General features: G+C 48.9%; 50 protein-coding genes, 1 tRNA gene and 1 pseudogene (2 of these 52 only partly in view). 31 read left to right on the forward strand and 21 right to left on the reverse strand.

Features of this window, described 5'->3' with window-relative positions:
* The 9 genes from HMPREF2711_RS01515 to HMPREF2711_RS01555 all read left to right on the forward strand — a co-directional run.
* Positions 1 to 430, forward strand: partial view of a heme biosynthesis protein HemY gene (locus HMPREF2711_RS01515; RefSeq protein WP_070615294.1) — the end only. It extends 794 nt beyond the left edge of the window; only the last 430 of its 1,224 coding nucleotides appear in the window; the start codon falls outside the window, past its left edge; it ends in the stop codon at positions 428 to 430.
* Positions 431 to 566: 136 nt separating this feature from the next.
* Positions 567 to 1,628 carry a uroporphyrinogen decarboxylase gene (gene hemE, locus HMPREF2711_RS01520; RefSeq protein ID WP_003746322.1) on the forward strand — a complete coding sequence of 354 codons (1,062 nt, stop codon included), beginning with the start codon at positions 567 to 569 and terminating at the stop codon, positions 1,626 to 1,628.
* Between the two features lie 143 nt (positions 1,629 to 1,771).
* A complete protein-coding gene (gene cls / locus HMPREF2711_RS01525) occupies positions 1,772 to 3,265 on the forward strand; it encodes a cardiolipin synthase (protein ID WP_070615296.1) in 1,494 nt (497 codons plus the stop codon).
* A 253-nt stretch (positions 3,266 to 3,518) separates the two neighbouring features.
* Positions 3,519 to 4,262: a hypothetical protein gene (locus tag HMPREF2711_RS01530; RefSeq protein ID WP_003746318.1), complete on the forward strand. Its 744-nt coding sequence runs from the start codon at positions 3,519 to 3,521 to the stop codon at positions 4,260 to 4,262.
* A gap of 338 nt (positions 4,263 to 4,600) precedes the next feature.
* The gene (locus HMPREF2711_RS01535) at positions 4,601 to 6,697 is read left to right on the forward strand and encodes a TonB-dependent receptor plug domain-containing protein (protein WP_003746316.1); all 2,097 of its coding nucleotides are present in this window, start codon (positions 4,601 to 4,603) and stop codon (positions 6,695 to 6,697) included.
* A 464-nt stretch (positions 6,698 to 7,161) separates the two neighbouring features.
* Positions 7,162 to 7,356, forward strand: a complete 195-nt coding sequence (locus tag HMPREF2711_RS01540) for a YgaP family membrane protein (RefSeq protein ID WP_070615299.1) — start codon at positions 7,162 to 7,164, stop codon at positions 7,354 to 7,356.
* Positions 7,357 to 7,368: 12 nt separating this feature from the next.
* Entirely contained in the window at positions 7,369 to 7,890 is a 522-nt protein-coding gene (locus tag HMPREF2711_RS01545) for a rhodanese-like domain-containing protein (protein ID WP_070615302.1), read from the forward strand.
* 79 nt (positions 7,891 to 7,969) lie between these two features.
* Complete coding sequence (locus HMPREF2711_RS01550) at positions 7,970 to 8,272, forward strand: ArsR/SmtB family transcription factor (protein ID WP_070615305.1); 303 nt, start codon at positions 7,970 to 7,972, stop codon at positions 8,270 to 8,272.
* Between the two features lie 200 nt (positions 8,273 to 8,472).
* Positions 8,473 to 9,099 (forward strand): hypothetical protein, encoded by a 627-nt coding sequence (locus HMPREF2711_RS01555; protein WP_070615308.1) that lies wholly within the window; start codon positions 8,473 to 8,475, stop codon positions 9,097 to 9,099.
* Positions 9,100 to 9,347: 248 nt separating this feature from the next.
* On the opposite strand, the gene HMPREF2711_RS01560 is transcribed toward HMPREF2711_RS01555, so the two are convergent.
* The 4 genes from HMPREF2711_RS01560 to HMPREF2711_RS01575 all read right to left on the reverse strand — a co-directional run bounded on the left by HMPREF2711_RS01560 (position 9,348) and on the right by HMPREF2711_RS01575 (position 15,218).
* Positions 9,348 to 10,001 (reverse strand): hypothetical protein, encoded by a 654-nt coding sequence (locus HMPREF2711_RS01560; RefSeq protein ID WP_070615311.1) that lies wholly within the window; start codon positions 9,999 to 10,001, stop codon positions 9,348 to 9,350.
* The gene (locus HMPREF2711_RS01565) at positions 9,994 to 10,746 is read right to left on the reverse strand and encodes a hypothetical protein (protein ID WP_070615314.1); all 753 of its coding nucleotides are present in this window, start codon (positions 10,744 to 10,746) and stop codon (positions 9,994 to 9,996) included. The genes HMPREF2711_RS01560 and HMPREF2711_RS01565 overlap by 8 nt, the downstream gene beginning before the upstream one ends.
* Before the next feature lie 242 nt (positions 10,747 to 10,988).
* Positions 10,989 to 14,393, reverse strand: coding sequence for a transcription-repair coupling factor (gene mfd, locus HMPREF2711_RS01570; RefSeq protein ID WP_070615450.1), 3,405 nt, complete (start codon positions 14,391 to 14,393; stop codon positions 10,989 to 10,991).
* Positions 14,394 to 14,525: 132 nt separating this feature from the next.
* Entirely contained in the window at positions 14,526 to 15,218 is a 693-nt protein-coding gene (locus HMPREF2711_RS01575; RefSeq protein WP_003746301.1) for a VIT1/CCC1 transporter family protein, read from the reverse strand.
* Between the two features lie 298 nt (positions 15,219 to 15,516).
* Here HMPREF2711_RS01575 and HMPREF2711_RS11080 point away from each other — a divergent pair, with 298 nt between their 5' ends.
* The 4 genes from HMPREF2711_RS11080 to HMPREF2711_RS01590 all read left to right on the forward strand — a co-directional run bounded on the left by HMPREF2711_RS11080 (position 15,517) and on the right by HMPREF2711_RS01590 (position 18,440).
* Positions 15,517 to 15,663, forward strand: coding sequence for a hypothetical protein (locus HMPREF2711_RS11080; RefSeq protein ID WP_049322342.1), 147 nt, complete (start codon positions 15,517 to 15,519; stop codon positions 15,661 to 15,663).
* A 190-nt stretch (positions 15,664 to 15,853) separates the two neighbouring features.
* Positions 15,854 to 16,054 carry a hypothetical protein gene (locus tag HMPREF2711_RS01580; protein WP_003746297.1) on the forward strand — a complete coding sequence of 67 codons (201 nt, stop codon included), beginning with the start codon at positions 15,854 to 15,856 and terminating at the stop codon, positions 16,052 to 16,054.
* 89 nt (positions 16,055 to 16,143) lie between these two features.
* Entirely contained in the window at positions 16,144 to 17,541 is a 1,398-nt protein-coding gene (gene aspA, locus HMPREF2711_RS01585) for an aspartate ammonia-lyase (RefSeq protein WP_003746294.1), read from the forward strand.
* A 236-nt stretch (positions 17,542 to 17,777) separates the two neighbouring features.
* Positions 17,778 to 18,440 (forward strand): NAD(P)H-dependent oxidoreductase, encoded by a 663-nt coding sequence (locus tag HMPREF2711_RS01590; RefSeq protein WP_003746292.1) that lies wholly within the window; start codon positions 17,778 to 17,780, stop codon positions 18,438 to 18,440.
* A gap of 180 nt (positions 18,441 to 18,620) precedes the next feature.
* On the opposite strand, the gene HMPREF2711_RS01595 is transcribed toward HMPREF2711_RS01590, so the two are convergent.
* Both HMPREF2711_RS01595 and HMPREF2711_RS01600 read right to left on the reverse strand, forming a co-directional pair.
* Positions 18,621 to 20,822, reverse strand: a complete 2,202-nt coding sequence (locus tag HMPREF2711_RS01595; RefSeq protein WP_003746289.1) for a FepA family TonB-dependent siderophore receptor — start codon at positions 20,820 to 20,822, stop codon at positions 18,621 to 18,623.
* 231 nt (positions 20,823 to 21,053) lie between these two features.
* Positions 21,054 to 21,272, reverse strand: coding sequence for an HP1242/YdcH family protein (locus tag HMPREF2711_RS01600; protein ID WP_003746288.1), 219 nt, complete (start codon positions 21,270 to 21,272; stop codon positions 21,054 to 21,056).
* A gap of 221 nt (positions 21,273 to 21,493) precedes the next feature.
* Between HMPREF2711_RS01600 and HMPREF2711_RS01605 the strand changes: the two genes are divergently transcribed.
* Both HMPREF2711_RS01605 and glyA read left to right on the forward strand, forming a co-directional pair.
* Positions 21,494 to 21,868 (forward strand): hypothetical protein, encoded by a 375-nt coding sequence (locus HMPREF2711_RS01605; protein ID WP_003746286.1) that lies wholly within the window; start codon positions 21,494 to 21,496, stop codon positions 21,866 to 21,868.
* Between the two features lie 133 nt (positions 21,869 to 22,001).
* Positions 22,002 to 23,252, forward strand: coding sequence for a serine hydroxymethyltransferase (gene glyA, locus HMPREF2711_RS01610; protein ID WP_070615317.1), 1,251 nt, complete (start codon positions 22,002 to 22,004; stop codon positions 23,250 to 23,252).
* A gap of 72 nt (positions 23,253 to 23,324) precedes the next feature.
* On the opposite strand, the gene HMPREF2711_RS01615 is transcribed toward glyA, so the two are convergent.
* Together HMPREF2711_RS01615 and yddG are read right to left on the reverse strand one after the other, a co-directional pair.
* A complete protein-coding gene (locus tag HMPREF2711_RS01615; RefSeq protein ID WP_003746282.1) occupies positions 23,325 to 24,635 on the reverse strand; it encodes a sulfate adenylyltransferase subunit 1 in 1,311 nt (436 codons plus the stop codon).
* A 129-nt stretch (positions 24,636 to 24,764) separates the two neighbouring features.
* Positions 24,765 to 25,679, reverse strand: a complete 915-nt coding sequence (gene yddG / locus HMPREF2711_RS01620; RefSeq protein WP_003746280.1) for an aromatic amino acid DMT transporter YddG — start codon at positions 25,677 to 25,679, stop codon at positions 24,765 to 24,767.
* A gap of 179 nt (positions 25,680 to 25,858) precedes the next feature.
* Between yddG and HMPREF2711_RS01625 the strand changes: the two genes are divergently transcribed.
* From HMPREF2711_RS01625 to HMPREF2711_RS01650, 6 genes are all read left to right on the forward strand, one after another.
* Positions 25,859 to 26,284 carry a MarR family winged helix-turn-helix transcriptional regulator gene (locus tag HMPREF2711_RS01625; RefSeq protein WP_003746278.1) on the forward strand — a complete coding sequence of 142 codons (426 nt, stop codon included), beginning with the start codon at positions 25,859 to 25,861 and terminating at the stop codon, positions 26,282 to 26,284.
* Between the two features lie 12 nt (positions 26,285 to 26,296).
* Positions 26,297 to 27,166: an ABC transporter six-transmembrane domain-containing protein gene (locus HMPREF2711_RS01630; RefSeq protein ID WP_003746276.1), complete on the forward strand. Its 870-nt coding sequence runs from the start codon at positions 26,297 to 26,299 to the stop codon at positions 27,164 to 27,166.
* A 27-nt stretch (positions 27,167 to 27,193) separates the two neighbouring features.
* Positions 27,194 to 27,514, forward strand: a complete 321-nt coding sequence (locus HMPREF2711_RS01635) for a DMT family transporter (protein WP_003746275.1) — start codon at positions 27,194 to 27,196, stop codon at positions 27,512 to 27,514.
* 171 nt (positions 27,515 to 27,685) lie between these two features.
* Positions 27,686 to 29,476 (forward strand): assimilatory sulfite reductase (NADPH) flavoprotein subunit, encoded by a 1,791-nt coding sequence (locus tag HMPREF2711_RS01640; protein ID WP_003746273.1) that lies wholly within the window; start codon positions 27,686 to 27,688, stop codon positions 29,474 to 29,476.
* 449 nt (positions 29,477 to 29,925) lie between these two features.
* Positions 29,926 to 30,432 carry a hypothetical protein gene (locus tag HMPREF2711_RS01645; RefSeq protein WP_003746272.1) on the forward strand — a complete coding sequence of 169 codons (507 nt, stop codon included), beginning with the start codon at positions 29,926 to 29,928 and terminating at the stop codon, positions 30,430 to 30,432.
* Positions 30,433 to 30,522: 90 nt separating this feature from the next.
* A complete protein-coding gene (locus tag HMPREF2711_RS01650) occupies positions 30,523 to 31,095 on the forward strand; it encodes a hypothetical protein (protein WP_003746269.1) in 573 nt (190 codons plus the stop codon).
* A 137-nt stretch (positions 31,096 to 31,232) separates the two neighbouring features.
* Here HMPREF2711_RS01650 and cysI read toward each other — a convergent pair whose 3' ends face one another.
* Positions 31,233 to 32,990 carry an assimilatory sulfite reductase (NADPH) hemoprotein subunit gene (gene cysI, locus HMPREF2711_RS01655; protein ID WP_003746268.1) on the reverse strand — a complete coding sequence of 586 codons (1,758 nt, stop codon included), beginning with the start codon at positions 32,988 to 32,990 and terminating at the stop codon, positions 31,233 to 31,235.
* Positions 32,991 to 33,286: 296 nt separating this feature from the next.
* Here cysI and HMPREF2711_RS01660 point away from each other — a divergent pair, with 296 nt between their 5' ends.
* Entirely contained in the window at positions 33,287 to 33,913 is a 627-nt protein-coding gene (locus tag HMPREF2711_RS01660; protein ID WP_070615320.1) for a hypothetical protein, read from the forward strand.
* Positions 33,914 to 34,112: 199 nt separating this feature from the next.
* On the opposite strand, the gene HMPREF2711_RS01665 is transcribed toward HMPREF2711_RS01660, so the two are convergent.
* The 3 genes from HMPREF2711_RS01665 to HMPREF2711_RS01675 all read right to left on the reverse strand — a co-directional run bounded on the left by HMPREF2711_RS01665 (position 34,113) and on the right by HMPREF2711_RS01675 (position 35,986).
* Positions 34,113 to 34,646 carry an inorganic diphosphatase gene (locus tag HMPREF2711_RS01665; protein WP_003678634.1) on the reverse strand — a complete coding sequence of 178 codons (534 nt, stop codon included), beginning with the start codon at positions 34,644 to 34,646 and terminating at the stop codon, positions 34,113 to 34,115.
* An 84-nt stretch (positions 34,647 to 34,730) separates the two neighbouring features.
* Positions 34,731 to 35,195, reverse strand: coding sequence for a dihydroneopterin triphosphate diphosphatase (gene nudB, locus HMPREF2711_RS01670; protein ID WP_070615323.1), 465 nt, complete (start codon positions 35,193 to 35,195; stop codon positions 34,731 to 34,733).
* A 137-nt stretch (positions 35,196 to 35,332) separates the two neighbouring features.
* On the reverse strand, positions 35,333 to 35,986 hold the full coding sequence (locus tag HMPREF2711_RS01675) for a phosphoesterase (protein WP_070615326.1): 654 nt from the start codon (positions 35,984 to 35,986) through the stop codon (positions 35,333 to 35,335).
* An 86-nt stretch (positions 35,987 to 36,072) separates the two neighbouring features.
* Between HMPREF2711_RS01675 and HMPREF2711_RS01680 the strand changes: the two genes are divergently transcribed.
* A complete protein-coding gene (locus HMPREF2711_RS01680; protein ID WP_003746259.1) occupies positions 36,073 to 36,516 on the forward strand; it encodes an RpiB/LacA/LacB family sugar-phosphate isomerase in 444 nt (147 codons plus the stop codon).
* 87 nt (positions 36,517 to 36,603) lie between these two features.
* Here HMPREF2711_RS01680 and HMPREF2711_RS01685 read toward each other — a convergent pair whose 3' ends face one another.
* The 3 genes from HMPREF2711_RS01685 to HMPREF2711_RS01695 form a co-directional block, all read right to left on the reverse strand.
* The gene (locus tag HMPREF2711_RS01685) at positions 36,604 to 37,164 is read right to left on the reverse strand and encodes a hypothetical protein (protein ID WP_003746257.1); all 561 of its coding nucleotides are present in this window, start codon (positions 37,162 to 37,164) and stop codon (positions 36,604 to 36,606) included.
* Between the two features lie 92 nt (positions 37,165 to 37,256).
* Positions 37,257 to 38,735, reverse strand: a complete 1,479-nt coding sequence (locus HMPREF2711_RS01690) for an RNA ligase (RefSeq protein ID WP_003746255.1) — start codon at positions 38,733 to 38,735, stop codon at positions 37,257 to 37,259.
* Between the two features lie 88 nt (positions 38,736 to 38,823).
* Complete coding sequence (locus HMPREF2711_RS01695; RefSeq protein WP_070615329.1) at positions 38,824 to 40,398, reverse strand: TROVE domain-containing protein; 1,575 nt, start codon at positions 40,396 to 40,398, stop codon at positions 38,824 to 38,826.
* Positions 40,399 to 41,516: 1,118 nt separating this feature from the next.
* Here HMPREF2711_RS01695 and rtcR point away from each other — a divergent pair.
* Entirely contained in the window at positions 41,517 to 43,145 is a 1,629-nt protein-coding gene (gene rtcR / locus HMPREF2711_RS01700; RefSeq protein WP_070615332.1) for an RNA repair transcriptional activator RtcR, read from the forward strand.
* 115 nt (positions 43,146 to 43,260) lie between these two features.
* On the opposite strand, the gene fghA is transcribed toward rtcR, so the two are convergent.
* From fghA to pip, 4 genes and pseudogenes are all read right to left on the reverse strand, one after another.
* The gene (fghA, locus tag HMPREF2711_RS01705) at positions 43,261 to 44,088 is read right to left on the reverse strand and encodes an S-formylglutathione hydrolase (protein WP_003746248.1); all 828 of its coding nucleotides are present in this window, start codon (positions 44,086 to 44,088) and stop codon (positions 43,261 to 43,263) included.
* An 8-nt stretch (positions 44,089 to 44,096) separates the two neighbouring features.
* Positions 44,097 to 45,206 (reverse strand): S-(hydroxymethyl)glutathione dehydrogenase/class III alcohol dehydrogenase, encoded by a 1,110-nt coding sequence (locus HMPREF2711_RS01710; RefSeq protein ID WP_196794543.1) that lies wholly within the window; start codon positions 45,204 to 45,206, stop codon positions 44,097 to 44,099.
* A gap of 139 nt (positions 45,207 to 45,345) precedes the next feature.
* Positions 45,346 to 45,587: pseudogene (locus HMPREF2711_RS11230) on the reverse strand (hypothetical protein); the annotation flags it as partial.
* Positions 45,588 to 45,709: 122 nt separating this feature from the next.
* Entirely contained in the window at positions 45,710 to 46,639 is a 930-nt protein-coding gene (pip, locus tag HMPREF2711_RS01715; protein ID WP_070615335.1) for a prolyl aminopeptidase, read from the reverse strand.
* A gap of 125 nt (positions 46,640 to 46,764) precedes the next feature.
* Between pip and yciA the strand changes: the two genes are divergently transcribed.
* Both yciA and HMPREF2711_RS01725 read left to right on the forward strand, forming a co-directional pair.
* Complete coding sequence (gene yciA / locus HMPREF2711_RS01720) at positions 46,765 to 47,205, forward strand: acyl-CoA thioester hydrolase YciA (RefSeq protein WP_003746221.1); 441 nt, start codon at positions 46,765 to 46,767, stop codon at positions 47,203 to 47,205.
* 240 nt (positions 47,206 to 47,445) lie between these two features.
* Entirely contained in the window at positions 47,446 to 48,237 is a 792-nt protein-coding gene (locus HMPREF2711_RS01725) for a formate/nitrite transporter family protein (RefSeq protein WP_003746219.1), read from the forward strand.
* Between the two features lie 222 nt (positions 48,238 to 48,459).
* On the opposite strand, the gene HMPREF2711_RS01730 is transcribed toward HMPREF2711_RS01725, so the two are convergent.
* Positions 48,460 to 48,536 (reverse strand) — tRNA-Pro (locus HMPREF2711_RS01730).
* 153 nt (positions 48,537 to 48,689) lie between these two features.
* On the reverse strand, positions 48,690 to 50,213 hold the full coding sequence (locus tag HMPREF2711_RS01735; protein ID WP_003746217.1) for a fumarate hydratase: 1,524 nt from the start codon (positions 50,211 to 50,213) through the stop codon (positions 48,690 to 48,692).
* 851 nt (positions 50,214 to 51,064) lie between these two features.
* Here HMPREF2711_RS01735 and HMPREF2711_RS01745 point away from each other — a divergent pair.
* The 5 genes from HMPREF2711_RS01745 to trkA form a co-directional block, all read left to right on the forward strand.
* The gene (locus HMPREF2711_RS01745; RefSeq protein WP_003746216.1) at positions 51,065 to 51,703 is read left to right on the forward strand and encodes a 2Fe-2S iron-sulfur cluster-binding protein; all 639 of its coding nucleotides are present in this window, start codon (positions 51,065 to 51,067) and stop codon (positions 51,701 to 51,703) included.
* Complete coding sequence (locus tag HMPREF2711_RS01750; protein ID WP_070615338.1) at positions 51,703 to 53,331, forward strand: FAD-binding protein; 1,629 nt, start codon at positions 51,703 to 51,705, stop codon at positions 53,329 to 53,331. The genes HMPREF2711_RS01745 and HMPREF2711_RS01750 overlap by 1 nt, the downstream gene beginning before the upstream one ends.
* Positions 53,328 to 54,581, forward strand: coding sequence for a complex I 51 kDa subunit family protein (locus HMPREF2711_RS01755; protein WP_003746212.1), 1,254 nt, complete (start codon positions 53,328 to 53,330; stop codon positions 54,579 to 54,581). Before HMPREF2711_RS01750 ends, HMPREF2711_RS01755 begins: the two co-directional genes overlap by 4 nt.
* Before the next feature lie 212 nt (positions 54,582 to 54,793).
* Complete coding sequence (locus HMPREF2711_RS01760; protein ID WP_003746210.1) at positions 54,794 to 56,245, forward strand: DASS family sodium-coupled anion symporter; 1,452 nt, start codon at positions 54,794 to 54,796, stop codon at positions 56,243 to 56,245.
* Positions 56,246 to 56,339: 94 nt separating this feature from the next.
* Positions 56,340 to 57,671 carry the 5' portion of a Trk system potassium transporter TrkA gene (trkA, locus tag HMPREF2711_RS01765; RefSeq protein WP_003746208.1) on the forward strand. The gene runs 81 nt beyond the window's last position, so only the first 1,332 of its 1,413 coding nucleotides appear in the window; it begins with the start codon at positions 56,340 to 56,342; its stop codon lies beyond the right edge, outside the window.

The raw sequence follows: 57,671 nt of genomic DNA on the forward strand, positions 1-57,671 counted from the left end.
CGTCGCGATTGCCGAAAAATACGAGCGTTTGGGCTTGTATGCCGAAGCGGTCAAATGGGTAAAAACCCATTATCCGCAAAACCGCCAGCCCGAGCTTTTGGAAGCATTTGTCGAATCCGTTCGTTTCCTAAGCGAGCGCGACCAGCAAAAAGCCATCGATTTGGCAGATTCTTGGTTGCAGGAACAACCGAACAATGCGCTACTGTTGATGTATCTTGGCCAACTGGCTTACGGCCGCAAACTTTGGGGCAAAGCCCAAGGCTACCTCGAAGCCAGCATCGCCCTGCAACCCAGCGTATCTGCGCATTTGGTTTTGGCCCGTGTGTTTGATGAAACCGATCAGCCGCAAAAAGCGCAAGAACAACGCAATCTGGTTTTGGAAAGCGTGGCCGAAGAAGAACATCCGGCAGCCCTTCCTCAACCCAATTGATGTGCTGATTTCGCATTAAGCGACAACATGAAATCTACAACTAAACCAACCATTTAATCATTTCAGACGGCCTGAATAAACAACTAAGGCCGTCTGAACTTTGTTCCAACACACCAAATCAGAAAGCCTATTTATCATGACTGCTCTGAAAAACGATACTTTCCTCCGCGCCCTGCTCAAACAGCCTGTCAAATACACACCCATCTGGATGATGCGCCAAGCCGGACGCTATCTACCTGAATATAAAGCCACGCGCGCACGCGCAGGCAGCTTTCTCGATTTGTGCAAAAACACCGAGCTGGCGACCGAAGTCACCATCCAGCCTTTAGACCGCTTCGATCTGGACGCGGCAATTCTGTTTTCCGACATTCTGACCGTACCCGACGCCATGGGTTTGGGCCTGTATTTTGCCGAAGGCGAAGGCCCGAAATTTGAACGCGCTTTGCAACACGAAGCCGACATCGCCAAACTGCAAGTTCCCGATATGGAAAAACTGCAATACGTCTTTGACGCGGTAACTTCCATCCGCAAAGCACTGGACGGCCGCGTTCCACTCATCGGCTTCTCCGGCAGCCCGTTCACACTCGCCTGCTACATGGTCGAAGGCGGCAGCAGCAAAGAATTCCGCACCATCAAAACCATGATGTATTCGCGCCCTGATTTGCTGCATAAAATCCTCGACACCAATGCCCAAGCCGTTACCGCTTATCTCAATGCCCAAATCGATGCCGGCGCACAAGCCGTACAAATTTTCGACACTTGGGGCGGCGTGTTGAGCGATGCCGCATTTAAAGAATTCAGCCTGAAATATATCCGTCAAATCGTAGCCGGACTCAAACGCGAAAGCGAAGGCCGCCGCGTGCCTGTTATCGTATTTGCCAAAGGCGGCGGCTTATGGCTGGAAAGCATGGCAGAAATCGGCGCAGACGCATTAGGCTTGGACTGGACCTGCAACATCGGCGAAGCCCGCCGTCGCGTCGGCGAACAAGTCGCCCTGCAAGGCAACTTCGACCCGTTTGCCCTCTTCGGCACGCCCGAATCTATCCGCACCGAAGTCGCACGCATTCTTGCCGACTACGGCAACGGCAGCGGCCATGTATTCAACCTCGGCCACGGCATCAACCAACACGCCGACCCCGAACACGCCAAAATTCTGGTCGATACCGTACACGAATTGTCCCGTCAGTATCACAGTTAATGAAAGCAACGCAAAGGCCGTCTGAAAACAAAAACACAATTATCGTGTAAATTTGTTTTCAGACGGTTTTTCTATATACTTAATATTTGAAGCTTGTCGGCCTCAACCTTCAAATTGAAAAACCCAACCACTCCCCACCGAATATGAATTTCTTAAAAGACATTACCTGGACCGAGATTTTTATCTTCGCCCACACCTGCGCCGCACTCGCCTGCATGCTGCGCGTGTTGTACAAACAAAAAAATATCGGCTCAACCTTTGCATGGCTGATTATCCTCTTCCTTTTCCCCGTATTCGGAACCATCGCCTACATCCTCATCGGCGAGCCGCGTCTCGGTACGGCCCGCGCCAAACGTACCGGCGAAATGAACCGTTTCTACCGCAACTTTGCCGCCGCCCACCTTACCGATATGTATCTCGATATTGCCGACCAAGTGAAATCGCGTTACCACGGCATCAGTAAAGTTGCCGAAAAAGGAACGGGGCTGGGTGCAACCCGAGGCAACGCCATGAGCCTGCTCTCAACCACCGACACCATCATCGACAGCATGCTTGCCGACATACGCGCCGCAGCCCATTCCTGCCTGTTGGCCTTTTACATTATCGAACCCAAAGGCCGCATCGAAGAAATTCTAAATGAAATCCTTGCCGCCAAAGCCAGAGGCGTAGACTGCGCGATACTGGCCGATGCTGTCGGCAGCAGGAGCTTTCTTGAAAGCGATTGGGTAGAGAAACTGCGCCAAGCCGGCGTTGAAGTACATACCTCCTTACCTGTCGGCATCTGGCGTACATTATTCACACGCACCGATCTGCGCAACCACCGTAAACTCCTCGTTATCGACAGCAAAATCGGTTACACCGGCAGCTTCAACCTCGTTGATCCGCGCTACTTCAAACAAAACTCAGGCGTCGGCGAATGGATAGATGCCATGATGCGTTGCACAGGGCCTATGGTACTGGAGCTGTCAGCCGTCTTCTTCGCCGACCTTGCCGTCGAAACCGATAAAAACCTCCAAAACGTACAAACATACCTCAACCAAGCAAAAAACCTGCTGCCCCAAATCCTTCCCGAAAAAATGCAGCAAGGCAATATTGTTGCCCAAATCATTCCCTCCGCTCCCGAGCAAAGCAGCTTCGTCATTTACGAAACCATCATCAGCGCCATCTATGCCGCTACCAAACAAATCACGATTACCACCCCCTACTTCGTCCCCGACGAGCCGCTTCTCATGGCATTAACCGTCGCCGCCAAACGCGGCGTCAAAGTAACCCTGATACTGCCTGCCAAAGTCGACTCACTGATGGTACGCTACGCCTCACGCGCCTACTACCCTATGCTGCTGGAAGCCGGCGTCAAAATCGCCATGTTTGAAGGCGGTCTTCTACATGCCAAAACCATGACCATAGACGAAGACTACTCCCTCTTCGGTACGGTTAATATGGACATGCGCAGCTTCTTCCTCAACCTCGAAATCAGCCTCGCCATCTACGATCGCGACACCACCAAACAAATCTGCAACCTCCAACGTGACTACCTCAAAAACAGCAGCTACATTGCCATCAAATCATGGCAACAACGCTCCAAACTCCGCGGCCTCGTAGAAAATGCCGTCCGCCTGATGAGTCCTTTGCTGTAAAAAGTAGTGAGGCCGTCTGAAAAACACTTTTCAGACGGCCTTTTTATACAGAAACAGATTAACCAGCGATACCAACTCACAAAATCAAAGTCCGGTTTGTTTTCAAATCTATTTTAATTACTATAAATAATTTATCTTGTTTTTACAGCTCTGCTTTCTACCCAATTAGATTAATAGTATAGAATACGGATAATTTTTCATATTATTTAATATATTCAGATTGTTAACCTATTAAATTATCTCAGGAGCAATTATGTTCAAAATAAAATTCAAATTGTGGCTGACAATGCTGTTGGCTGCAATTTTAGCTGCTTGTTCCCAGCAATCTCCTTCATCTGAAGCTCCTGCACCAGCAGATTCAGAAATAGCCAATCAAAGCGTAGAAACAGCAGAAAAACTAGGAACCAGCTGGGGAGATGAAGTACAGTCTTCCGTTCATTCCGTAGATTTGCGCCGTGTCACGAAAAACCCTTTGGCAGAAGGCGTATTGAACTACTCAGCTAAAGATTATCAGGGTAAAAAAATCAACTCGATTTCTTTAGCAGCAGGCAAAGTGGAATTATCCGTGCAATCTGACAATGGCGACCTGTTTCCAATCTTCCGCGACGGTAGCAACTACTTTTTGCAAGGTAAAGACGGTCAGTCATACCGTTTGGTTTATAAGAACAATAGCAATAAAACTTTGGAAATTATAGCCAGCGTAGATGGTTTGGATGTCATCTCAGGCCAGGCTGCCAGCAGATACTCAGATGGCTATGTTCTGTACCCACATGATTCACTGGTAATCGAAGGTTTCCGTAAAAGTGATGATGCTGTAGCATCTTTTGTATTCAGCAACCCAGAAGACTCTTACGCTGCAAACTCGGATAAAGGCTCCATCAAAAATACAGGTGTAATTGGTACGGCTATTTTTGAACTATACGACCCAACGCAAAAAAATAGCGAACCTGACGCATTCCCAGCCGATAACGGATATGCCCAACCACCTTCCAAATAAACAAGCCTCACAAACTGCATAGTTAAGCTTGTTAAACTTAAAGGCCGTCTGAAATAATTTTCAGACGGCCTTTTAAAACACCTATACACAATATTGATCATCGATAAATATTCAACTCATCCCTTTTCTCCAGTTGCAAAACAGTAAGCCTCAACATATTTTCTCTCAAAATAGTTTTACAAAATTTAACCATAAACAAACCAATTGATATTTATAAAAATATCCAAACTACAAATCAAAATGAGACCAATATGTTCTTTTACATTTATTTGTAGTTTGATAATCATTATTAAAATAATTAGAATAAACGGTCAATTTTTTATTCCTTGGGAAAAATCATGAATAAAACCTCTTTTCCTGTATTCCGCCTTAGTCTCATTACACTCGCACTATCAACAGGCTTCGCTCATGCCGAAAATTTGCAACCAGCAGAAACTGCCGAGCTGAATGAAATTAAGGTTACCGGTACTGCCGTACCGACCCGCGTTACCCGCAATCAGCTTGACCGCGAAACTTCGACCGATTTGAAACAAGTCATGAAAGACCAAATCGGTATGGATGTCGGCGGCGGCAACGGCGTGGCGCAGTTTTACAGCATCCGCGGCGTCGGCGAAGACAAGATTAATTTGGAAGTGGACGGCACCAGCCAATCCACCAAAATTTTCCACCACCAAAGCCGCTTCCAGCTTGACCCCGCTTTGGTGAAAAGCATCAACGTCGAAAAAGGCACGGGCGCGGCGAGCGCGGGCTTGGGCGCGGTCGGCGGTACCATCCGCGTAACGACGGTTGACGCGAAAGACCTACTGACCGACGGCAAACCTTTCGGTTTCAAACTCGGCGCGGGCTTGAGCAGCAATAAAGGCTCAACCGGCAACGCGGCGGTTTACGGCTATCAAAACGGCTTCGATGCCTTGTTTGCAGGCAACTTCCTCAACAACCGCGACTACAAAGACGGCAACGGCGATGTCAACCGCGGCAGTCATCTGAAACAGCACAGCTACCTCGCCAAACTCGGCTACGACTTCAACGACGACCACGGCATCCGCCTGACCTACCGTCAGGAATACCAAAAAGGCAACCGCACCGACAAAGCCGAGTTCCAAAACGTTGACAGCTATGTCGGCGTGGACGGCACTTATCAAAAAGAGCAGACCTACAATCTGGAATACCGTGGCCGCAACGTCGGCTTCCTCGACAAAATTGACGCCAACGTCTTCCAAATCAACACCGACGACACCAAGCCACCTAAAGGCGCGCCTTCCCCGAAAGCACATGCCTCCGGCACGGCTCAAGGCGGCGTTCCCATCGGTCAGCTTGAGTTGAGCAAAATCAAAGCAACCGGCGCCAACCTGAACCTCGCCAGCTCCTTCGGCGACGGACACATGGTGAAATACGGCGTCAACTACCGCCACGAAACCTCCGAGCCGTCCGACAAAGGCGCATGGCTGAAGATTCTCGGTTTGTATGAACGCGACAAAGAGAAGAAAGCCGAATACGGCGTGTACGCGGAAGGCATCTGGAACCTGAACCCCGTTACCCTGACCACCGGCCTGCGTTACGACCATTTCAAATACAACGCCGCCAGCAAACAAAGCGCGTCGCACGGACAGCTGAACCCCAGCATCAGCGCGATTTGGGACATCAACGACAACTTCTCCCTCTTGGCAAACCTCAATCAGGCAAGCCGTGCGCCCCGCCTGAACGAAGCCCTGTTGGCTAACGAACGCGCAGGCGCTGCCGCCGATTTGGACAGCAACCTCAAAGCCGAAACCGCCCGCCGTGCCGAATTGGGCTTCAAATGGCGCAACGACAACTTCAACGTCAGCGGCAGCGTGTTCCACCAACGCATCAAAGACCTCATCGTCTATCGTTGGGCAAAAATCAACAACAACACCGCCTCCATCACCGAACGCGGCAAGATTTACAACGGCGGCACGCTCAAAACCTACGGCTACGAACTTGACGCGTCCTACCGCTGGGGCGGCCTGACCGCACGCGCCGGCGTATCCTACGTCAAACCCCGCCTGAACGGCGAAATGTACTACGGCGAAAGCCCGATTCAAGCAGAAGACCACGAAAGCTCGTTCACCTTCTGGAACACCGGCCGCCAATGGCTGACCGGCCTGTCTTATCAGTTTGAAAACCCCAAACTCGAAATCGGCTGGCGCGGCCGCTACGCCCAAAGCGTGAAATACACCGACGTCGCCCGCGGACAAGGCACGATACACAGCAAGAAAGCCGGCTACGGCGTACACGACATCTACGCCAACTGGCAGCCGCTGAAAAAAGACAACCTGAACGTCAACTTCGCCGTCAACAACATCGGCAATAAGCAATACCGTTCGCATAGCCAACGCTTCCCTGACGGCAACGGACGCGTGCCCTTCTACGAACGCGGCCGCGAATTTGCCTTGGGCGTGAACTATCGTTTCTGATGATACGAACGACGTTATAAAGAAACCAAAGGCCGTCTGAAATTCAATTTTCAGACGGCCTTTTATAATTCGTAGACAATTTGATTTTAAAGTATTTCCTCTCCCTTGCTAGTTACACAACGGATTATCCAGTCTTCAAATCGTCTCCATTGGACTTCTTTTCCAAATCTGTCATGATTTGATTCCTTCTGAAAACTGACTACCAATTCTTCCAATATAAATAAAGTATTATATAGATAATCTCCAGTGCCGTCTGAAAATATCAGGCTGTATTTTTACATTTAACCATGACGTTGGAGATTGATTCTATTTGTGCGTTTAAAAAATACAATGCAAATATTCATTACACTTTTGCTGTAAACCATTTGACAAAGTCATTTTTAGGAATATAATATTTCTCATATATGATTTTTGTTATATATATTTATTGATAGATACTTCATTCTGAAACAAGGAGCAATAAAATGAAACGAAACTTGGGTACTTTGGATCGCGTAATCCGTATTATTATCGGTGTAGCGCTGATTGCTGCGGCCGCTACCGGACAAATTGGCTGGTGGGGTTGGCTGGGCATCATCCCTCTGGGTACAGCACTGATTGGCAACTGCGCGCTGTACAGCTTATTGGGCATCAACACCTGCCGCATCAACAAAAAATAACGAAGGCAAAACATGAGTACGGTCGGACAATTCCCGCGAATTACGCCTTCCGAAGCCATGGCAAAAATCCGTGACGGCGCTTTGGCAGTGGACATCCGAAGCCAAGCCGAATATCGGGGCGGACATATTGGCGGTGCATTATCCCTTCCGCCTGAACGGCAGCGAGACAAACTGCCTGATGATACAGCCTCGTGCCTGATTTTTTATTGCCTGAGCGGTAAACGTACAACACAGGCAGAAACAATATTGTCAACGCTTGGCCAAGATCGAGAATGCTATATTATAGAAGGCGGCTTACAGGCATGGAAGGCTGCAGGGCTTCCTATTGTTGCCGACCGTGCCGCACCGGATATTATGCGACAGGTACAAACCATAGCGGGCAGTTTGATTCTGTTAGGCGTGCTGGCAGGTTGGCTGGTATCGCCTTGGTTTTATCTGATAGACGTAATGGTCGGCGCAGGCCTGTTAACGGCCGGACTAACCGGATTCTGCGGCATGGCACGCCTGCTGGCCAAAATGCCATGGAACCATTAAGTAAAGGCCGTCTGAAAGTTGCTGCTAAGGCCATTATGACTGATAATTCGACCTCCTCATTTGCCGAAAAGCGTGAAAAATGACCATTGCCGATAATCAACCGCCCTACGAAGAAGCCACCGCTTTTCTCAAACTTCTGGCTAATCCCAACCGTCTCGCCGTATTGTGCAAACTACATGAAAGGCCGCACAATGTAACCGAGTTGGCTGAATCATCCGGACTGCCGCAAGCAGCAATGTCCAGCCAACTAGCCCTACTGCGTGAAGCCGGATTGGTGTCTTTTGAAGTAAACCACCGAGAGCGGCAATATTATATTGCCGACCCCCGAGTTAACGAGATGATACAGCTGCTGTATTTTTTTTTCTGCGCAGAAAAATCTTGAAATATGGTTGTACTGCCTTAGAAAGGCTATTCGGAAAATTAACCTAAAAGGTCGTCTGAAAATTTTTCAGACGACCTTTTTATACTGCTTCTGTATTTACACTTAAAGCACGCGTACGTGCGTACCGCGCACACCCTACCTGCAGCTTTCATGCTGACTAATGCTTGCTGGTGATAAAGTTATTAAGGAATTTGGCAAATATGGGAAAGATTGAGAAATTTAAATCTGAATTATTGGATAACATCTTTGAGTACATTCAGTGTATATCCATTTTTGTCTATAAGAAAAATATATATTATTTAATTGATTATAAAGAAAATTTTGAGTTGGATGCGAAAATATCTTTTGATATTTATTTAAAAGAGGGAGTTATAACTAAAGAGCAATATGATTGTGATTATAAAAACTACCGTAATGGTATCTGGCAGTTAACTAAGGATAATTTTGAAAACTATCTTCAATCAGATTCAGTCATTGTATTAAAAAAAGATGAATTGAAGGAACTGATGTTTCAGGGATTTACTTTAGATGAGGCAGCAAGATTATATTCCGTTGTCGAAAATAAGTTGTCGTACAATGAACCTATCTCGAATTCCAGCCAACAAAGTGATTTCCTAAAAATCAATCAGATTTCTTCGAGGCTGCCGTTGTTCTATATTAATTTTGATACGGAAGTTTACCTTCATATGGATTGGGACAGATGCCATGAAGATTATGTCTATGATGGCTGGTTTTCTAAGGCAATGGACTTTGGGTATTTGATACCGGACGAATTTTGTTATTGGAAAATCGAAGGACGGGATTATTGGAAATTTCGGCAATTATAAAAATAAACAAACGATACAAGTCGTAGTCTGCCCAAAACTTGAAGGTGGTTCTGAGGTGCGCACGAGGTTAACCAATTGATATTTCGAATCATTTGATAAAATCTCGTCTGAAAGCCGGAAACTTTTTTCAGATGATCTTTTTTATCACACTCAAAGCTGGCGTGCGTACCGCACACACCCTATCTGCAGCTTTCATGAGAGCTGAGGCTTATTGTTGGTAATGATTTTAATGAGTTAGATTCACATTATTATTTTATGATGCTTTCCAAGTTTTCGTATCGAATTAGAGCATTATCCAAGGCGGAGTTTGGTACTATTTGTAATGGTTCTTCATGTAAAAGACGGTATACGGGGTTAATTAAGAGTTCTTGGAAGTTATGGGAATTTATTTTCAATAAGTCGATACTATAATGCCAAAATTTATTTCCATTGTCATAGTTTGACCAAATAATCGCATTATCTTCTAACGAAAATGATCCAGGCATTTCATCAAAATATAAAATTTCATCTATTGGATATTTAATAAACCATTCGCTATCATGTCTCATATCTGATGAACTAATATGAATCAAAGGTCTACCTATTTGATTAGGAATTGCAACACTTTCATCACTAAATGAAAATTGAAAGTTAATAAACCTATAAGCTCGATCATCAGTTAATTTTCTTTTTGTCTTATCAAATATGGCAATGCTTATATTGAACCAAGGCACTAAATACTCGCTATTTGAAATATGATAACTTTCTTGATGATTCGAAGCTTTAAATTTTGTACTACTATTAAGAAATTTATCTAATGTATTGATTAGTAGATCCTTTAGTACATCAATTTCTATAAAAAATTTATCCAATTCGTTTAATGCAGTTGTAATGTTTCTGCCTTGTTCTAAATAATTATCCATTGTTAATCTTCCATTGGTTTTTCAATTGAGTAACATTGATATTAGTAAAATTTACTAATTCAAATGTTTTATTATCCCATACTAAATAACTTGGGATAGGAAGTAAAGGAAAGAAATTAAATCTTTTAATATTCAGCTTTTCTAAAAATAATTTTAAATCATTCATATAAATATGATAAATTTTTGATTCAGTATTATTGCATTCTGCTAACACTATCTCTAAAAACTGCAACCAAGTAATTGCATACCAAGGATAATTTTTCTTTTTTTCATAAAAATTAGGGTGAATACTATTGGCTATATAAATTAAACATGTTTTCCCTTCTTGGAAATTCTCCCACTCTCTCTCTAATTGATCTTCCATAAAATGAGAGTTGATTCCCCATTTTAGTTCAACAATATAGTTTTCTTTTTTCCCATCAACACAAAAAGACACTAACAAATCTGGCTCAGTAATCTTTGTTAATTTATCCTTCCATTTATGTTGTTTTCGGCTCCAAAAAACAATTTCATGAGTAATTTCATGAGTAATATGAATATTGTTTGGAATGTCTTGCCTAGATAAAAGACGAAAAAAACGGTATATGGCTTTAGAATCAAGATATTTCATGCCTCCAAAAATAGTAGATGTAATTTCATCTTCTCGTGGTATGCGTTGATGGTTACCTTCAGATTGAGTAGAAAATTTCTTTTTAGCATCTTTTAACCAGCGACTACTTTTACCATGTATAACAGCATGAAGCATTGCGTATCCTTTTTAATTTAATATTTTATATGCTAATTATTTGAAATTTATTGACAATTTGGTAATATAGATTGCTAAAAAATAGTTGTGTGAAATTGTTAAACTATATGTGTACTTCATGGTGCATACTATACCTATACAGGCTCAACTTGTTGTAGACATCACCAATGATATTCTGTTTTCTGTATAAATGGTATTGCAGGTCGTCTGAAAAATTTCAGACGGCCTTTTTTCACTAACCTCTACTTTGCTACCACTCTTTCTTTCAAAGTCTTCAATACGTTCTTCACTGTATTAATCCGCACTTCGATATTTTCCATCTCCGCGGTAAATCGCAGCTTATCCGCGCCGGCAAGGCGATATTTTTTGTCGTTCTGAATCAGCAGGATGATTTCGGTTGGATCAACATTGTTGTTTTTGCCAAAGGTTACCGTTACCGCTTCGCTGGTCGCGTCAATGGCATCTATGCCCAATTCTTTTGCCGCAAGCCGTAAGTGGTGGCTTTCGATGAGGGTCTTGACGGGTTGTTCGGGCAGGCCGAAGCGGTCGACCAGTTCTTCATATATGGCATTGATTTGCTGAACGGTTTCGCAGACGGCGAGGCGTTTGTAGAGGACGAGGCGCTCGTGGATGTCGGGGCAATAGTCTTCAGGCAATAATGCCGGGCTGTGCAGTTTAATTTCTGTGGTAATGCCCAATGGCGCGTCGAGGTCGGGTTGGCGGCCTTTTTTGAGGTCGCGCACGGCTTGTTTGAGCATTTCGGTGTAGAGCGTGAAGCCGACCTGTATCATTTCGCCGGATTGTCCTTCGCCGAGGATTTCGCCGGCGCCGCGGATTTCCAAATCCTGCATGGCGAGGGTGAAGCCTGCGCCGAGTTCGTCCGCTGCGGCAATGGCGTCGAGGCGTTTTTCTGCGTCTTTGGTGATGTATTCGGGCGTGAGCAGGTAGGCGTAGGCTTGGTGGTGGCTGCGGCCGACGCGTCCGCGAAGCTGGTGCAGTTGCGCCAGCCCGAATTTGTCGGCGCGGTTGATGATGATAGTGTTGGCGTTGGGGATGTCGATGCCGGTTTCGATGATGGTGGAACAGAGCAATACGTTGAATCTTTGTTGCAAAAAGTCGCGCATGACTTGCTCCAGCTCGCGCTCGCGCAGTTGTCCGTGCGCCACACCGATGCGGGCTTCGGGCAATAGGGCTTCCAGCCGCTCGCGCATATTTTCGATGGTATCCACTTCATTGTGCAGGAAAAATACCTGCCCGCCGCGTTTGAGTTCGCGCAGTACGGCTTCGCGCACGCTGCCTTCGCTGAAGGGTTTGACAAAGGTTTTGACGGCAAGGCGGCGGCTGGGCGCGGTGGTAATCAGCGAGAAGTCGCGCAGGCCTTCGAGCGCCATGCTGAGGGTGCGCGGAATCGGCGTGGCAGTCATGGTAAGGATGTCAACATTGGCGCGCAGGCGTTTGAGCTGCTCTTTCTGGCGCACGCCGAAACGGTGTTCTTCATCAATAATCACTAAACCTAAGTTTTTGAATTTGACGTCGTCCTGCACCAATTTGTGCGTGCCGATAACAATATCGACCGTGCCGTCCGCCATACCTTCCAGTGCGGCTTTGGTGGCTTTGCTGTTGTTGAAACGCGAAAGGCTGGCGACTTTCACAGGGAAATCGGCGAAGCGGTCGGCGAAATTTTGTGCGTGCTGCTCGACCAGAAGCGTGGTCGGGGCGAGTACGGCGACTTGTTTGCCGCCCATTACCGCCACAAACGCGGCGCGCAGGGCGACTTCTGTTTTGCCGAAACCGACATCGCCGCACACGAGGCGGTCCATCGGTTTCGCCTGCGTCAGGTCTTTAATCACCGCGGCGATGGCGGCGGCCTGGTCTTCGGTTTCTTCGTAGCCGAAGCCGTCGGCAAACGCCTGATAGTCCAACTCGTTGATTTCGAACTTGTGTCCCGATTGGGCGGCGCGTTGGGCGTAGAGGTTGAGCAACTCGGCGGCGGTGTCGCGCGCTTTTTCGGCGGCTTTGCGCTTCGACTTGTTCCACGCGCCGCTGCCGAGTTTGTGCAGGGCGACGTTTTCATGCGCTTGGCCGGAGTAGCGGCTGATTAAATGCAGTTGAGAAACAGGCACATAAAGCTGCGCTTCGCCCGCGTATTCGAGCAACATCATTTCGTTGGTTTCGCCGCCCAAATCCATCGTTACCAAGCCCATATAGCGCCCGATGCCGTGTTCTTCGTGTACAACAGGATCACCGATATTGATTTCGGCAAGGTCGCGCAACATGCCGTCTGAAACGGCTGCGTGTTTCTTGCGATGATGTTTGCGCGAGCGGGCGACGTATTGATAAAGATCGGATTCGGTAATAACCGCGATGTTTTGATCTTCTAATTTAAACCCGTATGCTAACGGCGCCACTGTAATCATCAGCGGCTCGTGCGCCGACAAAAAGCCCTGCCAGTCAGACACGCTTTTGGCTTTCAAACCGTTTTGCTGTAAGAAACCGAGCATGGTTTCGCGCCGTCCCAAACTTTCAGCACACAGCAAAATCCGTCCGTCAAAGGCCGTCTGAAAATCCTTCAATGCCTGCAAAGGCTCGTCGGATTGGCGGTTGACGGCAAGGTCGGGCAAGGTGTGTTCTTTGCCGGAAACATCGGGCAGCACTTGTCCGTAGTTTTTCAGACGGCCTACGAATACATCGGCAGAGAGATACAAATACTGTGGAAGCAAAGGCGGATAGGTTTCGTCGCCCTGCGCCATGGCGTAACGCGATTTGACGTCGCTCCAAAAGCGGTTGGCCTCGGCGTGAACGTCGCCCAAAGAGACAAACAGCGCATCTTCGCCGATATAGTCAAACAACGTTTCCAGCTCGTTTTCAAAAAACAGCGGCAGGTAGTATTCCACGCCCGCGCCGAAGTGGCCGTTGCTGACGGCTTTGTACACGGCGGCATCATTCGGATTGCCATCGACTTCTTCGCGGAAGCGGCTGCGGAAAATCTTTTGCGCCTCGCTGTCTGTGGGGAATTCGTGCGCCGGCAGCAGGCGGATTTCGGAAACGGGGGAAATGGTGCGCTGCGTTTCGGTATCAAAGGTTTTGATGCTGTCGATTTCATCGTCGAACAAATCGATGCGGTACGGCATCTCGCTGCCCATCGGGAACAAATCGACAATCCCGCCGCGCACGGCAAACTCGCCCGCCGCGACAACATGGGAAACATGGTTGTAGCCCGCATCCACCAAATCGGTTTTCAGACGGCCTATATCCAAAGTCTGCCCAGTTTTCAGCCAAAACGTGCGCCCCGCCAAAAACGGTACGGGTGGCAGCTTCTGCATCGCCGTGGCAACCGGTACGAACAACACGTCCGCCGCGCCACTCTTAATCTGCCACAACGCCGAGAGCCGTTCCGACACCAAATCCTGATGCGGCGAAAAACGCTCGTAAGGCAGCGTTTCCCAGTCCGGCAGGAACACCGCCGTATCGTGCGGACGGAAAAACAGCCAGGCCGTCTGAAGGCGTAGCGCCTGTTCCGCATCTTGGGTCAAGACAACCTTGAGCTGCTTATGCGGCAGATAACGCGCCAAAGCCAAGGGCAGCGAGCCTTGAGACAGATTGAGCCAACGGGATTTTTCACGGGGTTTGGGAATCGGATAGGTCATGACAAAAAACAGTGTGCAATAAGTCAATACAAGCACCGCAGGCCGTCTGAAAATTTTTCAGACGGCCTTTAGTGAGCAAATTAATTTTCAATTTTACTGGATACAGGTTTAAAAGAATACAAGGCCTTACATTCAAACCGCCACACCGGCCAATTTTCCAATAAATCCGGTTATCGCCAATGCCGCCACGCCCCAAAGGCACACGCGTATAACCGCAGGAACGACAGGCGCGCCGCCCAATTTGGCGGATACATAACCCAGTAATGCCAGTCCACACAAAGTGGAGACGGCCAATGCAGGGACAATAGCACTAGAAGCTGTCAACGCGACCAGTAAAGGCAAAATCGCGCCGGCACAAAATGAAGCGGCAGAAGCCAGCGCGGCCTGCATGGGACGGGCGGCCGAGGTTTCGGTGATGCCGATTTCGTCGCGCGCGTGGGCGGCAAGTGCATCGTGTTCCATCAAGGCTTGCGCGACTTCGGCGGCAAGCGCGCCGGACAAACCGCGGCGGCGGTAAATTTCAGTCAGTTCTTCCAACTCTGCGTCAGGATTGTTTGCCAATTCGTGGCGTTCTTTGTGCAAATCGGCTTTTTCCGTGTCCGACTGGCTGGATACGGAAACGTACTCCCCCGCCGCCATCGACACCGCGCCCCCAATCAGTGCCGAAACACCGGTCAACAGCAGGGTTTGGAAATCAGGCGTGGCTGCGGCTACGCCTGTCAATAGCGAGGCAGTGGAAATCAGCCCGTCATTGGCCCCCAATACGCTTGCCCGAAGCCAATTGTTGCGGTTGCTGAAATGGCGTTCGCTGTGGTGTGAATACATATATGCTCCAATCAATTGGCGGTGTCCAGATGATGATAACATTGTATTGTTTTTTGAAATCCATGTCAGTTTATCCCTTCAAATCAAGCATTCTTAAATCTTTCTGCTACCATTTCAAACCATAGAAACTGACACGCATCTAAAGATTCCTTCAGACGGCCTTTACGCTTTTGCAATCAAATTTATTGTTCCAAGTCATGGCATTATCACAAGACCGTTTTGCACTACTTGGTTTATCGCTCTAAAGATGCTATCTTTATGAATCTTTCCACTCCCTAATCCATTGAAAGGATATATCATGGCTGAAGAAAACAAAATCAAAGTAAACGATTTGCCTGAAGATAAAAAAGAGCAAACCGAAGAAACCGAGCTGCCCGTTGTCAACAACGAAGAAAAACGCGGCGGTCATGGCGAAGGCGGTTGCTGCGGCGCATGCGGCGGCTAATCTTCCCGATATAGTCCCAAGGCCGTCTGAAAAGTCTTACTTTTCAGACGGCCTTTTCTTTTCTAAACAATAACAGGTAAATGAATGAAAGGACGAAGTAAGGGAATTTAAACCTTGCCGTGTTTGTGCTACATTCATATCTTTACAAACCACAACAATCTGCACACGCAGACACACAAGGAAGAAAAAAATGTTTTGGTATATCGTTGGTTTTTTCGCCTTCATCGTTTCCCTGCTTTCCCTTTGGGTCAATGCCAGCGCATTCGGCATGGAAGAGGATGGCACGCCGCAATCCGAATATGAAAAAATGTTGGGCTTGGGTGCGAAATTGAAAGATAAAGAGACAGCCGCGAAAGAGCGCGAAGCGGCACGTTTTCACCCTGACGATTAAGCCTTACCGACTGGACAATCTTGCCGAACTGGGCTAATGTTCCAAACGCATAACGCACACCAACACAACTATACGAGAAGGTAAGAGAAATGACTGTACGAATCGAACACGATTTATTGGGCGACCGTGAGATCCCTGCTGAAGTATATTGGGGCATCCATACTTTGCGCGCCATTGAAAACTTTAAAATTTCCACGCAAAAAATTTCCGACGTACCGCAATTTGTCCGCAGCATGGTGATGGTTAAAAAAGCCACCGCGCAAGCCAACGGCGCATTGGGTGCCATCAAGCCGGAAATCGCGGCCGCCATTGAAAAAGCCTGCGACGAAGTATTGGTCAAAGGCCGCTGCCTCGACCAATTCCCGTCCGACGTTTATCAAGGCGGCGCCGGTACTTCGGTCAACATGAACACCAACGAAGTCATTGCCAACCTTGCGCTGGAAGTGTTGGGATACGAAAAAGGCCGCTACGACATCGTCAATCCGATGGACCATGTCAATGCCAGCCAATCCACCAACGACGCCTATCCTACCGGCTTCCGCCTTGCCGTGTATTACAGCATCGGCGAATTGCTCGAAAAACTGGCTATCCTGAAAAACGCCTTTGCCGCCAAAGCCGAAGAGTTTAAAGACGTTTTGAAAATGGGCCGCACCCAGCTTCAAGATGCCGTGCCGATGACTGCAGGCCAAGAATTCCAATCTTTCCAAGTGTTGTTGGAAGAAGAAATCCTCAATCTCGACCGCACCCGCTCCCTGCTGCTTGAAGTCAACCTCGGCGCCACCGCCATCGGTACGGGCGTGAATACACCCAAAGGCTATGCGGCTTTGGTCGTTGAGAAACTCTCCGAAGTCAGCGGCCTGCCTTGCAAACTGACTGAAAACCTGATCGAAGCGACCTCCGACTGCGGCGCATATGTAATGGTACACGGCGCATTGAAACGCACAGCTGTCAAACTATCCAAAATCTGTAACGACTTGCGCCTGCTCTCTTCTGGTCCACGCGCCGGTTTGAAAGAAATCAACCTGCCTGAATTGCAGGCCGGTTCGTCCATCATGCCGGCCAAAGTTAATCCCGTGATTCCTGAAGTCGTCAACCAAGTGTGCTTCAAAGTCATCGGCAACGACACCACCATCACTTTCGCAGCCGAAGCAGGTCAGTTACAGCTGAACGTTATGGAGCCGGTCATCGCCCAATGTATGTTTGAAACCATTTCCCTCTTGGGCAATGCCGCGGTCAACCTGTCCGAAAAATGCGTCAAAGGCATTACGGTCAACCGCGAAATCTGCGAACGCTATGTTTTTAACTCCATCGGTTTGGTTACTTACCTGAACCCATACATCGGCCACCACAACGGCGATTTGGTCGGCAAAATCTGCGCCCAAACCGGCAAAGGCGTGCGCGAAGTCGTACTGGAGCGCGGCCTGTTGAGCGAAGAAGAGCTCAACCGCATCCTCTCCCCAGAAAACCTGATGAATCCGCACCTGTAACCAGGGTTTAAAATCAAAGGCCGTCTGAAACTTTACTTTTAAAATTTCAGACGGCCTTTTCATATTCATATTGATACTTAATCGATTTTTTCTGCGAAATTCAAAATTAAAAGATAGCCTAGCCGCAGGGTTTGATTTAACATGGTGCTGCCCTATCCTGTTTCCTTCTCCAATTCACGCAAACCGGATATTGGCAAAACGGTCAAAATAACATCTTCATTTATTAGGAAAAACCAATGAGTAAAATTACACGCGAACAAATGCTGCAAGTATTCGAAAATCGCTGCTCCACCCGTTATTACGATCCCGACAAAAAAATCAGCCAAGAAGATTTTGCAGCGATTTTAGAATTTGCCCGCCTCTCACCCAGCTCTGTCGGATCCGAGCCATGGAAATTTTTGGTTATCCAAAACAAAGCATTGAGAGAAAAGCTCAAACCTTTCAGCTGGGGTATGCAATCGCAACTGGACGACTGCAGCCATCTGGTGATTATCCTTGCCAAGAAAAATGCCCGTTACGATACCCCGTTCTTCCGCAGCGTTGCCGAACGCAGGGGCCTGCAAGGCGAGCAGCTGGAAAAAGCGTTGGCAAGATACAAAAGCTTCCAAGAAACCGATATTAAAATTGCCGACGACCAACGCGCACTCTTTGACTGGAGCGGCAAGCAGACCTATATTGCTTTAGCCAATATGCTCACAGGTGCAGCCGCCATCGGCATCGATTCCTGCCCAATCGAAGGCTTCAACTACGACAAAATGAACGAAGTATTGGCGGCAGAAGGCCTGTTTGATGCCAATGAATGGGGCGTATCCGTAGCAGCAACATTCGGCTATCGAGCCAAAGAAATCACCAAAAAATCACGCAAACCGATTGAAGAAATGGTGACTTGGGTCGAATGAATCTTTTAGATTCATAGGGCGGCGAATGCCGCCCTTTTACTTTTCTAAAAAAGTAAAGCAAATTCCGTAACAACAAATACTTCTAAATTTAAAATCAAAAAGGCCGTCTGAAACCATGTGTCAGAAATCTTAGATTTCATTTCACACCGTTTCAGACGGCCTGATTTAATACGCTTCTACTTAAAACGATACTTTCAAACTGCCGTAGAAGGCACGGCCATGCTCGTTGTAAGTTTGTGCGCCGGCAGTCGTGCGGTACAGTTTTTTGTCAAACAGATTGCTGATACCGCCACGAACGGCCACGCGTTTGTTCCAGTTATAGCCTGCGTTGATGCCCCAAATGCCGTAAGAGCCGACTTGGGTTTGGCTGTGTTCGGAAGACAACGCTGCCACGCCTGCACGAGGATTACCATCTCGTTCCAGTCTATTAATCGCCACGCCACGCGGTTTAGTGCGGCCGTAGTGGGTAAAGGTCAGATTGGCATCGAAGCGTTCGTTCGGCATCCAAGACAATGTGCTGTTGATGGTGTGCTTCGGCACCAAAGACAATGGATTGCCTTGATAATCTTCGGATTTGTGCATGTAAGTGAAATTGTTGCTCCACTTGAGTGTGTCATGCAACGGAATCACCAAGTTGCCTTCGATACCCGAAATAGTCGCTTTCGGCGTATTTTCCCATTGCAGGAGCCAGTTGCCGATATTGCTGGTGGCAATACGCTGGTCGCCGATCACGATTTTATTGCGGTACGCGTTGTGGAAATAAGTCGCCGAAGCCTGCCAGCCGTTTTTGTTGAACTCAAGACCAATCTCTTTATTGATGCTGCTTTCAGGTTTCAAATTGCCATTGCCCATATAGTAGCAACGCACACTGTTCGGCGCATTGAGCGGACAGCCTTGACCGCGTGTGTACAGGATAAAGTCAGGATTGGTTTGATACAGGTTTGGCGCTTTGTACGCACGGGCAATACCGCCTTTGACCAACCAGTTTTCGCCGATTTGATGCGAGAAGTTCAAAGCCGGACTCCAGTTGCTGCCGCTGTCGCTATTGTGGTCGAAACGGATGGCCGGAATCAGGTGGGTTTTATCGGTCAATGAAATATTGTCTTCAACGTAAGCTGCCCAGTTTCGTTGCGAAGCCTTGCCACCGCGCGTTGCGGAGATACCGATAAACGCATCGGTTTTACCTTGGTCTTTAAATCCCTGAGTATTGGAAGCAGGATCGTCCAATTTACTGTCAGTAAATTCCGCACCGACCGTCAATACATTATCGACTCCAAGTTTGAACGGAATATTTGCTTCGCTACTGAAGCGCAGGTTTTTCAGACGGCTTTGTACAAAATCCAAGCCTGTATAGCTGCCTTCCGGACCACCGGCCAAACCTTCAGGTAAGTGGCTGTTGACTGTGCGCTCATAACTGATCACGTTTTTGGTATCGCCCCATTCCCATGCGCCATCATGCGTTAAAGAATAAGCGGAACGATATAAACGAGCAGTTTCGGCTTTACTGTCAGCCAGAGAATTAACTAAAGCAGAACGCGGATTGCTGTTTTGCGTATCGCCGTTGTAGATATTGCCCTGACGGCTGTAGCTGCTGTCTAAAATCAATGTTTGCGCAGGGCTGATTTTCCATTGCAGACGGCCTGCAATGTCTTTATTGCGTATGCCTTCGACACCGGCCGCGCTGTCGTTGCCGTGTCCTTCATTAATATCGGCCGCATCTGCATCTGTTTTATTCAGGTTGCCGTAAATGCGGAAGCCCAAAGTATCTTGAATAATCGGACCGCTCAAATTGAAGCCGATACGGCGGGTTGCGCCTTCTTTGCTGTCTTGCGGTTGATTGGCGTAAAGATTGACCTGGCCTTTAAATTCCTTAGACACTTTTTTGGTAACGATATTGACCACGCCGCCCATCGCGCCGGAGCCGTAACGTGTTGCCGCCGGACCGCGCAAAACGGTGATGGATTCAATTTCTTCAACCGGTACCCAGTTGCTGTCGCCGCGCGTATTGCGTTCACCGCGCATACTGATACGCTCGGACTGGCGCGAATTTACAGGCTTGCCGTCAATCAGAATCAATGTGTTTTCAGGGCCCATACCGCGCAAGTCGATTTGGCGTTTGTTGCCGCGCTGACCCGTCGCTGTATTGCCGGTCAGGTTGACGCCCGGCATGGTGCGGACAAATTCGGAAATATCGTTGACGGCCGGACGCTTGTCGATGTCGTCTTTTGAAATACGCGATACGCCCAGCGACTGTTGCAGTTGCTTCTCGGCAGTAACGTAAACGGTATCGACTTCAGCCTGTTCGGCAGCTTTCTCTTCAGCAGCGTGAGAGAATGCGCTGATTAATGCCAAAGGCAAAATGGCGAGTGTGAATGTTTTCATTGCATCGTTTCTCTTTAACTTTGTTTGTTAAAATCAAAATAAAAATTATTCAGGATTCTAAATAAACTTAACAGAGTTTTCAATGCAATTAAGAGTGATTTACAATTATTCGTTAAATTAAGCCAATAAAAATAACCAAATGCCTAATAATTAAAAAGGCCGTCTGAAACGGCATGAAAGGGAATCTGAGATTTCCATCATACCGTTCAGACGGCCTTATTCAAATTTTAATTATTTGCCTGCTGCTTTTTGCAAAAGGGCATACAATTCGTCTTTGAGTTTGAGTTTGGCTTTTTTCAGCTCCTCGATTTCTTCGGCGCCGCTGGTTACCACGTTATTCACCAAACCGGTAATTTTATCGTCCAGCTCGTTGTGCTCCTCAAACAAACGGGCAAAGTGTGCATCCTCTTGTTTCAGTTTAGAAATCAGATCGCGATATTCTGGAAACATTTTGTTTTCCTCTCTTGTTAATTAAATAAAAAAGTACTGCTGTCAAAAACTAGGACGAATTAATCTTTAGCTTCATTATAACAAACACGGGCGTTTTATCCAGTCTTTTTTAAGCCGAAACTGTTTTATGTCAAAATTAATAATATCACCATTAGCCATCGTCCCAATGGAAAGAAACAGGTTTCTAGACGGTTTGCCGACTTGGGCATACAATCGGGCTTATGCGTTTACACAATGGCCGAACCACCCTATTCCGTCATATCAACGGCATGGACGGACAATTTATCCTGCTTGAAAACCATCCTTCATGGATGCCGGTCAATGATGCCGATTTCAACCATGCCGCGCCCCTGCCCGACGGTTTGGCCGTACACGAAGAATCGTTTTATCCATTTGAAAAAATAAATGCCGCCGAATCGGCAGACAATATCAAAATCTTCAGCGAAGAAGCCCTACGGCTGGAGAAAGAACGATTAAATGCGGTAGCCTTGGTAGAACTGGCAAAAAATCTCAAAGCCGCCCAAGCCGAAGCCGATTTAGCCGCGCTTCTGGAAAAAATGGATTTTCATTTAAAACAAGATGATATTTTCAAATAAACCCTTCAATCTCAGGCCGTCTGAAACCAAACACCCGACACAATTGTTGACAATGCAAGAAAAATAGTTCATCTTGAACCAATCCGCAGCACTCCATCCTATATTTTCAGCCCATCACAAAGGAATCGAGAACATGTTTTCAAAAAGCGTTACCCTCGCACAATATGACCCCGATTTGGCAGCAGCCATCGCCCAAGAAGACAAGCGCCAGCAAGACCACGTCGAGCTGATCGCCTCTGAAAACTACGTCAGCTGTGCCGTTATGGAAGCCCAAGGTTCGCAATTGACCAACAAATACGCTGAAGGCTATCCTGGCAAACGCTACTATGGTGGCTGTGAACACGTTGATATTGTTGAACAATTAGCGATTGACCGCGTAAAAGAACTGTTTAACGCCGCCTATGCCAACGTTCAACCGCACTCCGGCTCCCAAGCCAACCAAGCCGTATATGCTTCAGTTTTGAAACCGGGCGACACCATTTTGGGCATGTCTCTGGCACACGGCGGCCACTTGACCCACGGCGCAAGCGTTAACATCTCCGGCAAACTCTACAACGCCATTACTTATGGTTTGGATGAAAACGAAGTTCTCGATTATGCCGAAGTAGAACGTTTGGCTCTTGAACACAAACCTAAAATGATTGTGGCTGGTGCATCTGCCTACGCGTTGCAAATAGACTGGGCAAAATTCCGTGAAATCGCCGATAAAGTCGGCGCGTACCTCTTTGTCGACATGGCGCACTATGCCGGCCTGATTGCCGGCGGCGAATATCCTAACCCCGTGCCATTCTGCGACTTCGTCACCACCACCACCCACAAAACCCTGCGCGGCCCTCGCGGCGGTGTGATTTTGTGCCGTGACAATACCCACGAAAAAGCGCTGAACTCTGCCATCTTCCCAAGCCTGCAAGGCGGTCCGTTGATGCACGTTATCGCCGCCAAAGCCGTAGCGTTTAAAGAAGCGTTGCAACCTGAGTTCAAAGAATACGCAAAACAAGTGAAAATCAATGCTGTCGCCATGGCGGAAGAGTTGGTTAAACGCGGTTTGCGCATCGTATCCGGCCGTACAGAAAGCCACGTTTTCCTCGTTGACCTGCAACCGATGAAAATCACCGGCAAAGCCGCCGAAGCCGCTTTGGGCAAGGCTCACATTACCGTCAACAAAAACGCCATCCCGAATGATCCGGAAAAACCATTCGTTACCTCTGGCATCCGCATCGGCTCCGCCGCCATGACCACACGCGGCTTTAACGAAGCCGACGCGCGCGTATTGGCAAACTTGGTTGCCGACGTATTGGCCAATCCTGAAGACGAAGCCAACCTCGCCAAAGTCCGCGAACAAGTGACTGCTTTGTGCAATAAATATCCGGTTTACGGCGCATAAGCATTTCCGACTTGGATAAAATAACAGGCCGTCTGAAACTTCAGACGGCCTTCTTTTATTTCAACTTTTCTTTTAAATTTCAAAACTGTTTGTTTCGCTGACTTTGCGTATCATGCCTGCCGCGACAGTATGATTGGTGGCTTCGTCAATCAAAATAAACGCGCCTTGGGCATGATTGTCTTCGTATGCGGCAGCAGCGAGCGGTTGCTGGGTTTTGAGGCTGACGCTGCCGATGTCGTTGAGCTTGAGCGTTTCGGCAGATTCGACCCGGCTGAGGGTATTGACGTCCCAAACGTAGGCAATTTCGCTGATTTTTACGGGCGTAGTTTGGGTAGTGTGCTTCAGCAAATATTTGCGGCGCAGATTGAGCGGAATATCGTCAAACCAGCAAAGCGCGGCTTGAAATTGTTGTTCGGGAACAATGGCGCTGTCGGCTGAAACAATGCTGTTGCCGCGTGAAATATCGATATCGGTATCCAAAACGACAGTCAACACTTCCCCTGCCTCGGCAGATTCGGTTTTACCGTTGGCATTATAGATTTCGGCAACTTTGGCAACATGGCCGCTGGGCAAAACTTTGACTTCATCGCCCACTTTCAGACGGCCTGCTTCCAATCTGCCTTGATAACCGCGGAAGTCGTCGCTGCTGCTGCCGTCTTGGCGCGCCACGCGTTGTACGGGAAAGTGCACGGCTTGGTCAGCGGCATTTTGACGGTTGACAGGCAGGCTTTCAAGCAAAGGCAAAAGCGGTAAACCTTGATACCACGGGGTTTGGCTGCTGGCATTGACGATATTGTCGCCTTTTAATGCGCTGATGGGCAGGAAGTGGATGTGTGCTTTGAGGCCGATTTGTTCCGCCAGTTTGCGGTAGGCCTCGATAATGGCTTGATATTTGGCTTCGTCAAAGTCGAGCAGGTCGAGTTTGTTGACGGCGACAATGATGTTGGGGCAGCCCAAAAGTTTCAGAATCGCGCTGTGGCGTTTGGTTTGGGGCAGTAGGACTGGCTCGCTGCCTGAAAAATCAACGCGTGTGGCATCAACCAAAATAATGGCGGCATCGGCAGTCGATGCGCCGGTAACCATATTGCGCGTGTATTGCTCATGTCCCGGCGTATCGGCAATGATGAATTTGCGTTTGGGCGTGGCGAAATAACGGTAGGCCACGTCAATGGTAATGCCTTGTTCGCGCTCGGCGGCAAGGCCGTCTGTCAGGCTGGCGAAGTCGGGCGTTTCGCCGTTTTCAGCAGCGCGGTTGAGCTTGTCAAGCTGGTCGGTCAGTAAGGTTTTGCTGTCGTAGAGCAGGCGGCCGATGAGGGTGGATTTGCCGTCATCGACACTGCCGGCGGTAATGAAGCGCAAAAGCGGAGCGGAAGCTGCGGTCATGATTCTTTCCCATTTCTCGTGATTTCTCAAACTGACTGCTACTTTAAACAGGCCGTCTGAAAATGGGAAAGAATGTTTGGTTGTTAAAAAAGCTGTTTTCGTTATATCGCAAAGCTATGGGATATTGCCTCACGCCATCTGTTTTCCCCGGGTCGCTAACCAACACACAATCGACCCTAAGCATACCATTCCCGCTCCCTGCCAAAACGTCATGGACAACGGTGCGCGAATCACAAACGATGACACCACCGCAGACAACACTGGAATGAAATAAGATGCGCCTGCCAATACGGTCAGGTTGCCACGTGAAATACCGATATTCCATACTGCATAGCCCAAACCCATGCAAGCTGCGGCGGCAACGGCATAGCCGAGCGATACGGCATCAAAATTCAACGTATTCGCGCCGCTGAGAAAGTATTCGATCCACAACAGTATCGACACCAGCGCAAAGAAGAAGCCGACGCTGCTACCCTCTGCTTTCACGCGCGCCGTCAGCGTACAATATGCTGCCCAAAACACCGCGTCCGTAAATGCCATGATATAGCCGCCGGGATTGGTGCGGACATTGTGGTAAATACCAGAAACCGACAAGCCGACATCGCCGCCCAATACAGTGGCAATCCCTAAAAACGACAGCACAAAGCCGATGACTATCCACCATTTTGACGGCTGTTTGTTGAAATATACCGCTCCGACGATGGTAAACGTCGGCCACAAATAATTGACCATGCCGATTTCCACCGCCTGTCTCGCGTTTTGCGCAAAACCGACCGAGAGCGACAAACACAGTTCGCAGCCGACAAAAAACACACTCGCCCAAAACAGATAGCTGCGGTTGTAATTGCGCAAATGCGGCCGGCCGAAAATCAGCCAAATCAATACGGTGGACAGGGTGTACATCATTGCCGCGCCGCCCACTGCCCCCATATGCAGGCTCAAAGAGCGTATCAGAGAAATGACAAAGCTCCACAAAGCAACGGCAAGCAGCCCGATGGCAGTGGCTTGTTTAGGGGAGATGTTTTGAGATAAGAAATGAATCATGGCGTATGTGTCGAAGATGTTATTAGGTTTATCGTAGTTTGAATATATCGTTTCTACATTAATTATTTTAACGGTTTCAAGGCCGTCTGAAAATGATTGTTTCAGATGGCCCTCTATTTGCAATTAGTCCTAAACATGACTATAATCCTCATCCGATTAGTCAATATAGAGACCAATTTATGAATCAGCTCGACCAACTCGGTATGCGCATCAGCCATATAGACAGCGCATTTGACCAATGGATTAAACAGCAAAACACCAACTACAATACCTTCGCCGTTCTCTATACCTTAGCCACCGAAGGCAGCCGCACTCAAAAATACATAGGCGAAGAATGGAGCCTGCCCAAGCAAACCGTTTCCGGCACATGCAAAACGCTGGCGGAACAAGGCTTGCTGACATTTCACGAAAGCGAACAAGACAAACGCGAACGCTTATTGTCGCTGACCGAGCAAGGCAAAGAATCCGCCGCACCATTGGTGCAAAACATGCAGGAATTCAGCAAACGAATTTTTACCGCCTTCGGTGAAAAACGTGCAGCCCGACTGTTTGCCGATTTGGACGCGTTGACCGAATTAATGGCGCAAACCCTCAATACTAAATAAAGGAGGGCAACCATGTGGAAAATGTTGAAACACATCGGTCAAACACACCGCCGCAAACTCATCACAACCTTCTCTCTCGTCGGCTTGGATAATCTGCTCTTGCTGGTATATCCCGTGTTTGGCGGCTGGGCGATTAATGCCGTTATGGAAGGCAACGTCTGGCAGGCAATGTTGTATGGTGTGGTGGTTTTATTGATGTGGATAATCGGTGCCGCCCGCAGGATAGCCGATACGCGCACATTTACCCAGATCTATACTGAAATAGCCGTCCCGGTTGTCTTGGAACAGCGCAAACGAGAAGTACCGCATTCCGCCATTACTGCACGCGTCGCCCTATCGCGTGAGTTTGTCAGTTTCTTTGAAGAACACCTGCCCATCGCTGCTACTTCGCTGGTCTCCATCTTCGGTGCATGTATGATGTTGCTGATATTGGAATTTTGGGTGGGCGTATTGGCTGTTGCGATACTTGCCCTGTTTTTATGGTTGCTGCCGCGTTTTGCCGCCATCAGCGAAAACCTATATTTCCGTTTAAACAACCGGCTTGAACGCGACAACCACCTTATCCGCGACGGCAACGAGCATCAGCTCTACCGCCACTACGGCTGGGTTGCCAAACTACGCGTGCTGATTTCCAACCGCGAAGCCTTAGGCTATCTCAGTATCGGTATGGCGATGAGCGTATTGTTCGGCTTTGCCTTTATACACATGACGCTTAAAGGCTATGGCAGTGCCGGCCATATCTATTCCGTCAGCACTTATTTATGGATGTTTGCAATGAGCTTGGACGATGTACCGCGCTTGGTCGAACAATACTCCAATCTAAAAGATATCGGACAACGCGTTGAACTCTCGGAAGAAAACAATCTTTCCAAGGCCGTCTGAAACCTTAACACACCATCAGGACATATTATGAGTTGGTTTTATTTAATCTTAGCCGGAATACTGGAAATCGGCTGGCCCTTGGGGCTGAAATTGGCACAACAAGAAGGCTACCGTTGGCAGGGTATTGCTGCCGCCTTGGCCTGCATTGTCGGCAGCGGATTTTTTCTATTCCTCGCCCAAAAAAACATACCGATGGGGACGGCCTATGCCGTTTGGACAGGCATAGGCGCGGCAGGCGCATTTTTAGTAGGCGTAGCCTTTTTCAACGATGCCGCCAACTTCGGCCGCTGGCTCGGCGCATTCTTAATTATTTCAGGCGTAATCGTCATGAAACTTTCCAGTCATTAAAAAACCGCAAAGGCCGTCTGAAACCAAGACGGCCTTCTTATATTCCGAATATAACGAAATCATCTTAAATTAAAACCAAGCATTCTTTCCTTTTTTCAGACGGCCTGTTTAAAGTAGCGACTGTTCATTATTCAAACAATCGGCTATAGCCGTCCCAACAAAGGAAACAAAATGAGCCAAGCCAATCCACTGCCTGCCGAACTCTCCGCCCAACTCTCCGCCCTATCCCCCACCCAACTTGCCTGGCTCTCCGGCTATTGCTGGGCACAAAGCCAAGGCGTATCCGGCGCAGCAGCCGAACCGACTATCCTGCAAGCAGCCGTCTCGGCAGTCAGCCGCCGCGTATTAGTCCTTTCCGCCTCCCAAACCGGCAACGCACGCAGCGTTGCCGAATCCTTACACGCCAAACTTCAAGCCGCCGGCGTAGAAGCCCGCCTCAGCAGCGCAGGCGATTTCAAAAGCAAAACCCTGCCCGACGAAGACATCGTCCTTTTGGTTACCTCCACCCAAGGCGAAGGCGAACCGCCCGAAGAAGCCCTACCCCTATACAAATTCATCTACGGCAAAAAGAAACCCGACCTCAGCAAACTCACCTTTGCCGTCTTAGGACTTGGCGACTCCTCCTATCCAAACTTCTGCCAAGCAGGCAAAGACTTTGATGCCAAATTTGCCGAACTGGGCGCAGGCCGTCTGAACGACTTGGGCATTTGCGACTTAGAGTTCCAAGCAAATGCCGACGCATGGGTAGCCGCCGTCGTACCCAAAGTAGCCGAATTGACCGCCCAAGCAGCAAGCCCTAGTGCAAACACCGCAGCACACAGCCCGGCCACCCCAAGCAGCGGCACCGCATACACCAAAGAAAACCCCTACACAGCCACCCTCTCCGTGCGCCAAAAAATCACCTCACGCACCGCAGAAAAAGACGTCGAACACATCGAAATCGACCTCAGCGGCTCAGGTTTGCATTATCAGGCGGGGGACGCACTCGGCGTATGGCCACTAAATGCCGGCGATCTCGTTCAAGAAATCCTCGACCTCAACCAACTGAACGGCAATGAAACCGTCCAACTTTCAGACGGCCGCGAAACCGACATCCGCACCGCCCTGACCGAATCCGCAGACATCACCCAAAACACACCGGCATTCGTCCAACAATACGCCGAATTAACAAACAACGAAGCACTCAAAACCATAGCCGCAGATAAAGCCCAACTGGACGCCTACCTCGCCGCCACACCGCCCGTCGGCGTATTCGCAGCCTATCCGCACCCACTGGACGCACAAACCCTATACAGCCTCTTCCGCCCACAAACCCCGCGCCTTTACTCCATCGCCTCCGCACAAGACGAAGTCGGCGAAGAAGTCCACCTCACCATCGGCATCGTCCGTTTCGACCACCACGACCACACCTACACCGGCGCAGCATCCGGCTACTTGGGCGAACGCCTCGAAGAAGGCAGCGAAGTCCGCGTCTTTGTCGAACCCAACCCCAACTTCCGCCTACCACAAAACGGCGACACCCCCATCATCATGATCGGCGCAGGCACAGGCGTCGCCCCCTTCCGCTCCTTCATGCAACAACGCGCCGCCAATGGCGACAGCGGCAAAAACTGGCTCTTCTTCGGCAACCAACGCCTGGCTGACGACTTCCTCTACCAACTCGAATGGAGCGATTGGCGCAAAGACGGCCTCCTCACCCGCGCCGACCTCGCATGGAGCCGCCAAGGCGAACACAAAGTCTATGTCCAACACAAAATCGCCGAACGCGCCGCCGAAGTTTGGAACTGGCTGCAACAAGGCGCACACATCTACGTCTGCGGCGACGCCGCACGCATGGCGCGCGATGTCGAAAACGCCCTGATCGAAGTCATCGAAACCCAAGGCAAACTCAGCCGCGACGAAGCCGAAGACTACCTCAACGACCTGCGCGAAGACAAACGCTACCAACGCGACGTTTATTGATTGAATAAACAAAAATAAAGGCCGTCTGAAAGCTGGATTTCAGACGGCCTTTTTAAGGAACTTGCTCGGATTGTTATCAATTTATCTTGTCTTGCATTATAATTGTGCAAATTTGACTCACTCGAAAGAAAATAAATTGGAAGGATTACAACAACTTGTAGATTTATTGGTGGGTTTTGTCGATTGGATATTGAAATTACTGGCCTTCTTGTTTTAAACTACGTTCCATACTTTTATACATTAAAGACGTATTTTCATCATGCAAACCGCGCAATGCTCCGCTACTTTCTTCTATTGGTACCACACAAACGTGCGGTACTTTTTTGCGCTTGTCTGAAACAGACCAAATTGAAAATACGCAAATCAGAGCCGCCTCATTTGAGCGGCTTTTTTTATACCCACCATGGCCGCTTAAATCCACCCATTTTTAAGAAATAAGGAATACAGCCATGACCGCTTCAACCAAAATCCACAGCCAAACTCAAATGTTACACACCTGCCGCATGGTCGTTGACAGCAACAGCCACCACAGCATGCCCAACACGCTCACTTTGCCTGATACGCCCGACAGCCTCATCAGCGAAGCCTTAATTCCGCAAGTACGCACCATCGCGACTTTGATTGCCGCAGAACGTCACGATTTCAATCAAAGCAGCCCCAGCGTTTTTACTGATGAAGCGGATTTCTTCGCGGCGCGTATTTTGGTTTTGGGCGTACGCCGTTTCCATTTGGACATTACCCTGCTGCCCATGCTCAAAACCGCCAACAAACGCGCCGAAGCCTTCGCCAAACGCCATCACATGCCCTTCTCTCCCGCTGAAATGCAAATGTCCCTGCACACCCGCCGCCCTGCCAACCTGCTGATTATCGAAACCGAACACGAAATGCCTACCCTGGGCAATCTGGCCGCCAACAGCCGTGCATTTGCCGCGCAACTTTCCAATATTATTTTGTAAAACCACTTGAAAAACAGGGAAATGATTTAATATTAGGCAAACACACTCCGCCGAAATCTCGGCAAAGACAAACTTCTCTCAGGAAAAACAATGAAAAAACTGATTGCCTTAGCCGCCCTTTCCACTTTCGCCCTTGCTGCCTGCAAAGACAATACCCAGGCACAGCTTGAGCAGCAACAAAAACAAATCGAAGCATTGCAACAACAGTTGGCACAACAAGCAGGCCAACAAGAAGACAATACGGTTTACCAGCTCATGCCTGAAGCCGTGAAAGACACCATTCCTGCCGAGGCACAAGCCAACGGCAACAACGGCCAACCGGTAACCGGTACAGACGGCCAACAATACATCTACGACCAATCCACCGGAAGCTGGCTGCTGCAAAGCTTGATAGGTACTGCAGCCGGTGCATTTATCGGCAACGCATTGGCCAATAAATTCACACAGGCACGCAATCAAAACAGTCCGATTGCCCGTCAAGCCCGTGCCAACTATTATCAAAGCGCACGTCCAAACGGACGCACCAGCCAACAGCTGAATACACGCACCCTGCGTGCCCAGCAACAAAATGCCCAGCAGCAACAACGATACCGTGAAACTACGCGTCAGCCTTCCAACTATCGCCGCCCCAGCATGGGCCGAGGCTTTGGCCGCCGCCGCTGATTCGGTTTATATTCCATCTTTGATATAAATACGCGCAATATTAAAGGCCGTCTGAAAAATCAGGATAACTGGTTTTCAGACGGCCTTTAGTCCTTCTCTATTTTCTTATTGCAGATTTGTGGGTCTGTCTGTATGCGTTATGCCCAGAAATCGCGAGGTGCGTCCAATACGGGTTTGACGATACCGGTGCGGACGGCAAAATCGCCGAAGCCTTCATCATCGAGTCGGTTTTGCGCCCAATCGGCCACCCAGCCTTCGACAATTTCAAGGATTTCAGGTTCGGTAATATTTTCTTTAAACAGGCGCGGGATGCGTGTGCCTTCTCGGTTGCCGCCTGCGTAAAGGTTGTAGCGGCCGACGGCTTTGCCGACCAAACCGATTTCCGCCAGCATGGCGCGACCGCAACCATTCGGGCAACCGGTTACGCGCAAAACTATGTATTCGTCTTCCAAGCCGTATTTGGCGAACATTTCGTCGATTTTATCGGAGAATGTCGGCAGGAAGCGTTCGGCCTCCGCCATCGCCAGCGGGCAAGTCGGCAAGGCAACGCAAGCCATGGAGTTTTCACGCTGGATGGTAATCGATTTACTGATAAGGCCATGATCTTTGGCGATTTTATCAATCGTATCTTTTAATTCCGGCGGTACATTGGCAACCACCAGATTTTGGTTGGCCGTCAGACGGAAGTCGCCGGGATGGATTTTGGCAATTTCACGTACGCCGGTTTTCAAAGGTCTGCCGGGATAATCAAGCAGGCGGCCGTTTTCAATAAACAAAGTCAAATGCCAGTTGCCTTCATGTCCTTGTACCCAGCCGATATGGTCGCCGCGGTGGGTGAATTCGTAAGGGCGGATGGGGTCAAATTTAATGCCCATGCGCCTTTCGACTTCTTCTTTGAACACATCTACGCCGACGCGTTGCAGCGTATAGCGTGTACGCGCTGCTTTGCGGTCGCTGCGGTTGCCCCAGTCGCGCTGAGTGCTGACGACGGCTTCTGCGGCGTTGAGGGTGTATTCCAGCGGAACGAAACCGAATTCATAGGAAATATTGGGATAAGTTTTGGTATTGCCGTGTTCGCTGGATAAACCGCCGCCGACCAATACATTGAAACCCACCAACTTGCCGTTTTCTGCAATCGCCACAAAACCTAAGTCGTTGGAATGAATGTCCACATCGTTATCAGGCGGAATCACAACGGCAGTTTTGAATTTGCGCGGTAGATAGGTTTTACCCAAAATCGGCTCTACGTCGTCGGCAATTTCTTTATTGCGCGGCTCGGTCGGCTCGGTCGTGAACACTTTTTCACCGTCCAGCCATACATCGGCATATGCCATGGTGCGCGGCAGGAGGTGCATACTGATGCGCGCCGCCCATTCATAGGCTTCTTGGTGCAAAGTGCTTTGTACAGGATTACTGGTGCACAACACATTACGGTTGACATCGCTGGCTGTGGCAATGGAATCCAGACCCAGTTTGTGCAATGCCTGATGTGCCTGTTTTAAATCGGTTTTCAGAATGCCGTGGTATTGGAAGGTTTGGCGGTTGGTCAGGCGGATGGAGCCGTAAATCGTATTTTCACCGGCAAATTTATCGATACCCAGCCACTGTTTCGGCGTAATGATGCCGCCGGGCAAACGGCAACGCAACATCATGTTTTTTAAAGGCTCAAGCTTTTGTTCGGTACGCTCGGCACGGATATCGCGGTTGTCCTGTTCGTACATGCCGTGGAAGCGGATAAGTTGAAAGTTGTCGGCGGTAAAGCCGCCGGTAAAGTCGTCTTTCAACTCTTCTTTAATGGTGCCGTGCAGATAATCGCTGCGTTCTTTCAAGGCTTCGTTGCCGGAAAGCGGTGTATCAGGCAGCTTAGCGCGCGGGTCGGTCGTGGTAGCAGTCATTGAAGTACTCCTTATTTTTGGTATAGGCGTTACTTTAATGAGGCCGTCTGAAAATGGGAAAGAATGGTTTGTTTGTTTTAAAGACGATTTTGTTATATTGGTAAAATGCCGCACTTACCTATAGCTAATTTGAATTTACTATATTTATGTTCTGACTGATGAACGTTGGCAGATTAGAAATAAATTAAACAAATGGCTTACATCATTAGCCTGCATCAAGCCCGATTCTAATTAAATCCACTATAATCCATTATTTTCCACGGGCTTAAACCGTAAAAATACAGCAAGCAAACTTTATGTCTCACTCCCTTATACACACTTTCGCTCAAACTTTTGGTTTTCCCTATACAGAAACGTTGCAAGAACTGCCCCCTCTGGAAGACAACCGTCATCTGCATTTGGGTGCATTAGCAGATTTCTACCGCCATATGGACGGTACATGGCATTCCGACAATCCGCTTGCCGATTATTGGCTGGAGATGGAAACTCTGTTTTTACATTGGGTAACTTATCCCAAGTTGCCCAACAGTTGGCACGATTGGGCCTTCAGTTGGGATAGGAAGACCAAGCAATATCTGCCCACACAAGGCTGGCGTGAAGAATGGGCGATATTTGGCATAATGTTCGACGATTCAATTCTTTTTGCCGATACTGCCGCCCCCGACAGTCCTGTTTATTGGCTGATAACAGGTTACGGTACGATAGAAAACCGCCGCCTTGTCGCACCTTCCATAGCAATACTAATGCAAACCTTATTGGCAATTTATGATTTTGAGTGCGAATGGCGGAAAGCAGGCGGAGAGTTTTACGATGAAGAAAGCTGTGACATACCTTCAGCATTATATTCTGCTCTGCATGATTTACTACAACGGGAACTGCCACCGGAATGCGTAGCAGGATTTGAAAAAGCGTTTTGGGGCTGATGCTGTAATTGCAATCTAAAAAACCTATTCTCTGCCGTCTGAAATTTTGACTTTAAGAAACAATTATTTAAAATAATATGATTGATTCATTTGAAATATCAGTTTGAAAATTCTTGAAGAATTAATAGGCTGCTGAGACATAAAAAGGCCGTCTGAACTTTGCTTTCAGACGGCCTTGATATTGTACGGGACAAACTGATTAGGCTTGTTTGTTCCAACGTTCGATAGATTCTTTGATGACTTGTTTCGCTTCTTCCACATCGCCCCAAGATTCAACTTTAGTGGTACCTGCTTTTTTCAGGTCTTTGTAGTGGTTGAAGTGGAACTCGATTTGTTTGATCAGTTGTTGCGGCAAGTCGGCCAAAGTTTTGTAGGCGTTGCCGTTGTTGCGGTCGTCGGCCGGAACGCAGACGATTTTGTCGTCCACTTCGCCGTCGTCAACGAATTTCATCACGCCGATAACGCGTGCTTCCAGGAAAATACCGGTTGCCAAAGGCTGTTCGGTAACCAGCAATACGTCCAATTCGTCGCCGTCTTCGTCCAAAGTTTGCGGAATGAAGCCGTAGTTGGTCGGTTTGGCGAAAATTGCCGGTTCAACGCGGTCGAGTTGGAAGGCGGCCAGTTTGCGGTTCCACTCGATTTTGTGGTTGCTGCCTGCCGGGATCTCGTTGACAACGTTGATGATGCCGCCGTCCACGTCGCCCGGGGTCAGGATTTTGTTGAAGTCTGCCATGATGGTTTCCTTTGATTTTAAAGAGAGTCAAACGGCGAAAGTATAACAAACCCGAGGCCGTCTGAAAATGTGAAACTGTCGTATTCAGACGGCCTTTTTGGCATTCAGCCTTTTGACCAGTTCTAAAATTGCGCGTTTATTGGAAGGCGAAAACACTTTTTCCGCCGCTTCTTCCGCACTAAACCAACCGTAGGCAACGTGTTCGTCCGGTTGCAGAACAATGGGCGTATCGCGCGGAATTTGGGCGGAGAAGATGTGTTCGCGGTTTTCAAAAACGCCTTTGGGATAGCGATGGCGCCAGTGATGATAGATTTCATAAACGGTGCTGTCGTGCCAGTTTTCCAGCTGTTCGTCTGCAAGGCGGATACCGGTTTCTTCCCACACTTCGCGCCATGCGGTTTCTTCGATACGTTCGCCTTCTTCCAAGCTGCCGGTAACCGACTGCCAAAAACCTTGCGGCGCCGTGCGTTCAATCAGCAGGATATTGCCGTCTTCATCATGCAAGACGACCAAAGCGGAAACAGGATACTTCAAAGGCTTGCCGCTCATGGCTTATCCTTGCCGGATTGATTGGGGAGGCTGATTTTTTGTAGTAAGTAAGCCAAAAGGTTTTCCATGTCTCACTCAAAAATGGGAAATTGATATTCAGACGGCCTTTGCTGGAAATCCGCAAAGGCCGTCTGAAATTATACCTGATTTAACTGCGCCAGTTTCCAAGACACCAGCTCTGCCGCTTCTTCCGGCGAGTTGGCCTTCAACCCTGCTTCGCCAAAATACGAAATTTTAGGCAACTCGCACAAAAACTTATCGACGTCTTCTGCCGTCAAAAAACGGCCGTGCAAATCGAAACCGACGTTTAAAGCACGCCCTTTGATTTCCGCCATCCTGTCATGCAAATGCCCGTACAAGTGATACCAGCCTTGATAGCAGCCGTCCCATTCCTGAATCGGATAGTGAAAGAGAACCAGCGTATTCTTAATTTCCGGCAATTTGAGTTTCATATACGGCCGTATGGACGACAGCAGCGGATGGCCGTCATGCTTGGTTTGGCTGCGGAAAAAATCGGCATGCTGCCGAATCACATGATCATGATTGCCGTAAATCAAGTGATGTTGCCCGTTTAAACGCGACAAAACGCGCTCTATCTGCTTATGGTCGTGGGCAAAGGAAAAATCGCCCAAGTTGTACACCGTATCTTCAGGCGTAACGGTTTCATTCCACGTCCGGATTAAAAATTCATCCATTTCTTCCACATTGTCAAACGGTCGAAATTGCGGGCAGAATTTGGCGATGTTTTTATGTGAGAAATGTAAATCTGATGTGAAGTAGGTTTTGCTCATGCCATGCTCTCTGCGTTGCAGGCTTGAATCGTATCACGCGCGGGCGTATGCTGAATAATGTTTATTATATGCTTCAAGGAGTTTTTATGCGTTTGGTTATTGCCGCGCCGGCCAACGGCGCAATATTGAAAGACGCGCTCAAAGCGCATCTGCAAAACGACACGCGCGTCAGCAGCTTGGTCGATTTATCCTCGCCAGAAGGAAGCTATCCGCAACTCTCGTTTGCCGCAGCCGAAGAAGTCGCGGCAGGACGCGCCGACCGTGCGCTGTTGATTTGCGGCACCGGCGTGGGCACGGCAATCGCCGCCAATAAAGTGCGCGGCATTCGGGCGGCGACAGCACATGATTTGCTCACCGTCCGCGGCTCGGTGGAAAACTATAACGCGCAGGTTTTATGTATGGGGCAAAACGTGATTGCCGCGCCGGCCGCTTGGGCATTGGTCGATATTTGGTTGGATTTGCGCCACGACACAAGCAGCAGCTATGCGCATAAAGTCGGAGAAATCGAAGCATACGAGCGCGGAAAATAAATACGTGTTGCTCCATATATTTTCAGACGGCCTTGTTACGTTTCGCTTTAGCAAAACCGGTAAGGCCGTCTGAAAATATTTAAATGCTTATTTTCCTTTTTTATTGCAAGGATGTCCTGCGCTGTTGTCGCAGACGCGTAAATTGCGCAAATGCATGACGGCATTGGTCAACTCGGCCTTCGTCGGCTCGTAACGGAAAGCATATTGCTTCACGTACAAAGCTTCGTTACCCTGTACGGCTTTTATCCAAGTAAATTCAGGTTTGCTGGTTTGCGGATTGTTGGCGCAAAACAACATCACCAAAGCGAATGGATAGCCGTTTTCTTCACCTGCCGTTATTGGGTTGACACTACTTTGCGGACAGGCATTCTGCCATGAGGCTGAAAGATTGCCGAAAAACTGCTCAACACCCGGTTTCATACCTGCCATGGATTGCAGCGTGACCATTTGCGTCCAGTCTTCCACAGTCTGTTTCTGCGGCACAAGTTCTATCAATGTCACACCATTTTGCGCGGTTTGATAGCCGACTTTGAAGCCTTTAGGCGGAGCGCCGAAAGACCCAAATTCCTCAGCCTGCGCAGTTTGAACAGCTAACGGAAGCATAGCGATGGCGAGCATCAGTTTCCTAACGATACTTGTTTTTTTCATTGTTTTTCCTTATTCACTAAAAGTATGGCAGATGAAACACTCCATCCGCCAGCGCTATACTAACACAAGCATATAGCATTTTTCAGACGGCCTTACAACTGCTTCAAAAACGCCTGAATAAACGCGATTTTATCCAATTCCGACATGGCATTGAATGTTTCCTGATGCTCGTGGATATAGTCAATCAAAGGGTAAAATTCTTCATCAACATGGCGTTTATCCAGTTTGCGGCTGATATTGCCCTCGTTGCTTCGTCCTAAAAACTTGGAAATCAGGTAATACGGTGATTTGAGTTTGAACAGCATTTCGCCGTTTTGGGCATCAAATACCATAAAGCCTTCGTGTTCCACATTTTTCAGACGGCCTTTCAGCTCGCCAAACGTGATGTTTTTCAGCGTTTCAGGACGGCGAACGCCGTATTGTTTGCCGATTTTGTCCAATTCCGCTTCGCTAAACTGACGGCCGGTCGCCACGTCAATGCAGCCGATTAAGGTTTCGCCCAATTCTTCACGGATGATGTGAACGTCTTTCGCGTCTGTGATTTCAAACAAAAAAGTGTGGTTCGGATAAGCGCGGAACAAGGTTTCGTATTGCGCGCAGTGTGCGGCGGTCATGTCTGCAAACGCGCTATCAAGCGAACCGGTAGTCGAATACAGCACTTTGCCGTCAAACGAAGCGCCTTTAGACGGATGGTCGTCTGAAAGCGAGACGAAAGTGCAGCAGCCGAGGAAGCCGTTTACTTTTACGACCGCATCCACCAATCTCTCGTCGCTGATTCGGATCGGATAACGGCTGCCTTTGGCGATACGTTCCGAATAATTGAACACTTTTTTAAACGGACGCACGATGATGCGGTTGTGCGCGTCGATAATCAAACCGCGCATTTCCAGCAAAGCATCATCAAAGCGGTTGTTATAGAACACGCTGCGGGCGTATTTCAACACGCGCAATTCAGGATAGTGCTTGGATGCTTTGGCGGTAAAGTTGCGGCTGCCGTGTTGCAGATAGTGATCGGTCACAAAGGTTTGCTGCGCTTCATCAAACACCAGCGGCTTATGCTCGACAGCCTGCATCTGTTCGATTTTTTCTAACTGCTCCGCATTTGCCGGTTGCACGGCCTCGATATGGATTTCGTTTGCCACTCGGTTTTGGTTCAGCTTGATATACGCCGCCAATACGTCATGCTCTTTCACGCCATGCAGGTTGGGATAGAAATTGTGCAGTCGATAGACCTCTGTTTCAAAACCGCTTTTCTCCGCCTGATCCAATAAATGACGGCAACGCGAAGCTTTTTGGTTGGTATTGGAATTAATGATCAGAATATTTCGATTCGGATTTTGGCGTCCAAGTCTCAAAGTTTCAGTCATCAAGGCATTACCGCGTTTCTGCGCCTTATCCACTGCTTCACCCGACCAATGATACTCACCGTATTCATCGGTAATGAACAAATCGTTTTCAATACGGACCACTTCCGCATCCGGATACTGCGCTTTAAATTCAGCGGCTTTTTGTTCGGCGAAAGTCGATTTTCCCGAACCTTGATGACCGCGGATTAAGATGAATTTTTGCATTTTGTTTCCTTATTCTTTTTCTCAGCTTGCCCTGAATAAATAGGCCGTCTGAAAAATATTTCCACCCTTTTTTCAGACGGCCTTAGCTTCAGTTCACAGCTGCCAACTGCGTTTTCTCAATCTCTTCTACCCAGAAATCTGTACCCATACCTCGTTCGGCAAATGAACCGATGAGCGTGAACACTTGATCGGAGAAGCCGCCGATGTTCAAGATATCGTGACGATTTCGTGCTTGAGCCTGGGTATAGGGCTGGATATCCAGACAAACGAGTTTGGCTTCCGGACAACGTCGTTTCAGAATGTCCCACTCTTTCATCAGGCTGGTTGTTGCGCCCCATCCTTGGCTTTCATCTGCCCAACTTTCGTTGTCTGACACGATGACGACCAAATCCACGTCGGCTTTTTCACGGTTCAGCATGGCGAGCGGTGCGCTGCAAGCCGTTCCGCCGCCGCCGATGTTGGCGAGTTTTTCGGCGTTGGTCATGATGCTGTCGCGCGGATTGAGCTTCACGTTTACCGTGATTTGTTCAAACGGAATTACGCGGGCTTGCGGGTTGGTACGCAACATGGCGGCGGATACGAGTGCGGCAATGTCGATGCAGCGGGTTTTGCTGGTTGCGCTGCCTCGATAGCCGGTAACCGAGCTGCGCATAGAGCCGGAGACGTCCGGGCAAACCACGACTTTGCCTCGGATGGCCGGTACGTTTTGTACGGCGGTTTCCATCGCATCTTGCAGCGCTTCGCGGATTTCAAACGGCATTTGATTAGATGTTGCCTGATACGCGGTCAGCAATTGGTAAGGCAGGACGCGGGCGCGGGCAATGGCGGTTTCGTCACGCAGTTTTTCTGCCACCATTTTGATGTTTTTACTTTTGGCAAACACTTCGTGGCGCAGGAAAGTGTTCAGGTTTTGACGAACCTGCTGCCATGAGCCGTTGCGGGCAATCTCTGCCCAGTCGCCGCTGTTCAAGTCTAAAGCGGTGAGCATTTGGAAGGGAACATTGGGCAATTCGCCTTCTCGGCTTTGTTTGTAGTCTTCAAAAGCGCGGGTAATGGGCGGCAATGCTTCGCGGTCGTAAGGTTTGCCGATCAGCCATGCAAACCAAGCGGCACGCCATGCTTCACGCGGTTTGGGATGCACCATTTTGACCACGTCTGCCAGCGACGGTGAATTACCGACGGCGGCGTTAAGCAGTTGTTTTTCGGTAGCGGTCAAAAGCCAAGTCTGCATCAGTTTTTTCGGACGGTTGCCGAAAGATTTTCTGCCGACTGCGCCGCTACGGATAATTTGTGCGAAGTTACGCAACATTTTACCGTTGTCCACCACTTGGTCGAATACGCGGGCGAGCATGTTCACGTCTTTTTGTGCCAACACGGCAAGCAACAGCGCTGGCATGTCTTTCATGAAACCTTTTTGACGGGCATACACGGCGGTTTTGGCGATAAACTCGGCATCCAGGTTTTCTGCCAATTTCAACACTTGGTCAAGCTGACTTTGGGCATCGGCATAGTAGGTATTGTTCAGACATCCGGTAGCGGCAAGCTGGGCCAGCTGTTGTTTGTGTGTCAGTGTGTAGGCGATGCCGCCGGCTTCATTATAAGTGTCGGTTTTAGTCAAACGGTTTTTAATAGATTGAAACAAGGTAGTATTAGCCATTTTCATTTTCTTTCATATTGTTGGTTTGAGGCCGTCTGAACTTGTTTTAGCTTTGTTTTTCAGACGGCCTTGAATGGGTGGCAGTGTGGCGGCTAAAGATGAAGAGAAGCGTTTTTAACTGAAAGCTAATGTATTCTCTTCCGGGCATCCGCCTACTGCCGTAGGGCGACTAGTTTAATTAGGATCATTCAGGTTTGTAGCAAGGAAGGAATGTAATCCTAATGGCATTCACCCATAAGGGGTGGTACATTAGGCAACAAAGAGTGGAGAAATTTTTACGCGCTCTATCCACTGAGCTACTCTGCCATAGTTGGCGGCAGAGACGGGATTCGAACCCGCGACCTCGCGCTTAGCAGGCTGTAATTCCTCCGGCATTTGCCGAATGCACCGAAAACGGTTTTTATATCGATCCGCCTGAATATTTCAGACGGCCTTGAATGAGTGGCAGCGTAGCAGATAAACATGAAGAGAAACGGTTTTAACGTGAAAGGTTAATGTACTCTCTCCGGGCATCCGCCTGCTGCCGTAAAAATAATATGGCACGCAACAAGTTTTTAAGGGAAACATGCCTTGGCTCTACCAACTGAGCTACTCTGCTATTTGAAACAACAGAGACAGGACTCGAACCTGCGACATAAGGATATCCATGTTGTAGTTTCCCTAGGCATTTGCCTGCCATATTGAAAAAGGGTGGGCGACTAAATAAACAAGACGTTCAACGTCTATCAGACGAGACAGGATTCGAACCTGTTAATCCAAATGTAGTCTTGTCGGCATTCGCCCTGTAACCACACAGCAACTAAATTTACGGAAAATTTTTCTCCGGTAACTGTATTTCCCGAAGCATCTGCTGTATCGTTACATTCACAACATAGCCAACAGCGTGCCAAGAATAAAATTTTTATAAAAATAATTTTTAATTGATTGAATATAAAGAAAATATATTTTAAAGTAGCTTTTATCGGCAAGAAGCGTAGAATAGTAAAAAATATATTTATAGATAGCTATATAGAAAATAAAATATAAAAGGATATATGATGCGATTCGATGATTTGGACAAACGCTTGCGGCTAAGTAAACGGCAAATTTGTCTTGGAAAAAATAATTTAAAGGCCGTCTGAAACATGAATACCCATCCTAAAAAACAAGTCGCTGTCAGCTTTCTCGGTACGGTATTGGACAGTGGTTTCGGTCAAGGGCGTTGGCAGAAATGGCGGCCGAATGTCGCCATGAATCAGCGTCAGGATTTTCATCTTGACCGCATGGAGCTGTTTTATGCGGAGAAATACCGCGAGCTGGCAGATCATGTAAAAGCCGATATTCAACAGGTGTCGCCGCACACAGCCGTCAATCTTGTGCCTATGGAGCTGACAAATCCGTGGGATTTCTCCGAGGTTTATACCAAACTGCACGATTGGGCGGCGGGTTATCCATTTGATACAGAAGAAGAAACCTATCTCACCCACATCACCACAGGTACACACGTTGCCCAAATCTGCCTGTTTTTATTGGTGGAATCTCGTCAAATCCCCGGCGTATTGTTACAAACCGCTCCACCCAAAAATCAAAGACGCAGTATGGAGGACGGCAATGTCGGTAGTTATGAAATCATCGATTTAGACTTAGCCCGTTACGACGTACTGGCCGAACGCCTTGCCGCTGTACGCGACGATGCAGTGCGCTACCTGAAAAGCGGCATTTCTACCCAAAACGCCGCCTTCAACCGCATGATTGCCGAAATTGAACAAGTCGCGCTCAACTCTCCTTCCCCCATTCTGCTCTCCGGCCCGACAGGCGCGGGCAAATCTATGCTGGCACGCAGGATTTTTGAATTGAAAAAAGCGCGCCATCTGATTAAAGGCACATTTGTCGATGTAAACTGCGCCACCCTTCGCGGCGACGGCGCAGCATCTGCCTTGTTCGGCCACAAAAAAGGCGCCTTTACCGGCGCGGCGGAAAAGCGTGAAGGCTACCTAAAAACTGCCGACGGCGGCGTATTGTTTTTAGATGAAATCGGCGAATTAGGCTTGGACGAACAAGCCATGTTGCTCAAAGCCATTGAAGAAAAACACTTTTATCCCGTCGGTAGCGACAGCGAAGTCAAAAGCGACTTCCAGCTCATCGCCGGCACCAACCGCGACCTACGCCACGAAATCCGCGCCGGACGCTTCCGCGAAGACCTGTTCGCCCGTATCAACATCTGGAACTACCCACTGCCCGCACTCTCCGACCGCCGCGAAGACATCGAGCCCAACGTCGAACATCAGCTCGCCCTAGCTTCACAGGAACTCGGCCGAACCACCCGCTTCAACAAAGAAGCCCTGGCCGCCTACCTTGCCTTCGCCCACTCCAACCAAGCCCCATGGCGCGGCAACTTCCGCGACCTAGCCGCCAGCATCATGCGCCTGGCAACACTCGCACCTCAAGGCAGGATACAGGTAGAACAAGTCCAAGCCGAAATCGAACGCCTCAAATGGTTATGGTCGGAAGAACCCTTTTCAGACGGCCTCCTACATAACAGGTCGTCTGAAAAAGCACAAGGCTACCCCGATAAAGTCGATTGGGACACATTGGATTTGTTCGACAAACTGCAACTGCAACACGTTATCGACGAATGCCGCAAACACCCCAATATGGCCGCCGCCGGTCGCGCTTTATTCAATATTTCTCGAACAGAAAGAGCAAAAGTCAATGACAGCGACCGATTGAGGAAATATTTACAGCGATTTGGATTGGAATGGGGAGATATTTAAATGAGAGTGGGCAAGCTAGCTCATTTTAATCGCATTATTTTTCATAATTTATAAAAAATAAAAGGCATCAATCCCGATGCCTTTTTAATTTATTAACACAAATTACTTCTTTGGTTTACTTCAAAAATGCCGCATGATAAGCAATATGCTCACCAATAAAACTGGCGATGAAGTAATAGCTATGATCGTAGCCTTTATGGAAGCGCACATCGACCGGTTGGTTTGCCGCACGGCAGGTTTCGATAAAATCTTCGGTACGCAATTGTGTTGGCAAAAACTCATCTTCCAAGCCCTGATCAATGCGCATACCTTGCACTTTATAGCCTTGTTGAATGAGCGAGCTGGCATCATATTGCTGCCATTTTTCGCGATCTTTCCCTAAATAGGCAGAAAAGGCTTTTTCTCCCCAAGGCACGATGCTTGGCGACAAAATGGGCGAAAAGGCAGAGACACTTTGATAACGTTCCCAATTTCGCAATGCCAATACCAATGCGCCGTGTCCGCCCATTGAATGTCCCATAATGGAACGTTTGCCGTTAGTAGGGAAATTTGCTTCAATCAGATCAGGCAATTCGTTCAAGACATAATCATACATCTGATAATTCGTCGTCCAAGGTTGCTCGGTCGCATTCAAATAAAAGCCTGCACCTTGCCCTAAATCGTAAGCCGCATCGTTCGGCACTTGCTCTCCGCGAGGGCTGGTATCGGGCGCAACCACAATCACTTGATGTTCTGCCGCGTAACGCTGAAAGCCTGATTTGGTAATGAAATTTTGTTCAGTGCACGTCAAGCCGGAAAGCCAATAAATCACACCAAGTGGTCGATTCTCTGGATTATCCGGCAAATAGACGGCAAATTTCATTTCGCATTGCAACGTTTGGGCATGGTGTGCCCAAACTTGTTGCGAACCGCCAAAAATTTGATGTTGTTCAATCAGTTTCATCGCGTACCTTAGTAATGAATAACAGCGCGGATCGATTTACCTTCGTGCATTAACTCAAAGGCTTCATTGATTTGATCAAGTGTCATTGTATGGGTCACAAACGGTTCTAACTCGATGTCGCCTTTCATTGAATCTTCGACCATTTTCGGCAGTTCAGAACGGCCTTTCACGCCACCAAACGCCGTGCCTTTCCAAACACGACCTGTTACCAACTGGAACGGACGAGTTGAAATTTCTTGTCCTGCACCTGCTACGCCGATGATAATGGATTGTCCCCAACCTCGATGTGCACTTTCTAATGCTTGACGCATTACATTTACGTTGCCGATACATTCAAAGGTATGGTCAATGCCCCATTTATTGATGTCTAACAACACATCTTTGATCGGTTTATCGTAATCGTTCGGGTTCAAACAATCCGTTGCACCGAACTGTTTTGCCAACTCGAATTTTGCAGGATTGGTATCAATGGCGATAATGCGGCCGGCTTTCGCTTGACGCGCACCTTGCACCACCGCCAAACCAATCGCCCCCAAGCCAAACACGGCCACAGAGTCGCCTTCTTGCACTTTTGCCGTGTTATGTACCGCACCAATACCCGTAGTAACGCCGCAGCCGAGCAAACATACATGTTCGTGGTTGGCTTCCGGGTTGATTTTCGCCAGTGAAACTTCGGCAACAACAGAATATTCGCTGAAAGTCGAACAGCCCATATAGTGATAGATCGGCTGACCTTGATAAGAAAAACGCGTCGTGCCGTCCGGCATTAAGCCTTTACCTTGCGTATCACGCACTGAGACGCACAAGTTGGTTTTACCTGAACGACAAAACTCACATTCTCCACATTCAGCGGTGTAAAGCGGAATAACGTGATCACCCGGTTTTACGCTTGACACACCTTCGCCCACAGCAACAACCACACCCGCACCTTCATGCCCAAGTACCACAGGGAATACGCCTTCAGGATCGCTTCCTGATAACGTAAACGCATCAGTATGGCACACGCCAGTATGAGTGTTACGAATTAACACCTCGCCTTTACGCGGCATTTCTACATCGATTTCCACAATTTGTAAGGGTTGATTTGGGGCGAATGCCACCGCCGCACGAGATTTGATAGTTGAATTGGTTTGTTTAATTTCCATTATTTTTGCCTTTTAATTCATTAATTAAAGTTATCTAGCCTAAGTAAGATAACCACAGTTTATACTTTGGAACCCACCCTGAAGCAAGCGTTTTTGCAATTTTGACTACAACAGTAGCATGATTGACTGAGGGCCACCATGCAATCGGCGATTAAAGGCTACTGGATATTTCCCTAAGTCATGAAGCTTTCCCGTCTGACAAGCAATTTCCTGTGCATCAAATACCCGGGCAAACTCCGCCGCTATTTCCCCAACATTGACCAAATGGCTTTGCAAGGTTTGCCAATGTTTGTAAGGCAAGAGATTGCCGAGTTTGTCTTGGGCGGAATGGGCGTAGTAAATTAGGGGGCTCATATTGAAATTCTAAAAAATTCAAATTGATACAAATGCAATGATAATATGATATTAAATTTAATATGTAAATATAAAAAATGCCGTCTGAAACTTTTTCAGACGGCATTGTTATTGATTAACCTTTATAACTTGCTTCTAATATCCTCTACCGCTTTCACTAATGCTTCAGAAAGCGAGGGATCAAAAGAAGAGTGGCCTGCTTGAACAATTCTCAATTCTGCTTCAGGGAAGGCTTGCGAGAGTTCCCATGCGCTTTGCATTGGAGTGCATAGGTCGTAGCGGCCTTGGACGATGATGGTTGGAATATGGCGGATTTTTTCGATGTTTTCCAAGATGGCTTTATCGCCCTGCAGCCAGCCTTCGTTCACGAAATAATGGTTTTCCATTCTTGCGATGGCAAGGGAGGCTTGCGGGTCTTCATCCACGTCTTTGGGTTCAAACTGAATAAGGTAGCTTTCCCAGTCTGCCCATGATTTGGCTGCTTTGAGGCGCGTGGCTTCATCTTCGCTGAACAGCATTTCATGGTAGGCTTTGATTAGGGTTTTGCGTTTGTTTTCGGCTACGGGAGCAATGAATTTTTGCCATTGAGCCGGATAAATTTGGCTGACGCCGCCTGCTTCGTTCAGCCATGCCATTTCAGACGGCCTGCATAGGAAAATACCGCGCAAAACTAAGCCGCTGACGCGATCGGGATGGGTTTCGGCATAAGTCAGCGACAAGGTGCTGCCCCATGAGCCGCCGAAAACCAGCCATTTTTGAATGCCGAGCATTTCGCGTACTTTTTCGATATCGGCAACCAAATCCCATGTAGTATTGTCTTCGATACACGCATACGGTTTGGAACGTCCGCAGCCGCGTTGGTCGATGATGACGATGCGGAACTGTTCTGGATTGAAAAAGCCTCGGCAAGCCGGTGATGCGCCTGCTCCGGGGCCGCCATGCAGGAAAATCACGGGGTGTCCATCAGGATTGCCTGACTCTTCCCAATAGATTTCGTGAATGTCGGATACGCGTAAAAGGCCGCTATTTCGTGGTTCTTGAATCGGATGCATGAGCTTTCTCCTTTGTCTGATGAATATATTTAATTGTAACACTTTACCTGCTGATTTTTCAGACGGCCTACATAGGTTTAGCGCCACAAATGGCGTAAAATACCACTTTTTGACAGGATTTTTTTATGATTGACAACAAACAAACCCATGCCGCTCCCGAAGGACAACTTTTATTGCGTACAGTAGCCATGCCGCGCGATACCAACCCTAATCAGGACATCTTCGGCGGCTGGATTATGTCGCAAATGGATCTGGGCGGCGGTATTTTGGCGGCAGAAATCGCACAGGGACGAATTGTCACCGTGGCCGTTCAAGAAATGAATTTCATCAGACCGGTAAAGGTCGGCAACGTTGTATGCTGCTATGGTCATTGCGTCCGAGTAGGCAATACTTCTTTGCAACTGAAAATCGAAGTGTGGGTAAAGACTTTGATGAACGATATGGTAACGGAAGACCGCCAACTGGTTACCGAAGCCGTATTCACTTACGTCGCTATCGATGCACAAGGCAATCCGCGCCCTATTCCACGAGAAGGCAATGCAAAGCTGGCTCATTTGTCAGTTTAAGAAATCAAAACCAGGCCGTCTGAAATTTCAATGTTCAGACGGCCTTTTTGAATATGGAGACAAAATGTAATAATATTTCTTTTGAGCTAAAGCAAGGCGAAGTATCTGTTTTTTAGGTTTAATTCAAGCTTATTGATAAGACAAAGACCGTACACCGGCTCCCTATAACACTACTCTACCGCGACAGTTTGTACCACCTTTAAAACAACGTTTCCTCCTCAACCCACTTTAAGGAACATCATGGCTTCGCGCGATTTATACCCACAGGAAATTTTACAGGTTGTTCTCGACAAAAGCTGCGCCAAAGCACAATCCAGCATCCCCACACTGGCAATTTTGAGCATTTTGGCCGGCGGATACATCGGCTTCGGTTATCTTGCCTATTTAAAAGTAGTCAGCGGCATTCCGCACGAATGGGGCGGTGTCGCGACTTTACTCGGTGCCGCCGTATTCCCCATCGCCTTGATTTGTATCCTGCTTGGCGGCGGCGAGCTGGTAACCAGCAATATGATGATTATGTCTTTAGGCAGATTGGCCGGACGGATTTCCTCTAAAATGCTGCTGCGAAACTGGGTTATCGTTTGCATGGGCAATTTGGTAGGCACGCTGGCGATGGCGTTTTTTCTCGGACACTATGTCGGCATGACCGAAGGCAGCGTGGCAGAAAAAACCATTGCTGTGGCAGAAGCAAAAGTCCATATGGATTTCGGCCGTGCTTTCGTATCGGCAGTCGCATGTAACTGGATGGTCTGCATGGGCGCGTGGCTGCACTTTGCCGCTAAAAACACAACCGGACGAATGCTGGCCATTTGGTTCCCCGTCATGATTTTCGTATTAAACGGCTTCCAACACCTTGTCGCCAATATGTTCGTTATCCCAGCCGGCATTTTGGCAGGCGCAAACATCACATGGGGGCAGTTTTTCTTCAACACGATTCCCGTATTCCTGGGTAATGTCGTCGGTGGCGCATCCTTTGTCGGCGCATCGTATCTTTATACTTATAAAGACACGCTGAAAGATAGTGCCGAATAGACCTGCTTTATAAACAACAAAACCTGCTTTTTTAAGCAGGTTTTGTTTTACCGTTATTTTTCAGACGGCCTTTGCTACACAAAATCATTATACTGCTCCACAAGATTGCAAGATTGTTTTCAGCCTAATAGCCTATACCGAAGTGAGCAATCTATATTGAAACTTGAAGAGTAAAAACAAAAAGGACTTAACCGGAAAAACAGGTTAAGTCCTTAAATCTTTTGGTCGGAGTGAAAGGATTCGAACCTTCGACCCCTTGCACCCCATGCAAGTGCGCTACCAGACTGCGCCACACTCCGACTCGATAAGCTGTGAATTCTAGTTTCAAATACTGATTTTGACAAGTGTTTTTTAGGAAGGGAAATTTACTCGTTTGAAAATATTTAAATTATTTGTACACAAAAAAGGCCGTCTGAAATCGTTCAGACGGCCTTTGATTATTCAGTCAAATATCAAGCTTCAACCGGGATAATACCGATTTTGGCCTGCCATTGTTTTGGAGCAATAGCGTGAACCGATTCGCCGTTGCTATCTACCGCAACGGTAACAGGCATGTCTTTGACTTCAAATTCGTAAATCGCTTCCATACCCAATTCTGGGAACGCCAAGACTTTAGATGCTTTAATGGCTTTGGCAACCAAATATGCCGCGCCTCCGACAGCCATCAGGTAAACGGCTTTATTATCGGCAATGGCTTGGCAAGTTGCTGCGCCGCGTTCGGATTTACCGATCATACCCAAGAGGCCGGTTTGTTCCAGCATTTGGCGGGTAAACTTATCCATACGGGTGGAGGTGGTCGGACCGGCCGGGCCAACAACTTCGTCACGGACTGGATCAACCGGGCCGACGTAGTAAATCAGTTTGTTGGTGAAATCTACCGGCAATTCTTCGCCTTTGTTGAGCATATCAACCAAACGTTTGTGCGCGGCATCGCGGCCGGTCAGGATTTTACCGTTCAACAACAACACGTCGCCGGTTTTCCATGTAGCCACTTCTTCTTTGGTCAGATTGTTGACATCGACACGTTTGCCGTTGTCCGGGCTGTAAGTCAGATCCGGCCAGTCTTCCAAGGATGGGGCTTCCAGTTTGGCCGGGCCTGAGCCGTCCAATTCAAATTCGATGTGGCGGGTTGCCGCGCAGTTTGGAATCATGGCAATCGGTTTGGAAGCCGCGTGGGTTGGGTAGTCAAGGATTTTGACATCCAGCACGGTGCTCAAGCCGCCCAAACCTTGTGCGCCGATGCCCAAGGCATTTACTTTTTTGTAGAGTTCCAAGCGCAGGGCTTCGGTGGTAGACAATTCTGCACCGGAATCGGCTTTTTCTTTGAGCTCCTGAATATCGATGTGGCTCATCAGACTCTCTTTAGCCATTAACACTGCTTTTTCAGGCGTACCGCCGATGCCGATACCCAAAATGCCCGGAGGACACCAGCCCGCACCCATTTGAGGAACGGTTTTCAAGACCCAATCAACGATATTGTCTGAAGGGTTGAGCATGGCAACTTTAGTTTTGTTTTCAGAACCACCGCCTTTGGCTGCGCAAGTGACTTCGACTTTGTCGCCTTTTACGATTTCCATATGTACAACGGCAGGCGTGTTGTCTTTGGTATTTTGACGTTTGCCAGCCGGGTCGGCCAATACGGAGGCGCGCAGTTTGTTGTCAGGATAGGTATATGCGCGGCGTACGCCTTCGTTAACCATTTCCTGTACGCTCATCTCGGCATCCCACTGTACATCCATGCCCACTTTCAAGAATACGGTCGCAATACCGGTATCCTGACAAATCGGACGATGGCCTTCGGCACACATACGGCTATTGACCAAAATCTGTGCCATCGCATCTTTGGCGGCAGGGTTCTCTTCTTTTTGGTAAGCCTTGTATAAAGCCTGAATGTAGTCTTTAGGATGGTAGTAGCTGATAAATTGGAAAGCGTCGAAAATACTTTGGATAAAGTCTTCTTGCTTGATGACGGTCATGATTGTGTTCCTTTTCGGGAGTCATGGTAGGAAGGGTTTGTTTATTTTTTAAGAGACCGATTTTTCAGACGGCCTTCAATAGTGTAATAGTGCTTTCAAATGAATAATCCAGACAATATCATTTTCATACCTTATTGATTTAAATAGAATTTAATAACATATTAAATCACTTGGTTATTGATAACCTATATCTACTGGCCATTCGCTCACATAGAAATAAAACTACATTATTTTTAAACGATAACCTTATTGCTAGGCCGTCTGAAATATTTGCCCTACACATCTGAGTAAAAAATTTAGTAGCCTGTATTTAAAAGAGAACCATCCCCATTTCAGACGGCCATTTTATTTTTTAATACGATACACAATTGTAAAATTTATGTCATTCTCTCCCTCAACCTTCTTGACGGATGTCAAACTTATTTAATTTTCTGAAATTTTATAACAGCCTTTTCGTTTGTTTACAAAATTAGATATTATTCAATATATACAATAAGTTATATATAAACCCTAAGATATAATAATGATTTCTACTAGCAAATATTAGATTATTTTTGCAAATATACTGAAAAGGTAATTTTCTTTTACCTTTAAAATCAAATATAAATAATTAATTTGTCTAAATAATAGGCATATTTTGTTTGCAATTTCTTCCTTAAGCAAGGCTAATCCCTCTCTATCATCAAATCCAACAAATTCTGATACACTTCGCCTTATATAGATAAACATTGATTTTAAAAGAATTTCCGAGTAAATCACTTGGATATTTTCCTCATACGCAATAAATGTAATAAAAATACAATTAACCAAATTATCCACTATTCCAACTTCCAATTTCACAGGAACAAATCATGAGTGAAAATTTGTTAACCCTGACCATAGACGGCCACGAAGTCAAAGCTTCCGCCGATTCGTCAATCATCCAAGCCTATGCACGTTCGGGCAATGCGATTACTGCCAACGTCGGCTGCATGGGTCAAGGCGTATGCGGTTCCTGCCGCTGCATGATTCGTAAAGAAGGCGAGCGCGAAGTAACCACTGCACTGGCATGCGAGACCAAAGTAGAGGAAGGCATGCAGGTCAGCTTCTTGGACTACTTTATTCCGGAGCATATCCAATATTACGACGTGAGTGAGATTGGCGACGGCTGGAACTGGTTGGACGATACCGCCAAAGCCTTCCCCGAAGCGCAAAACTGTCGTCATTGTGGCGGCTGCAACCGCGCCTGCCCTAAAGGTTTGCAAGTGGAAAACGGCGTAGCGCAGGTAGTTTCCGGTGATTTCGGCGCGGCTGCGCTGACCTTCGACCAATGCGTAATGTGCAACCTCTGCACCCTCTCCTGCCCAGAACACATCCGTCCAAACCACTTGGGCCTGTTCGCCCGCCGCATGAAAGCGGCGCGTACATTGCGTCCGGTGGATTTGATGCGCCGCCTGCGCGAAATCGACAGCGGCAAAATGAAAGTCGAATTTGAAGAGGAGGCACTGTGATGGCTAACAAAATTCAAGGCATAGACTACGAAACCGCCCTTGCCAATCTGCGTGCATCCTCATTGGAACTGCGTGGCGATTTACCTGAAAAAAACGAATTGCTGAGCCAATTTCACCCTGACTATCAGGCCGATGCGCGTGTGAAACTGCCTATCGGCCCGAACCAAGGCGATTACTGCCACCCTGACCTGGCTAAACTCTTAATCAGTCAGCCTCTGATTGACGACTACGATTTGTCGGGTGCGGAACACCTGAACACCGACGTCTTGGTAATCGGCGGCGGCGGTGCGGGTGCGGCGGCGGCGTTATCCGCGACCGAAGCAGGCGCGCGCGTGATTATGGCGAACAAGCTGCGTATCGGCGACAGCAATACCGTGATGGCCGAAGGCGGCATTCAAGCGGCAGTCGGCGCGGAAGACAGCCTGCAGCAACACTTTGACGACACCATCAAAGGCGGCCACAACGCAGGCAAAAAAGAATTGGTGGCGCAAATGGTTACCGACGCGCCGGCCGCCATCCGTTGGCTGATCGGCTTGGGCATGACTTTCGACCTTGCCAAAGGCGCGGACAGCAACGGCATGCTGAGTCGCAAACGTGCAGGCGGTACAACCGTGCCGCGTATTTTGAGCTACCGCGACTTTACCGGCCTCGAAATGATGCGCGTACTACGCGAGGCGGTCGAACTCGACGAAAACATCACTCAGCTCAACCGCCACCCCGCCATCGAATTATTATCGGACGAACACGGCCGCTGCGTCGGCGCGATTTTGTACGATTTGGAAAAACGCTCCTTGGTATTGGTTCACGCCAAAGCCGTGGTCTTGGCAACCGGCGGCAGCGGACGTCTGCACCTGCAAGGTTTCGCCACATCCAACCACTATGGCGCGACTGCAGACGGCCTGGTGATGGCTTACCGCATCGGCGCGAAACTGCGCGATGTCGACTCTTTCCAATACCACCCGACCGGCGTCGCCCATCCGCCACACTTGGCAGGCGCGCTGATTTCTGAAGCCGTCCGCTCTGCAGGCACCAAACTGGTCAACGGTTTGGGCGAGCGTTTCGTTGACGAATTGCAGCCGCGCGACGTTGTTGCCGCCGCGATTCTGCGCGAATGTCGCGAAGGCCGCGGCGTGGTGCGCGACGGTCAAGTCGGTGTATTCCTCGATACGCCGCGCCTGATTGCCAACGACCCCGATGTATTGAACCGTTTGGTAACACTCGGCCACGTCGCCCACAAATGCGGTATCGACCCTGCTGTTGAGCCGATGATGATTCATCCAACCCTGCACTATCAAAACGGCGGCGTCGAAATCAACGGCGACGGCGCGACTTGCGTGGAAGGCCTCTATTGCGCCGGCGAAGTAACCGGCGGCATCCACGGCCGCAACCGCCTGATGGGCAATGCACTTCTGGACATCATCAGCTTCGGCCGCCGTGCCGGTAAAGCCGCGGCAAATTGCGGCCTGCCACTGAAAAAAGTGCGCGGCGGTGTCGGACACGTCCACGACCTGCAACGCGAAATGACCCGTGCAGGCCTGACCAGCGACATCAAAGCCCCCGTTTTATATCCCGACTACGGCAAATTCGATTTGCGCGAACACGCCGATTTGCAGGAGCAACAATCATGAATCAAGCCAATCAAAACTTACTGCACCCTTCCCGCCAAGTCGGCGCAGATTTAGCCGCATGGCGTAAAGTTGGCGGCGGCGAAGGCCTGTTGGCGGCGCTTGCTGATCCTCAAAGCATTGTTTCCAAACTGCAAGAAGCCAATCTTTGCGGTATGGGCGGCGCAGGTTTCCCGACCTGGCGCAAATGGGAGGCTGCCGTTGCCGCCCAAAGCAAAAATGGCGACAAATACGTCGTCTGCAATGCCAACGAAGACGAACCGGGTACATTCAAAGACCGCGTTTTGCTGGCAAAAACGCCGCACCAAGTTATCGAAGGCGTCCTGATTGCCGCCGTTGCCTGCCGCGCCAACAAAGCGATTTTGTACATCAACCCGCATCAAACCGAATCCATCGCCTCCATCACACCGGCCATCGAGCAATGGAAAAACAGCGATTTGTTTATCCGCATTGAAAACTACTTGGGCAAACCTTTGGATTTGCAGCTGGTTGAAACTTCGGGCCGTTATATCGGCGGCGAAGAAACCGCTGTCATTTCATGGTTGGAAGGCGGTTTCCCCTTCCCTCGCCGCAAACCGCCTTTCCCTGCCGAAAGCGGTGTCAACGGTGAACCGACCCTAATCAACAACACCGAAACCTTCGCCAATATTCCGCAAATCCTTGCCAAAGGTGCGGAATGGTACAAATCGCTGGGTTTGGGCGATGCCGCAGGTACGAAACTCTACTCGCTCTCTGGCGACGTATTGAATCCGGGCCTGTACGAGCTGCCGATGGGTACAACGCTGAAATCACTGATTTTCGATCACGGCGGCGGTATGCTTGAAGGCCGCACGTTTAAAGCCGTCTTTACCGGCGGCCCGTCAAACACGCTTCTGACTGCCAAAGATTTGGATGTGCCATTGGACTTCGTTTCCGTGCGCGAACGCAAATCCAGCCTCGGTACGGGTGCGATGATTGTGATTTCCGAAGGCACGAGTGTAGTGCGTAAAGTATCTGAATATGTGGAGTTTTTTGCTGCCAACTCATGCGGACAATGCCCACCGTGCAAAGGCGGCACGTTCCAACTTTCCCGCCTGCTCAACCGCGTGGACACCGGCATCGGCACCCCCGACGACCTGCGCGCCTTGCAAAGCCTGTGCCAACTGTTGCCACGAAGCGGCCGTTGCGGTTTGATTGACGGCGCGGTAACGGTTCTGCAAAGTTCGCTGCGTACCTTCCCCGAAGAGTACGGCCTGCCGGCGGAGCAGGAGTAAATCGGTATTGTTTTCAGACGGCCTGTTACTGTAAAGACCGTCTGAAAAACGATACCCGCCCCCCTTTCTCTTCTTTCTAAGATAGAAAAGAAACCCATTAAGAAAAATACCTTCCGAACCTACCAAAATACGTTCAGACGACCTTAAGCAATACTCAGGCCGTCTGAAAACCGATTTCCCAATTCTTTAATCCTCAAATTAGGAGATTCAACATGGGCTTCAAGCCAATTCCTGCTGCGGTCGCACTTGTGCTGACGCTGCTTATCTGGTTCGTTATCCCCGTTCCCCAAGGCGTATCGCCTGACGCATGGCATCTTTTGGCATTGTTCGTCGGCATCATCGCCGGCATCATCGGCAAAGCCATGCCTATCGGCGCAATGGCGATTTTGGGCATTACCTTGGTTGCACTGACCGGCGTGACCAACGAAAAAGCCGCCGATGCAACCAAAGACGCTTTGAGCAGCCTCAACAACTCGCTCATCTGGATGATCGGTATCGCCATCATCATCTCGCGCGGCCTGTTGAAAACTGGCTTGGGTATGCGTATCGGCTACCTCTTGATTTCCCTCTTCGGCAAACGCACGCTGGGCGTTGGTTACAGCTTGGCACTGGCCGACTTGGTCATCGGTCCGGTAACGCCGAGTAATACTGCGCGCGGCGGTGCCATCGTGCATCCGATTATGAAATCTATTGCCTTAAGCTTCGACTCCGACCCAGAAAAAGGGACGGAAGGCAAAATCGGTAAATACCTTTCACTGGTCAATTTCCACTCCAATGTAATTACCTGTCTGATTTTTATCACCGCCACCGCACCTAATCCGCTGGTGGTCGAATTGGTTGCCAAAGCCACCAATGCGCAAATCCAACTCTCTTGGGGTACTTGGTTCTTGGCAATGGTCGTACCCGGCCTGATTGCTATGCTGCTGATGCCGTTGGTGCTGTATTTCCTGTATCCGCCTGAAATCAAACAAACCCCCAACGCCACTGCATTGGCAAAAGAGCATTTGGCTGCCATGGGACCGATGAAGCGTGAAGAAAAAATCATGCTGGGTATTTTCTTAGTTCTGCTGCTGTTGTGGGCGGGTATTCCTGAAATGCTGTTCGGCGTGAAAGTGGACGCTACCGCCACTACTTTCCTCGGCTTGAGCCTGTGCCTGTTGACCGGCGTACTGACTTGGGACGACGCGCTGAAAGAAAAAAGCGCGTGGGATACCATCGTCTGGTTCGCGGCCTTGGTGATGATGGCAAACTTCCTCAACAAACTGGGCCTCATCAGCTGGTTGTCCGACTCCATGCAAAGCGGTATCGCCCACATGGGTTTGGGTTGGGAAGCCGGTTGTGCCTTGTTGATGCTGGCCTACCTCTACGCCCACTACGTTTTCGCCAGCGGTACGGCACACGTTACCGCCATGTTCGGCGCATTCTACGGCGCAGGCTTGGCCTTGGGCGCACCACCGATGCTGTTTGCCCTGATTATGGCAGCCGCTACCGGCATCATGATGTCGCTGACCCACTACGCCACCGGTTCCGCACCTGTCATTTACGGCTCAAACTACGTCAACATGACCGAATGGTGGAAAGCCGGCTTCATCATGAGCGTGGTCGAAATCCTGATTTTCAGCACTGTCGGCATCTTGTGGTGGAAAGCCTTGGGCTATTGGTAATCCTTTAGTCGATTGAAAAATCAGGCCGTCTGAAACTCCAATTTCAGACGGCCTTTTGTTACAATTTCATTTTTACCGAACACACTCGATTACCGTGAAAATACTCATTCTCGGCAGCGGCCAAGTCGGCTCGACCGTCGCCCAAAACCTTGCCTCCGTTCCCAGCAACGACGTTACCATCATCGACATCGACGAAAAAGCGCTCAACCGCATCAGCAGCCGCCTCGATGTCCAAACCATCGTCGGCAACGGCGCATCGCCCTTTACCCTCGAACAGGCAGGCGCGGCAGATTCCGACCTCCTGCTTGCCCTGACCCGCAGCGACGAAACCAACATTGTCGCCTCCAAAATCGCCGCCGACCTATTCAATATCCCCAGCCGCATCGCACGCGTGCGCTCAAGCGAATACCTCGAATATCCGGTTGACGGCAGCGACAACCCCGAAGAAGGCAGCCTCAACATCTTCGGCATTACCGAAACCATCAGCCCTGAACAACTGGTTACCGAACAACTCGTCGGCCTGCTCAACTACACCAGCTCATTGCAGGTACTCAGTTTTGCCAACGATAAAGTGCGCATGGTGATTGTTCAAGCCCGCAAAGGCGGTTTGCTGATCGGCCGTGAAATTGCCGACATCAACCAACACCTGCTCGAAGGCGTGGACTGCCAAATCTGCGCCATCTACCGCAACAACCGCCTGATCGTCCCCACCCCGCAAACCGTCATCATCGAAGGCGATGAAGTCCTGTTTGCCGCCGACATCAACAGCGTGGAAGCCATCATGCGCGAATTGCGTCCTAAAGAAGCGCGTACCCGCCGCATCATGATCGCCGGCGGCGGCAACATCGGCTACCGCCTCGCCAAACAGCTCGAATCCAAATACGACATCAAAATCATCGAATATAAACCCCACCGCGCCGAATGGCTGGCCGAAAATCTGGACAACACCCTCGTCCTGCAAGGTTCCGCCACCGACGAAACCCTGCTAGACGAAGAATACATCGACGAAATCGACGTCTTCTGCGCGCTGACCAACGACGACGAAAACAACATCATGTCCAGCCTGTTGGCGAAAAACCTTGGTGCCAAACGCGTAATCACCATCGTCAACCGCTCAAGCTACGTCGATTTGCTCGAAGGCAACAAAATCGATATCGTCGTTTCCCCCCACCTGATTACCATCGGCTCCATCCTCGCCCACATCCGCCGCGGCGACATCGTTGCCGTCCACCCCCTGCGCCGCGGCACGGCCGAAGCCATCGAAGTGGTGGTACACGGCGATAAAAACACTTCCGCCATCGTCGGCCGCCGCATCAGCGGCATCAAATGGCCGAGCGACTGCTACATCGCCGCCATCGTCCGCGGCGCAACCGGCGAGGTCATCATGGGACACCACACCGAAACCATCCTCCAAGACGGCGACCAC

This window comes from Neisseria sp. HMSC070A01 (assembly GCF_001810165.1).
Classification (GTDB): Bacteria; Pseudomonadota; Gammaproteobacteria; order Burkholderiales; family Neisseriaceae; genus Neisseria.

Coding starts and splice junctions, on each gene's coding strand:
- pip (WP_070615335.1), bottom strand. CDS start 46,639: ATGCATCCGATTCAAGAACCACGAAATAGCGGCCTTTTACGCGTATCC.
- HMPREF2711_RS01575 (WP_003746301.1), bottom strand. CDS start 15,218: ATGTATTCACACCACAGCGAACGCCATTTCAGCAACCGCAACAATTGG.
- HMPREF2711_RS01675 (WP_070615326.1), bottom strand. CDS start 35,986: ATGAGCAAAACCTACTTCACATCAGATTTACATTTCTCACATAAAAAC.
- HMPREF2711_RS01605 (WP_003746286.1), top strand. CDS start 21,494: ATGCGTTTACACAATGGCCGAACCACCCTATTCCGTCATATCAACGGC.
- HMPREF2711_RS01735 (WP_003746217.1), bottom strand. CDS start 50,213: ATGACCGTCATCAAGCAAGAAGACTTTATCCAAAGTATTTTCGACGCT.
- HMPREF2711_RS01760 (WP_003746210.1), top strand. CDS start 54,794: ATGGGCTTCAAGCCAATTCCTGCTGCGGTCGCACTTGTGCTGACGCTG.
- HMPREF2711_RS01685 (WP_003746257.1), bottom strand. CDS start 37,164: ATGAAAAAAACAAGTATCGTTAGGAAACTGATGCTCGCCATCGCTATG.
- HMPREF2711_RS01640 (WP_003746273.1), top strand. CDS start 27,686: ATGAGCCAAGCCAATCCACTGCCTGCCGAACTCTCCGCCCAACTCTCC.
- HMPREF2711_RS01540 (WP_070615299.1), top strand. CDS start 7,162: ATGAAACGAAACTTGGGTACTTTGGATCGCGTAATCCGTATTATTATC.
- HMPREF2711_RS01615 (WP_003746282.1), bottom strand. CDS start 24,635: ATGACCGCAGCTTCCGCTCCGCTTTTGCGCTTCATTACCGCCGGCAGT.
- HMPREF2711_RS01535 (WP_003746316.1), top strand. CDS start 4,601: ATGAATAAAACCTCTTTTCCTGTATTCCGCCTTAGTCTCATTACACTC.
- hemE (WP_003746322.1), top strand. CDS start 567: ATGACTGCTCTGAAAAACGATACTTTCCTCCGCGCCCTGCTCAAACAG.
- fghA (WP_003746248.1), bottom strand. CDS start 44,088: ATGAAACTGATTGAACAACATCAAATTTTTGGCGGTTCGCAACAAGTT.
- HMPREF2711_RS01745 (WP_003746216.1), top strand. CDS start 51,065: ATGAGTGAAAATTTGTTAACCCTGACCATAGACGGCCACGAAGTCAAA.
- HMPREF2711_RS01530 (WP_003746318.1), top strand. CDS start 3,519: ATGTTCAAAATAAAATTCAAATTGTGGCTGACAATGCTGTTGGCTGCA.
- HMPREF2711_RS01545 (WP_070615302.1), top strand. CDS start 7,369: ATGAGTACGGTCGGACAATTCCCGCGAATTACGCCTTCCGAAGCCATG.
- HMPREF2711_RS01555 (WP_070615308.1), top strand. CDS start 8,473: ATGGGAAAGATTGAGAAATTTAAATCTGAATTATTGGATAACATCTTT.
- mfd (WP_070615450.1), bottom strand. CDS start 14,393: ATGACCTATCCGATTCCCAAACCCCGTGAAAAATCCCGTTGGCTCAAT.
- HMPREF2711_RS01625 (WP_003746278.1), top strand. CDS start 25,859: ATGAATCAGCTCGACCAACTCGGTATGCGCATCAGCCATATAGACAGC.
- nudB (WP_070615323.1), bottom strand. CDS start 35,195: ATGAGCGGCAAGCCTTTGAAGTATCCTGTTTCCGCTTTGGTCGTCTTG.
- HMPREF2711_RS01565 (WP_070615314.1), bottom strand. CDS start 10,746: ATGCTTCATGCTGTTATACATGGTAAAAGTAGTCGCTGGTTAAAAGAT.
- HMPREF2711_RS01580 (WP_003746297.1), top strand. CDS start 15,854: ATGTTTTGGTATATCGTTGGTTTTTTCGCCTTCATCGTTTCCCTGCTT.
- HMPREF2711_RS01695 (WP_070615329.1), bottom strand. CDS start 40,398: ATGAAAATGGCTAATACTACCTTGTTTCAATCTATTAAAAACCGTTTG.
- HMPREF2711_RS01755 (WP_003746212.1), top strand. CDS start 53,328: ATGAATCAAGCCAATCAAAACTTACTGCACCCTTCCCGCCAAGTCGGC.
- HMPREF2711_RS01560 (WP_070615311.1), bottom strand. CDS start 10,001: ATGGATAATTATTTAGAACAAGGCAGAAACATTACAACTGCATTAAAC.
- rtcR (WP_070615332.1), top strand. CDS start 41,517: ATGAATACCCATCCTAAAAAACAAGTCGCTGTCAGCTTTCTCGGTACG.
- HMPREF2711_RS11080 (WP_049322342.1), top strand. CDS start 15,517: ATGGCTGAAGAAAACAAAATCAAAGTAAACGATTTGCCTGAAGATAAA.
- HMPREF2711_RS01660 (WP_070615320.1), top strand. CDS start 33,287: ATGTCTCACTCCCTTATACACACTTTCGCTCAAACTTTTGGTTTTCCC.
- yciA (WP_003746221.1), top strand. CDS start 46,765: ATGATTGACAACAAACAAACCCATGCCGCTCCCGAAGGACAACTTTTA.
- HMPREF2711_RS01600 (WP_003746288.1), bottom strand. CDS start 21,272: ATGTTTCCAGAATATCGCGATCTGATTTCTAAACTGAAACAAGAGGAT.
- HMPREF2711_RS01590 (WP_003746292.1), top strand. CDS start 17,778: ATGAGTAAAATTACACGCGAACAAATGCTGCAAGTATTCGAAAATCGC.
- HMPREF2711_RS01750 (WP_070615338.1), top strand. CDS start 51,703: ATGGCTAACAAAATTCAAGGCATAGACTACGAAACCGCCCTTGCCAAT.
- yddG (WP_003746280.1), bottom strand. CDS start 25,679: ATGATTCATTTCTTATCTCAAAACATCTCCCCTAAACAAGCCACTGCC.
- HMPREF2711_RS01665 (WP_003678634.1), bottom strand. CDS start 34,646: ATGGCAGACTTCAACAAAATCCTGACCCCGGGCGACGTGGACGGCGGC.
- cls (WP_070615296.1), top strand. CDS start 1,772: ATGAATTTCTTAAAAGACATTACCTGGACCGAGATTTTTATCTTCGCC.
- glyA (WP_070615317.1), top strand. CDS start 22,002: ATGTTTTCAAAAAGCGTTACCCTCGCACAATATGACCCCGATTTGGCA.
- HMPREF2711_RS01725 (WP_003746219.1), top strand. CDS start 47,446: ATGGCTTCGCGCGATTTATACCCACAGGAAATTTTACAGGTTGTTCTC.
- HMPREF2711_RS01690 (WP_003746255.1), bottom strand. CDS start 38,735: ATGCAAAAATTCATCTTAATCCGCGGTCATCAAGGTTCGGGAAAATCG.
- HMPREF2711_RS01635 (WP_003746275.1), top strand. CDS start 27,194: ATGAGTTGGTTTTATTTAATCTTAGCCGGAATACTGGAAATCGGCTGG.
- HMPREF2711_RS01550 (WP_070615305.1), top strand. CDS start 7,970: ATGACCATTGCCGATAATCAACCGCCCTACGAAGAAGCCACCGCTTTT.
- cysI (WP_003746268.1), bottom strand. CDS start 32,990: ATGACTGCTACCACGACCGACCCGCGCGCTAAGCTGCCTGATACACCG.
- HMPREF2711_RS01650 (WP_003746269.1), top strand. CDS start 30,523: ATGAAAAAACTGATTGCCTTAGCCGCCCTTTCCACTTTCGCCCTTGCT.
- aspA (WP_003746294.1), top strand. CDS start 16,144: ATGACTGTACGAATCGAACACGATTTATTGGGCGACCGTGAGATCCCT.
- HMPREF2711_RS01630 (WP_003746276.1), top strand. CDS start 26,297: ATGTGGAAAATGTTGAAACACATCGGTCAAACACACCGCCGCAAACTC.
- HMPREF2711_RS01595 (WP_003746289.1), bottom strand. CDS start 20,822: ATGAAAACATTCACACTCGCCATTTTGCCTTTGGCATTAATCAGCGCA.
- HMPREF2711_RS01680 (WP_003746259.1), top strand. CDS start 36,073: ATGCGTTTGGTTATTGCCGCGCCGGCCAACGGCGCAATATTGAAAGAC.
- HMPREF2711_RS01645 (WP_003746272.1), top strand. CDS start 29,926: ATGACCGCTTCAACCAAAATCCACAGCCAAACTCAAATGTTACACACC.